The 46,527-nt window shown below is 71.7% G+C and carries 46 protein-coding genes and 1 riboswitch (1 of these 47 only partly in view); of the genes, 25 read left to right on the plus strand and 21 right to left on the minus strand.

The features are described from left to right. Positions 1-555, minus strand: partial view of a long-chain fatty acid--CoA ligase gene (locus KUF83_RS16150; RefSeq protein WP_217455384.1) — the start only. The gene continues 1,242 nt to the left of window position 1, outside the view; the window shows 555 of its 1,797 coding nt (coding positions 1-555); the start codon lies at positions 553-555; its stop codon lies off the left edge, out of view. 295 nt (positions 556-850) lie between these two features. Here KUF83_RS16150 and KUF83_RS16155 point away from each other — a divergent pair, with 295 nt between their 5' ends. From KUF83_RS16155 to KUF83_RS16180, 6 genes are all read left to right on the plus strand, one after another. Then, positions 851-1,663 carry a metallophosphoesterase gene (locus KUF83_RS16155; protein WP_217455385.1) on the plus strand — a complete coding sequence of 271 codons (813 nt, stop codon included), beginning with the start codon at positions 851-853 and terminating at the stop codon, positions 1,661-1,663. Positions 1,664-1,800: 137 nt separating this feature from the next. Beyond that, entirely contained in the window at positions 1,801-2,244 is a 444-nt protein-coding gene (locus KUF83_RS16160) for an SRPBCC family protein (RefSeq protein WP_217455386.1), read from the plus strand. A gap of 43 nt (positions 2,245-2,287) precedes the next feature. Next, positions 2,288-3,469, plus strand: coding sequence for an ArsA family ATPase (locus KUF83_RS16165; RefSeq protein WP_217455387.1), 1,182 nt, complete (start codon positions 2,288-2,290; stop codon positions 3,467-3,469). Positions 3,470-3,528: 59 nt separating this feature from the next. After that, positions 3,529-4,026: a DUF5304 domain-containing protein gene (locus KUF83_RS16170; protein ID WP_217455388.1), complete on the plus strand. Its 498-nt coding sequence runs from the start codon at positions 3,529-3,531 to the stop codon at positions 4,024-4,026. A gap of 53 nt (positions 4,027-4,079) precedes the next feature. Beyond that, positions 4,080-5,033 carry an ROK family glucokinase gene (locus KUF83_RS16175; RefSeq protein WP_217455389.1) on the plus strand — a complete coding sequence of 318 codons (954 nt, stop codon included), beginning with the start codon at positions 4,080-4,082 and terminating at the stop codon, positions 5,031-5,033. A gap of 255 nt (positions 5,034-5,288) precedes the next feature. Then, positions 5,289-6,122: an endonuclease/exonuclease/phosphatase family protein gene (locus KUF83_RS16180; protein ID WP_217455390.1), complete on the plus strand. Its 834-nt coding sequence runs from the start codon at positions 5,289-5,291 to the stop codon at positions 6,120-6,122. 60 nt (positions 6,123-6,182) lie between these two features. Here KUF83_RS16180 and KUF83_RS16185 read toward each other — a convergent pair whose 3' ends face one another. Together KUF83_RS16185 and KUF83_RS16190 are read right to left on the minus strand one after the other, a co-directional pair. Continuing rightward, a complete protein-coding gene (locus KUF83_RS16185) occupies positions 6,183-6,845 on the minus strand; it encodes a hypothetical protein (RefSeq protein ID WP_217455391.1) in 663 nt (220 codons plus the stop codon). Beyond that, on the minus strand, positions 6,838-7,647 hold the full coding sequence (locus KUF83_RS16190) for a carboxylesterase (RefSeq protein ID WP_217455392.1): 810 nt from the start codon (positions 7,645-7,647) through the stop codon (positions 6,838-6,840). The genes KUF83_RS16185 and KUF83_RS16190 overlap by 8 nt, the downstream gene beginning before the upstream one ends. A 173-nt stretch (positions 7,648-7,820) precedes the next feature. On the opposite strand from KUF83_RS16190, the gene KUF83_RS16195 reads away from it, so the two are divergent. From KUF83_RS16195 to KUF83_RS16215, 5 genes are all read left to right on the plus strand, one after another. Continuing rightward, positions 7,821-8,690: a 1-acyl-sn-glycerol-3-phosphate acyltransferase gene (locus KUF83_RS16195; protein ID WP_217455425.1), complete on the plus strand. Its 870-nt coding sequence runs from the start codon at positions 7,821-7,823 to the stop codon at positions 8,688-8,690. Between the two features lie 38 nt (positions 8,691-8,728). Continuing rightward, positions 8,729-9,988 (plus strand): MacS family sensor histidine kinase, encoded by a 1,260-nt coding sequence (gene macS / locus KUF83_RS16200; protein ID WP_217455393.1) that lies wholly within the window; start codon positions 8,729-8,731, stop codon positions 9,986-9,988. A gap of 32 nt (positions 9,989-10,020) precedes the next feature. Further along, the gene (locus KUF83_RS16205; RefSeq protein WP_374106076.1) at positions 10,021-10,668 is read left to right on the plus strand and encodes a response regulator; all 648 of its coding nucleotides are present in this window, start codon (positions 10,021-10,023) and stop codon (positions 10,666-10,668) included. 143 nt (positions 10,669-10,811) lie between these two features. After that, positions 10,812-11,840, plus strand: coding sequence for a 6-phosphofructokinase (locus KUF83_RS16210; protein WP_217455395.1), 1,029 nt, complete (start codon positions 10,812-10,814; stop codon positions 11,838-11,840). Positions 11,841-12,015: 175 nt separating this feature from the next. Beyond that, entirely contained in the window at positions 12,016-13,026 is a 1,011-nt protein-coding gene (locus KUF83_RS16215; protein WP_217455396.1) for a 2-hydroxyacid dehydrogenase, read from the plus strand. On the opposite strand, the gene KUF83_RS16220 is transcribed toward KUF83_RS16215, so the two are convergent. Both KUF83_RS16220 and KUF83_RS42980 read right to left on the minus strand, forming a co-directional pair. Next, positions 12,969-14,933, minus strand: coding sequence for an anthranilate synthase family protein (locus KUF83_RS16220; RefSeq protein WP_217455397.1), 1,965 nt, complete (start codon positions 14,931-14,933; stop codon positions 12,969-12,971). The two genes, KUF83_RS16215 and KUF83_RS16220, sit on opposite strands and share 58 nt — an antisense overlap. A 115-nt stretch (positions 14,934-15,048) precedes the next feature. Beyond that, complete coding sequence (locus tag KUF83_RS42980; RefSeq protein WP_076973970.1) at positions 15,049-15,105, minus strand: trp operon leader peptide; 57 nt, start codon at positions 15,103-15,105, stop codon at positions 15,049-15,051. 172 nt (positions 15,106-15,277) lie between these two features. Here KUF83_RS42980 and KUF83_RS16230 point away from each other — a divergent pair, with 172 nt between their 5' ends. Both KUF83_RS16230 and KUF83_RS16235 read left to right on the plus strand, forming a co-directional pair. Beyond that, a complete protein-coding gene (locus KUF83_RS16230; protein ID WP_217455399.1) occupies positions 15,278-16,630 on the plus strand; it encodes a class II 3-deoxy-7-phosphoheptulonate synthase in 1,353 nt (450 codons plus the stop codon). A 163-nt stretch (positions 16,631-16,793) separates the two neighbouring features. After that, positions 16,794-17,036 carry a bacterioferritin-associated ferredoxin gene (locus KUF83_RS16235; protein ID WP_217455400.1) on the plus strand — a complete coding sequence of 81 codons (243 nt, stop codon included), beginning with the start codon at positions 16,794-16,796 and terminating at the stop codon, positions 17,034-17,036. Between the two features lie 43 nt (positions 17,037-17,079). Here KUF83_RS16235 and bfr read toward each other — a convergent pair whose 3' ends face one another. Further along, positions 17,080-17,559 carry a bacterioferritin gene (gene bfr / locus KUF83_RS16240; RefSeq protein ID WP_217455401.1) on the minus strand — a complete coding sequence of 160 codons (480 nt, stop codon included), beginning with the start codon at positions 17,557-17,559 and terminating at the stop codon, positions 17,080-17,082. Between the two features lie 185 nt (positions 17,560-17,744). Between bfr and KUF83_RS16245 the strand changes: the two genes are divergently transcribed. Further along, positions 17,745-18,377 carry a sulfite oxidase-like oxidoreductase gene (locus KUF83_RS16245; protein ID WP_217455402.1) on the plus strand — a complete coding sequence of 211 codons (633 nt, stop codon included), beginning with the start codon at positions 17,745-17,747 and terminating at the stop codon, positions 18,375-18,377. A 15-nt stretch (positions 18,378-18,392) separates the two neighbouring features. On the opposite strand, the gene KUF83_RS16250 is transcribed toward KUF83_RS16245, so the two are convergent. The 6 genes from KUF83_RS16250 to thiO all read right to left on the minus strand — a co-directional run bounded on the left by KUF83_RS16250 (position 18,393) and on the right by thiO (position 24,276). Further along, a complete protein-coding gene (locus tag KUF83_RS16250) occupies positions 18,393-18,887 on the minus strand; it encodes a DUF4396 domain-containing protein (protein ID WP_217455403.1) in 495 nt (164 codons plus the stop codon). Between the two features lie 121 nt (positions 18,888-19,008). Further along, entirely contained in the window at positions 19,009-19,878 is an 870-nt protein-coding gene (locus tag KUF83_RS16255) for a deoxyribonuclease IV (protein ID WP_217455404.1), read from the minus strand. Positions 19,879-19,950: 72 nt separating this feature from the next. After that, positions 19,951-21,879: a Stk1 family PASTA domain-containing Ser/Thr kinase gene (pknB, locus tag KUF83_RS16260; RefSeq protein WP_308403021.1), complete on the minus strand. Its 1,929-nt coding sequence runs from the start codon at positions 21,877-21,879 to the stop codon at positions 19,951-19,953. Positions 21,880-22,021: 142 nt separating this feature from the next. Beyond that, positions 22,022-22,816 carry a thiazole synthase gene (locus tag KUF83_RS16265; RefSeq protein ID WP_217455406.1) on the minus strand — a complete coding sequence of 265 codons (795 nt, stop codon included), beginning with the start codon at positions 22,814-22,816 and terminating at the stop codon, positions 22,022-22,024. A 3-nt stretch (positions 22,817-22,819) separates the two neighbouring features. After that, complete coding sequence (thiS, locus tag KUF83_RS16270) at positions 22,820-23,020, minus strand: sulfur carrier protein ThiS (RefSeq protein WP_217455427.1); 201 nt, start codon at positions 23,018-23,020, stop codon at positions 22,820-22,822. A 2-nt stretch (positions 23,021-23,022) separates the two neighbouring features. Further along, positions 23,023-24,276 (minus strand): glycine oxidase ThiO, encoded by a 1,254-nt coding sequence (gene thiO, locus KUF83_RS16275; RefSeq protein ID WP_254643919.1) that lies wholly within the window; start codon positions 24,274-24,276, stop codon positions 23,023-23,025. Then, a riboswitch (TPP riboswitch) is annotated at positions 24,274-24,386 on the minus strand. It overlaps the preceding gene by 3 nt. Positions 24,387-24,438: 52 nt before the next feature. Here thiO and KUF83_RS16280 point away from each other — a divergent pair. The 6 genes from KUF83_RS16280 (at position 24,439) to KUF83_RS16305 (ending at position 29,519) form a co-directional block, all read left to right on the plus strand. Then, positions 24,439-24,816, plus strand: a complete 378-nt coding sequence (locus tag KUF83_RS16280) for a hypothetical protein (protein WP_217455407.1) — start codon at positions 24,439-24,441, stop codon at positions 24,814-24,816. Positions 24,817-24,914: 98 nt separating this feature from the next. Beyond that, entirely contained in the window at positions 24,915-26,078 is a 1,164-nt protein-coding gene (locus KUF83_RS16285; protein ID WP_254643939.1) for an NAD(P)/FAD-dependent oxidoreductase, read from the plus strand. Between the two features lie 204 nt (positions 26,079-26,282). Next, on the plus strand, positions 26,283-26,654 hold the full coding sequence (locus KUF83_RS16290; RefSeq protein WP_217455408.1) for an Rv2175c family DNA-binding protein: 372 nt from the start codon (positions 26,283-26,285) through the stop codon (positions 26,652-26,654). Positions 26,655-26,730: 76 nt separating this feature from the next. Beyond that, positions 26,731-27,381, plus strand: a complete 651-nt coding sequence (gene thiE / locus KUF83_RS16295) for a thiamine phosphate synthase (protein ID WP_217455409.1) — start codon at positions 26,731-26,733, stop codon at positions 27,379-27,381. A 158-nt stretch (positions 27,382-27,539) separates the two neighbouring features. Next, complete coding sequence (gene metF, locus KUF83_RS16300; RefSeq protein WP_217455410.1) at positions 27,540-28,463, plus strand: methylenetetrahydrofolate reductase [NAD(P)H]; 924 nt, start codon at positions 27,540-27,542, stop codon at positions 28,461-28,463. 57 nt (positions 28,464-28,520) lie between these two features. Continuing rightward, positions 28,521-29,519, plus strand: a complete 999-nt coding sequence (locus KUF83_RS16305) for a hypothetical protein (RefSeq protein ID WP_217455411.1) — start codon at positions 28,521-28,523, stop codon at positions 29,517-29,519. 66 nt (positions 29,520-29,585) lie between these two features. Here the strand turns inward: KUF83_RS16305 and KUF83_RS16310 are convergent, their stop codons facing one another. The 5 genes from KUF83_RS16310 to KUF83_RS16330 all read right to left on the minus strand — a co-directional run bounded on the left by KUF83_RS16310 (position 29,586) and on the right by KUF83_RS16330 (position 35,824). Beyond that, positions 29,586-31,100 (minus strand): NAD(P)/FAD-dependent oxidoreductase, encoded by a 1,515-nt coding sequence (locus KUF83_RS16310; RefSeq protein ID WP_217455412.1) that lies wholly within the window; start codon positions 31,098-31,100, stop codon positions 29,586-29,588. Positions 31,101-31,197: 97 nt separating this feature from the next. Next, positions 31,198-31,809, minus strand: coding sequence for a DUF4126 domain-containing protein (locus KUF83_RS16315; RefSeq protein ID WP_217455413.1), 612 nt, complete (start codon positions 31,807-31,809; stop codon positions 31,198-31,200). A gap of 370 nt (positions 31,810-32,179) precedes the next feature. Continuing rightward, a complete protein-coding gene (locus tag KUF83_RS16320) occupies positions 32,180-32,821 on the minus strand; it encodes a TetR/AcrR family transcriptional regulator (RefSeq protein WP_217455414.1) in 642 nt (213 codons plus the stop codon). Positions 32,822-32,832: 11 nt separating this feature from the next. Then, the gene (locus KUF83_RS16325) at positions 32,833-34,917 is read right to left on the minus strand and encodes a YhgE/Pip domain-containing protein (protein ID WP_217455415.1); all 2,085 of its coding nucleotides are present in this window, start codon (positions 34,915-34,917) and stop codon (positions 32,833-32,835) included. Beyond that, the gene (locus KUF83_RS16330) at positions 34,889-35,824 is read right to left on the minus strand and encodes an ATP-binding cassette domain-containing protein (RefSeq protein ID WP_308403022.1); all 936 of its coding nucleotides are present in this window, start codon (positions 35,822-35,824) and stop codon (positions 34,889-34,891) included. The genes KUF83_RS16325 and KUF83_RS16330 overlap by 29 nt, the downstream gene beginning before the upstream one ends. 178 nt (positions 35,825-36,002) lie before the next feature. On the opposite strand from KUF83_RS16330, the gene KUF83_RS16335 reads away from it, so the two are divergent. The 3 genes from KUF83_RS16335 to KUF83_RS16345 all read left to right on the plus strand — a co-directional run bounded on the left by KUF83_RS16335 (position 36,003) and on the right by KUF83_RS16345 (position 38,417). Next, complete coding sequence (locus KUF83_RS16335) at positions 36,003-36,578, plus strand: SAV_6107 family HEPN domain-containing protein (RefSeq protein WP_217455416.1); 576 nt, start codon at positions 36,003-36,005, stop codon at positions 36,576-36,578. A 390-nt stretch (positions 36,579-36,968) separates the two neighbouring features. Continuing rightward, a complete protein-coding gene (locus KUF83_RS16340) occupies positions 36,969-37,739 on the plus strand; it encodes a bifunctional 2-polyprenyl-6-hydroxyphenol methylase/3-demethylubiquinol 3-O-methyltransferase UbiG (protein WP_217455417.1) in 771 nt (256 codons plus the stop codon). A gap of 273 nt (positions 37,740-38,012) precedes the next feature. After that, positions 38,013-38,417 carry a DUF3040 domain-containing protein gene (locus KUF83_RS16345; protein WP_217455418.1) on the plus strand — a complete coding sequence of 135 codons (405 nt, stop codon included), beginning with the start codon at positions 38,013-38,015 and terminating at the stop codon, positions 38,415-38,417. A gap of 434 nt (positions 38,418-38,851) precedes the next feature. Here the strand turns inward: KUF83_RS16345 and KUF83_RS16350 are convergent, their stop codons facing one another. The 4 genes from KUF83_RS16350 to KUF83_RS16365 form a co-directional block, all read right to left on the minus strand. After that, positions 38,852-41,248, minus strand: coding sequence for a DUF3488 and transglutaminase-like domain-containing protein (locus KUF83_RS16350; protein ID WP_217455419.1), 2,397 nt, complete (start codon positions 41,246-41,248; stop codon positions 38,852-38,854). Further along, positions 41,245-42,597, minus strand: a complete 1,353-nt coding sequence (locus KUF83_RS16355; protein WP_217455420.1) for a DUF58 domain-containing protein — start codon at positions 42,595-42,597, stop codon at positions 41,245-41,247. The genes KUF83_RS16350 and KUF83_RS16355 overlap by 4 nt, the downstream gene beginning before the upstream one ends. Further along, the gene (locus KUF83_RS16360) at positions 42,597-43,634 is read right to left on the minus strand and encodes a MoxR family ATPase (RefSeq protein ID WP_217455421.1); all 1,038 of its coding nucleotides are present in this window, start codon (positions 43,632-43,634) and stop codon (positions 42,597-42,599) included. Before KUF83_RS16360 ends, KUF83_RS16355 begins: the two co-directional genes overlap by 1 nt. A 204-nt stretch (positions 43,635-43,838) precedes the next feature. After that, the gene (locus KUF83_RS16365) at positions 43,839-44,447 is read right to left on the minus strand and encodes a carbonic anhydrase (protein WP_217455422.1); all 609 of its coding nucleotides are present in this window, start codon (positions 44,445-44,447) and stop codon (positions 43,839-43,841) included. Positions 44,448-44,837: 390 nt separating this feature from the next. Between KUF83_RS16365 and rsmH the strand changes: the two genes are divergently transcribed. Together rsmH and KUF83_RS16375 are read left to right on the plus strand one after the other, a co-directional pair. Further along, on the plus strand, positions 44,838-45,794 hold the full coding sequence (rsmH, locus tag KUF83_RS16370) for a 16S rRNA (cytosine(1402)-N(4))-methyltransferase RsmH (protein WP_217455423.1): 957 nt from the start codon (positions 44,838-44,840) through the stop codon (positions 45,792-45,794). A 96-nt stretch (positions 45,795-45,890) separates the two neighbouring features. Beyond that, on the plus strand, positions 45,891-46,445 hold the full coding sequence (locus tag KUF83_RS16375; RefSeq protein WP_217455424.1) for a septum formation initiator family protein: 555 nt from the start codon (positions 45,891-45,893) through the stop codon (positions 46,443-46,445). Positions 46,446-46,527: the final 82 nt, after the last annotated feature.

Genomic DNA, 46,527 nt, shown 5'->3' on the forward strand with positions numbered 1-46,527 from the left:
GTAGACGATGGTCGCGGGGTCGTCGGCCTTGGCGAGCGAGCTGCGCTCCTCGACCGCGGCGTCCGTCACGTCCTTGCCGGCCCGGCCGAGTTCCTCGACACCGCCGCGGTCGATCTGCCACACGTGCTTCAGGTGCGGCAGCCGGTCACGCACCGACTCCACGGAGGCCGCGTGCGCGTCCAGCTCCACGACGATCCCGGTGGCTCCCGAGTCGCCGAGGATCCACTGCACCTGCTCCGGCGAGCTGGTCTCGTACACCGGCACGGTGACCGCGCCGGCGCTCCAGATCGCGAAGTCCAGCAGCGTCCACTCGTACCGCGTGCGGGACATCAGGCCGACCCGGTCGCCCGGCTCGATGCCCGAGGCGATCAGGCCCTTGGCGGCGGCCTGCACCTCCGCGAGGAAGACCGTGGCCGTGACATCCGTCCAGCTGCCACCCACCTTGCGGGCGATGACCGCGACATCAGGATGCTGCGCGGCGTTTCTGCGGACGATGTCGGTCAGATTGCCGTCCGCAGGGACCTCGTACAAAGCCGGAAGGCTGAACTCGCGCAAGACTGCTGCTCCTCATAGGGCGCCGACGCCACGACTTCGTGTGATGCGACGGAGTGGTCCAAGGCTCGGGCAGGTGCTCCGGGAGTCGGTTGTTGAAACCCTGAGCACGACTGGACTGCCCGGACGTTACCCGCCGGTACTGCCTCTAGGACAGGGGGGTCCATGAGATGTTCCCCGCGTCACACGTGTTGGCGTTCCTCCGCGCACAGTAGTCCAACGCGTTACTGACCGGGTAGTAACCGCAGGTCCGCCCGCATCTACACACGTTTGCTCCACAGGCTTACCCTTGATCGTCATGGCAGGCACACAACGCGGCGACGGCGGCGGCATCCGAGAGACCCCGAGGACACGGCTCCATGTCGTGAGCGACGTACACGGCAACGCCCGTGACCTGGCCAGGGCCGGTGACGGCGCGGACGCCCTGATCTGTCTGGGCGACCTCGTGCTCTTCATCGACTACGCCGACCACTCCCGCGGCATCTTCCCCGACCTGTTCGGCACCGAGAACACGGACCGCCTCGTCGAGCTCCGCACGGCCCGCCACTTCGAGGAGGCCCGGGCCCTGGGCGCGCGCCTGTGGGCGGGCGTCGACCGCGGCCCCGCCATCGAGAAGGCCGTACGGAAGCAGTACGCCGAACTGTTCGCGGCGTTCCCCACTCCGACGTACGCCACCTACGGCAACGTCGACATACCGTCCCTCTGGTCGGAGTACGCCGGACCCGGCACCACCGTGCTCGACGGCGAGCGGGTCGAGATCGGCGGCCGGGTCTTCGGCTTCGTCGGCGGCGGACTGCGTACGCCCATGCGGACGCCGTACGAGATCAGCGACGAGGAGTACGCGGCGAAGATCGAGGCCGTCGGAGAGGTCGACGTGCTGTGCACGCACATCCCGCCGGAAGTCCCCGAACTCGTCTACGACACCGTGGCCCGGCGGTTCGAGCGCGGCAGCCGCGCGCTGCTCGACGCGATCCGGCGCACCCGGCCGCGGTACGCGCTCTTCGGCCACGTCCACCAGCCGCTCGCCCGGCGGATGCGGGTCGGCGCCACCGAGTGCGTGAACGTGGGGCACTTCGCCGGATCCGGGAAGCCGTGGGTACTGCAGTGGTGAGGGCTCCCGGCGGCCGCGGGGCCGGGGGCGGGCGCCGGCCCGCCGCGCGGTAGCCTTCACGCTGCACACACAGGTAGAAAGCGTTCGTACCCCGTAGAACACCCCCTGTCCGGACCGCATCTGGAGGAGCCACAGCGATGGCCGAACACACCAGCTCGAGCATCACGATCGAGGCGGCACCGGCCGACGTCATGGCGGTCATCGCCGACTTCGCCCGCTACCCGGACTGGACGGGAGAGGTGAAGGAGGCGCAGGTGCTCGCGACGGACGAGAAGGGCCGCGCCGAGCAGGTGCGCCTCGTCATGGACGCCGGCGCCATCAAGGACGACCAGACCCTGGGCTACACCTGGACCGGCGACCACGAGGTCTCCTGGACCCTGGTCAAGTCCCAGATGCTCCGCTCCCTGGACGGCTCGTACATCCTCAAGCCCGCGGGCCTGAGCGCCACCCAGGTCACCTACCAGCTCACCGTCGACGTCAAGATCCCGATGCTCGGCATGATCAAGCGCAAGGCGGAGAAGGTCATCATCGACCGCGCCCTGGCGGGACTGAAGAAGCGCGTGGAGACGGGCGAGAAGTAGCGGCGCGCCGCTACCTCCGCCCCACCCCGTACCGTTCACCCGTATGCGCACCATCCTGATCACCGGCCCCGGCGGCTCCGGCCGTACCACCGTCGCCGCGGCCACCGCTCTGGAGGCCGCCCGCCGGGGCACCCGCACCCTGGTGCTCTCCGCGGACCGCACCGACACCCTCGGCGCCGTCCTCGGAACCCCCACCGGCGGCACACCGGCCGGGATCCTTCCCGGTCTCACGGCCTGGCGACCGGACGCCGGCGAGGGCTTCCGGGCGGATCTCCTCGCCTTCCAGGAGCGGGTCTCCACCGCCCTCGACCTGCTGGGCGCGGCCCGGCTGGACGCGGAGGAACTCACCCCCCTCCCCGGCGGCGAGGAACTCGCCCTGCTCCGCGCCCTGCGCGACGCCACCGCCTCCGACACCTTCGACCTGCTGGTCGTCGACCTGCCGCCCGTCCCGCAGGCCCTCGCCCTCCTGGCACTGCCCGAACAACTGCGCCGCTATCTGCGCCGCCTGCTCCCGGCCGAACGCCAGGCGGCCCGCGCCCTGCGCCCTGTCCTCGGCCGCCTGGCGGGCGTGCCGATGCCGTCGGAGCGGCTGTACGAGACGGCGGCCCGCTGGGACGTCGAACTGGCCGCGGTCCAGCTGGCCGTCGAGGACCCGGCCACGACCGTACGGCTGGTCGCCGAGCCGGGCCCGGCCGGAGCCGACGCCGTACGGTCGGCCGCCACCGGCCTCGCCCTGCGCGGCCTGCGCACCGACGCCCTGATCGCGAACCGCGTCCTGCCCGACGCGTCCCCCGACACCTGGCTGTCCTCCCTCGCCGCCCAGCAGCGCAAGGCCCTCGACGAGTGGCGCGACGCATGGGGACAGACGTACGACGTAACTGAAGTCCCGCACCTCGGCCGCGACCCGCGCGGCGCCGAGGACCTCGCCGCGCTCCCCGTGCCCGCGCCGGGCGACGTCCCGGGCCCCCTCGAGTGGCCCGTCGCCGACCGGCTCGCCGACGAGGGCGTGCTCGTCTGGCACATCCCGCTCCCCGGCGCGATACGGGAGGAGCTCGACCTCGTGCGGCGCGGGGACGAACTCGTCGTCACCGCCGGGCAGTTCCGCCGGATCGTCGCACTCCCGTCCGCCCTGCGCCGCTGCGCGGTGGACGGCGCGTCCCTGCGCGAGGGCGAACTGCGGGTCCGCTTCGCGCCCGACCCGGATCTGTGGCCGCGGACACGGTGAACGGCATACCCCCGTTCGGGTAACGTCGAGAGACACAGAGCCAATGCTTGGAGTCCGCCATGAGCGATGAGCACCCCACGTCCGACGCCGGGGAGGACGCGCTCGACGGCGTGCGTGACAAGGAGCGCGACGAGGTACGAGCGCCAGACGCCGACGCCTGGGCGAAGGCGTGCGCCGAGGACCTCGCCGCGGAGAAGGCCCGTCGCCGCGCCCAGAACGGCCAGCCGCCCGGCTCGGCCGCCGAGGAACTGCGCAAACTCGTCGACGCGGTCGCCGACAAGCTGTCCGGACTGCAGTCGCCGCTGTTCGGCGCGGTCGCCGGCGGCGCGGCCCAGCAGGTGGTGAACCAGGTCGTGCAGCAGGCCAAGGCCGCCGTCGAGCCCGTCATCGAGCGGAACCCCGACGTATTCGACCACCTGGCCACCGCCGGCACCGAACTGCTCGCCGCGTACCGCTCCGCCGTCGAGGCGCAGGAGCGGCGCTGGACCGCCCGTGACACCGCCTCGCGCCCCCGGGACGAGGGCACCGGCAGCGGTGAACACATCGACCTCGACTGAAGTCGCTCGGGTACGGTTGGCCGTAGCGGGGCTCGACCGAAACTGAGGGATTCATGGGACTCACCATCGGCGTCGACATCGGCGGCACGAAGATCGCGGCCGGGGTGGTCGACGAGGAAGGCAACATCCTCTCGACGTTCAAGGTGCCGACTCCGACCACGCCGCAGGCGATCGTCGACGCGATCGCCGCGGCCGTCGAGGGTGCCAGGGCCGGGCACGAGATCGTCGGCGTGGGCATCGGCGCCGCAGGATACGTCAACCGTCAGCGTTCGACGGTGTACTTCGCGCCGAACATCGACTGGCGGCAGGAGCCCCTCAAGGACGAGGTGGAGGCCCGTGTGGGCCTGCCGGTCGTGGTCGAGAACGACGCGAACGCGGCCGCCTGGGGCGAATACAAGTTCGGTGCGGGCAAGGGTCATCGCAACGTCATCTGCATCACGCTCGGCACGGGCCTGGGCGGCGGCATCATCATCGGCAACAAGCTGCGCCGCGGGCACTTCGGCGTCGCCGCCGAGTTCGGCCACATCCGGATGGTCCCGGACGGCCTGCTGTGCGGCTGCGGCTCCCAGGGCTGCTGGGAGCAGTACGCGTCCGGGCGCGCCCTCGTGCGCTACGCGAAGCAGCGCGCGAACGCCACCCCGGAGAACGCGGACATCCTGCTCTCGCTGGGCGACGGCTCTCCCGACGGCATCGAGGGCAAGCACATCTCGATGGCCGCGCGCCAGGGGGACCCGGTGGCCGTCGACTCCTACCGCGAGCTGGCCCGCTGGGCCGGAGCCGGTCTGGCCGACCTGGCCTCGCTCTTCGACCCGTCCGCCTTCATCGTCGGCGGCGGTCTCTCGGACGAGGGCGAGCTGGTCCTCGACCCGATCCGCAAGTCGTACAAGCGGTGGCTGGTCGGCGGGAACTGGCGTCCTGTCGCCGACGTGATCGCCGCGCGGCTGGGGAACGAGGCGGGGCTGGTGGGCGCGGCCGACCTGGCCCGGGAGCCCGACCCGATCATGTAGCTCATCCCCGACCGCCCGTCGCCCCCTCTTCCGGGGACGGCGGGCGGTCGTGTCTCCAGGTACCGACCGCCGTGCGGAATCCGCGGGTCTCGCGTGGTTGCCCGCGCAGTTCCCCGCGCGCCCAGGGGGCGCACCTGTCTGGGCGTGGCCCGGCGGACGCGCCCCTTTCAGGGGCGCGGGGAACTGCGCGACCAGCCCCCACCGGGCCGCGGCAAAACGACGACCCGGCACTCCCCGCCCGATATCTTGATCGTCATGCCGACCAGCCCTTCCGCCAGTCCGCTACCAGCACCCCGTACCGAAACCGACGGTTCGGCCGTCATCCGGGTGCTCAGCTACAACATCCGCTCCATGCGGGACGACACCGACGCACTCGCCCGGGTGATCACCGCCTGCGCACCGGACCTCGTCCTGATCCAGGAGGCCCCCCGCTTCTTCCGCTGGCGCAAGAAACTGGCCCGTCTGGCGGCGGCCTCGGGCCAGGTCGTCCTCTCGGGCGGCGCCACGGCCTCCGGCCCCGCCCTCCTCTGCTCCCTGCGAGCCACGGTCGAACGCACCGAGGACGTACTCCTGCCGCTCACCCCGGGCCTGCACCGACGCGGCTTCGCCACCGCGGTCGTACGGTTCGGCCGCGCCCGCGTCGGTGTACTGAGCTGCCATCTCTCCCTCCAGAAGGACGAGCGCCACGAGCAGGGCCGCCTGCTCCTCGACCACCTGTCGGCGCTGGACACCCCGTACGCCGTCGCGGGCGGCGACCTCAACGAACGCCCGGGCGGCCGCACGTTCAGGCGCCTCTCGACGGAGCTCCAGGACGGCTGGGCGGTGGCCCCCTGGGGCGGGGAGTACACCTCGACGCCCGGCGACCCCCACCAGCGCATCGACGCGCTCTTCGCCACGGAGGGCGTGCGGTTTTTGGGCTGCGGGGTGCCCCTGGACCACCCCGGAGTGACGGAGGCCGACCTGAGGGCGGCCACGGACCACCTTCCGGTACTGGCCGCCCTCAGGATTCCGGCCGCACCGGCGGCTCCGGGCGCACCGGCCGCACCGGGCGCCCAGGACGGTTCCGGGGAGGGCCCTTCGTCCGCCTGAACGCCTCGAAGGCCCGCCCGGAGCATCCGGGCGGGCCTTCGAGGCGTTCAGGCGGACGGGTCAGACCACCGCGCCGCGCCCCGGGTCATCCTCGTCCTCGTCGTCGCTGCGCATCCGCCCCACCAGCGTGGCGAAACCGCCGAGGAAGCCGCCGATACCGAGGGTGGCGAGCCACCACGTCATGTCCCAGCCGAGCAGGACCGCGAGGAGGAGCAGCACGGGGCCGCCGATGACGCCCAGCCACGCGAACTTGGACGTCGTGTCCGCGGCGGGCAGGTCGGGCGGCTCGGGCGGCACGAAGTGGCCCTCGTCGTCCTCGTCGAAGTCCTCCTCGGCCGGCTCCGGAGCCGCGTAGTCGCGCGGGCCGGCGACGCCGGGCGCGAACGCGACCGAACTGCCGAGCGGCTTCTCGGCGGCCGGTTCGTCCTCCGCCTCCGACTGCTCGGTGTCCGTACCGCCCTTCGAGCCCTTGGCGCCCTTCGGCGTCGCCGAGCTCTTCGTGTCGGAGTCGCCCTGATCACCGGAGTCGTTCGTCTCCGGCTCCAGGAGCGCCAGGTCCTCCACCGACTTGAAGGGCTTGGCGCCGGGCGGGTCCGGCGGTTCGTCGCCGTACCCCGCGACGATGGCGTCCCAGGCCGCGGCCTCGTCGAACGACGGGCCCTGCTCCTCGCCGGGCGGCGCGTCCTTCTCCTCGGGCTCGCGGTCCGCGTCGTGCTCAGCCACCAGTGGCCGTCCCTTCCTGCTGACCCGACTGACCCGCGCCGGCTTCCTTGCCGGCACCGGGTGCGAGCCGGGAGACGAAGGCGAAGCTCTCCTCGAAGATCCGGTCCGCGTCGTGGTCCAACGTCGCGACGTGGTAGCTCTGTTCCAGAAGTATCTCCGTGACATCCATGGACGACACCCGGCTGAGGATGCGGGCCGAGTCGGCGGGCGGCACGACGTGGTCCTGCGGGCTGTGCAGGAGCAGCATGGGCTGCGTCACCTGCGGGAGCTCGCCGTCGAGCAGTCGGTAGAAGACGCGCATCGAGTGCGCCGCGTGCAGGGGCACCTTGTCGTAGCCGATCTCGATGCCGCCGTCCTTGGCGATGTCGCTGGTGATGCCCTTCACGGTCCTGACGAAGTGGCGGACCACCGGCAGGGCGTACGCCGCGGCGCCGTGCACCTTGTTCGCCGGGTTGACGACCACGATGCCGCTGATCTCGTCCCCGTGCTTCGCGGCGAGCCGCAGGGTGAGCGCGCCGCCCATGGAGAGGCCGAAGACGAAGACCTGGGAGCAGCGCTCGCGCAGGGCGCGCAGCTCACGGTCCACCTCCGCGTACCAGTCCTGCCAGCCGGTGAGCTGCATGTCCTCCCAGCGCGTGCCGTGCCCGGGCAGCAGCGGAAGCGAGACGGTCAGACCGCGCTCGGCGAGATACTCGGCCCAGGGCCGCAGCGACTGCGGGGAACCGGTGAAGCCGTGGCAGAGGAGGACCCCGACCTCTCCGCCCTCGTGGTGGAACGGCTCAGCTCCGGGAAGGACCGGCACCTTCGGTCTCCTGTTCATTCAAGGGCGATGTGACGATCACCCCGAAGCTTCGAGGCGTACTTCACCGTACGCGACCGCACTGACACCGACCAGGGCCGTCGGGCCCATTGACGGTGCTCCGGGTTAAGGTCTGAGCGACGGACACAGGAGGCACGCGGGTGATCTACGGCGCAATGAAGTTTTCCATCGGAGGGCCCCTGAAGCTCGCCTTCAGGCCCTGGGTGGAAGGCCTCGAGAACATTCCCGCCGACGGCCCGGCCATCCTGGCGAGCAATCACCTGTCGTTCTCGGACTCGTTCTTCCTGCCCGCGGTCCTCGACCGCAAGGTCACCTTCATCGCGAAGGCCGAGTACTTCACGACGCCCGGTGTGAAGGGCCGGATGACGGCGGCCTTCTTCAAGGGCGTCGGCCAGCTGCCCGTGGACCGCTCCGGAGCGCGCGGAGCGGGCGAGGCGGCCGTCAGGAGCGGCATCGACGTCCTGGAGCGCGGCGAGCTCTTCGGCATCTACCCGGAGGGCACGCGGTCGCCCGACGGCCGGCTCTACCGCGGCAAGCCCGGCGGTCTCGCGCGCGTGGCGCTGGCCTCCGGAGCTCCCGTCGTCCCGGTCGCCATGATCGACACCGAGAAGATCCAGCCGCCCGGCAAGGTGATGCCCAAGCTGATGCGCCCGGGCATCCGCATCGGCAGGCCGCTGGACTTCAGCCGCTACCACGGCATGGAGCACGACCGCTTCGTCCTGCGCGCGGTGACCGACGAGGTCATGTACGAGATCATGAAGCTCTCCGGACAGGAGTACGTCGACATCTACGCGACGGCCGCCAAGCGGCAGATCGCGGACGCGGCGAAAGCGCAGAAGCAGGCGCTCAAGGAAGCACAGAAGGAAGCCCAGAAGGAAGCCGACCAGGCCCGCAAGGACGCCGAGCGGGCCCGGACGGACGCCCAGAAGGACACCGACCGGGCGCGGGAGCAGGCCGGGCAGGAGCAGGCCGGGCAGAAGCAGGCCGGGCAGGAGCGGGACGCGAAGGAAGAGTCCAGCTCCTAGACCTGGACGCGGTGCCGGGGGACGGAGTGGTGGGGGACATGGCCAAGCGCGAGAGAGTCATGAGGATGTCGGTCGAGCAGCCGCTGTGGCGTGCGCTGACCGGGTATCGCGTCCTGACGCTGTTCTACGCGATCGGCCTCTTCGTCTCGGAGTACGACGGGTTCGTCCGCCCCGAAGTGGCCATCGCCTATTTCGTGGTGCTCTTCGCGTGGACCTTCGCGACCCTGCCCAAGGTGGCGGGCGCGGCGAGCTGCACCAAGCGCTTCCTCGCGGCCGACCTGACCATCGCCCTCGCGGGCATCCTGCTCACACCGGTCGCGGACGCCCACGACCGGATCGTGGCGGGCGGCCCGACCCTCCCGTCGATATGGACCGCGGGTTCCGTGCTGGCGTTCGCGATCAAGGGCGGCTGGCGCTGGGCGGCCTTCGCCTCGGCGCTCGTCGGCGTCGCCAACGTCGTGCAGCGCGGGGCGCTCAGCCAGGACACCCTCCACAACGTCCTGCTCGTCTGGGTCGCCTCCATCGCCATCGGGTACGTCGTCGAGGTCGCCCGGGCCTCCGAGCGCACCCTGGCCCGCGCCCTGGAGATCGAGGCGGCGACGCGCGAGCGGGAGCGGCTCGCCCGCGACATCCACGACGGCGTCCTCCAGGTGCTCGCCATGGTGCAGCGGCGCGGGACCGCGATCGGTGGGGAGGCCGCGGACCTGGGCCGCCTCGCCGGCGAACAGGAGGTCGCGCTGCGCACCCTGGTCTCCGGCGGGCTCGTACCGGTCTCGCGGGTGTCGGAGGACGAGGCGGAGGGCGCCGTCGTGCGCGCGGTGGACGAGCCCGACGCCCAGGACGACTCGGCCCCCTGCGACCTGCGCTCGCTGCTCGCCCCGTACGCCACCGCGCGGGTGACGTTCTCCGAGCCGGGCACTCCGGTGCCGCTCGCGGCCCGGGCCGCGAAGGAGCTGGCCGCCGCCGTGGGCGCCGCTCTGGACAACGTCCACCGCCACGTCGGCGCCGACGCCCGGGCGTGGATCCTGGTGGAGGACGAGCCGGACGAGGTGATCGTGACCGTCCGCGACGACGGCCCGGGCATCCCCGAGGGACGGCTCGTCCAGGCCGAGGGGGAGGGGCGCCTCGGAGTGGCCCTGTCGATCCGTGGACGGCTGCGCGAGATCGGCGGCACGGCCGAGCTGATCTCGGTACCGGGACAGGGCACGGAAGTCGAACTGAAAGTACCGAAGGGCGCGTGCGCTCCGGAGGCCTCGAAGGGGCCGAAGGACAGGCGGGGGAAGGCGGAGAAGGCATGAGTGAGCGACAGGACCAGGATCCGGTCAGGGTCATGGTGGTCGACGACCATCCCATGTGGCGGGACGCGGTCGCGCGTGACCTGGACGAGGCCGGTTTCGACGTGGTCGCGACCGCCGGCGACGGCGAGCAGGCGGTGCGCCGCGCGCAGGCAGTGGGGCCGGACGTCCTCGTGCTGGACCTGAACCTGCCGGCGAAGCCCGGTGTGCAGGTCTGCAAGGAACTCGTCGGCGCCGATCCCGCCCTGCGGGTCCTGGTCCTCTCCGCGAGCGGGGAGCACGCCGACGTCCTGGAGGCGGTCAAGTCGGGCGCCACCGGCTACCTGCTCAAGTCGGCCTCCACGGAGGAGCTGATCGACGCGGTGCGCCGCACGGCCGTCGGCGACCCCGTCTTCACCCCGGGCCTCGCGGGCCTGGTCCTCGGCGAGTACCGCAGGCTCGCCTCCGACCCCGGGCCCGCCACGGGCGGCGACGAGCCCAGGGCCCCGCAGCTCACCGACCGCGAGACCGAGGTGCTCCGGCTGGTGGCCAAGGGTTTGAGCTACAAGCAGATCGCCGAGCGCCTCGTCATCTCCCACCGCACCGTGCAGAACCACGTCCAGAACACCCTGGGCAAGCTCCAGCTGCACAACCGCGTGGAGTTGGTCCGCTATGCCATAGAGCGGGGCCTCGACGACGCGTAAACCCGTCGATACCCACCATCGAGTGAAGCCGCGAGATCAACACCCGCACAATTCACCGGAATTGACCTTCCGCCCTCTGCTGAAGTGACCTGGATCACTATTAGCGTGAGTCCCGTCAGCCAACCGCGGCGAAAGGACTTTCCATGCGGGTCGGAGTACTGACCGGAGGCGGCGACTGCCCCGGGCTCAACGCCGTCATCCGGGGCATCGTCCGCAAGGGCGTGCAGGAGTACGGCTATGACTTCACCGGCTTCAGGGACGGCTGGCGGGGTCCGCTGGAAGGCGACATCGTCCGGCTCGACATCCCCGCCGTGCGCGGCATCCTGCCGCGCGGCGGCACCATCCTCGGCTCCTCGCGCACCAACCCCCTCAAGGCCGAGAACGGCATCCGCCGGATCAAGGAGAACCTCGCCAAGTACGAGGTGGACGCCCTGATCGCGATCGGCGGTGAGGACACCCTCGGGGTCGCGGCGCGGCTCACCGACGAGTACGGGGTGCCCGTCGTCGGCGTACCGAAGACCATCGACAACGACCTGTCCGCCACCGACTACACCTTCGGCTTCGACACCGCCGTCGGTATCGCGACCGAGGCGATCGACCGGCTGCACACCACCGCCGAGTCGCACATGCGGGTCCTGGTCTGCGAGGTGATGGGCCGGCACGCGGGCTGGATCGCGCTCCACTCGGGCCTCGCGGGCGGCGCGAACGTCATCCTCATCCCTGAGCAGCGCTTCGACGTCGACCAGGTCTGTGCCTGGGTGACCTCGCGCTTCAAGGCCTCGTACGCGCCGATCGTGGTCGTCGCCGAGGGTGCGATGCCCAAGGACGGCGACATGGTCCTCAAGGACGGTTCGCTGGACTCCTTCGGGCATGTGCGGCTCTCCGGCGTGGGGGAGTGGCTGGCCAAGGAGATCGAGCGCCGCACGGGCAAGGAGGCCCGCACGACGGTGCTCGGCCACGTCCAGCGCGGGGGCACTCCCAGTGCGTTCGACCGGTGGCTCGCCACGCGGTTCGGCCTGCACGCCATCGAGGCCGTCCGGGACGGCGACTTCGGCAAGATGGTGGCGCTCCAGGGCACCGACATCGTCCGCGTCCCGATCGCGGACGCCACGGCCCGCCTGAAGACGGTGGATCCCCGGCTGTACCAGGAGGTCGGCGTCTTCTTCGGCTGACCCTCCCTGTGTCGCCGGACGGGCTGAGCATTCAGCCCGTCCGGCGTTTGAGGACCGGGGGTTCGGGGGCGGAGCCCCCGAGGACGGGAAGGGAAGGGGCGGCGGGGGCGAAAACCTCCCGGGGTTCGTATATTCACCGGGTAACCGAGAACCCGCCAAACCCCCGGAGGGCCCCGTGGAGATCCTCGCCTTCGGCGTCCAGGCCGACGAGAAGCCCCTCATCGAGGACGCCTTCCGTACCGAGGGTCAGCACGAGGTCCGCTGCCTGGACGTCTTCCTCAGCGAGGACACGGCCCCCATCGCGGCCGGCTACGAGACCGTCTCCACCAGCGTCAACTGCGCGCTCGGGAACCGCGTCCTGCAGACCCTCGCGGCCGGCGGCACCCAGATGGTCGCCCAGCGTTCCACCGGTTTCAACAACATCGACCTCCAGGTCGCCGAGCGGCTCGGCATGACGGTCGCGCGGGTGTCGTACTACTCGCCCCACTCCGTCGCCGAGTTCGCCTGGACCCTCGCCATGGCCGTCAACCGCCGGATCGTCCGCGCCTCCAACCGCACACGCGACTTCGACTTCCGGCTCGACGGGCTGATGGGCCGCGACCTGCACGGCCGCACCGCGGGCATCCTCGGCACCGGCAAGATCGGCGAGGCGTTCACCCGGATCGCCCACGGCTTCGGGATGAACCTCCTCGGCTGGGACGCCGCCGAGAATCCCGCCTGCCTGGAACTCGGCATGAAATACGTGTCCAAGGAGCGCCTCCTCGCCGAGTCCGACCTGGTCAGCCTGCACGTACCGCTGCTCCCCGCGACCCGTCACCTCCTCGACGCCGCGGCCCTGCGCACGATGAAGGACGACGCGATCCTGGTGAACTCCAGCCGCGGCGGCCTCGTCGACAGCCGGGCCCTCGTCGCCGAACTGCGCGCGGGCCGCTTCACGGGCGTCGGCCTCGACGTCTACGAGGCCGAGGCCGGCCTCTTCTTCCTCGACAGGTCCCTGGAGGGCGTGGACGACGACACCCTGGCCCGCCTCGTCACGTTCCCGAACGTCGTCGTCACCTCCCACCAGGCGTACTACACCGCGGACGCGGTCGGCCAGATCATCGAGACCACGGTGGCCAACGTCCTCGACTACACGGCGGGCCGCCGCTCCGAGAACGTGCTGGTGCCCGCTCCTTCGCGCACCTGACACACCAGGTCCCGCACGACGTCCGCACCGCGCAGCGTGAGCACCGACTCGGGGTGGAACTGGACCCCGGCGAAGCCCGGCCCGCGCAGCGCGTGCACCTCTCCCGACGGGCTCCGGCCGACCTCGACCCCGTGGGCCGCCAGCTCGGCCGCGGCCTCGTCGTCGCACCGCGCCACGAAGCTGTTGTAGAAGCCGACGGTCTCCGTCCGCCCGAACAGGTCGATGTCCGCCTGGGCGCCCTGGTACGGAATCTCCTTGCGTACGATCTCCAGCCCCAGCTCCGCCGCGATCAGCTCATGGCCGAGGCAGACACCCAGGACGCCGTGCCGGTGCCCGCGGACCACCTCGGCGGTGAGGCCGCGCAGGAAGGCCATCTTCGGATCCGTCATGTCGGACGGGTCGCCCGGGCCGGGGCCCAGCACCAGCGGGCCCTCGTGGGCGAGGACCGCCTCCCGCAGCCCCGCCCCGTCGTACCGGCGTACGGTCACCTTCAGGCCGGACGAGCGCAGCAGATGCGCGAGCATCGCGGTGAAGGTGTCCTCCGCGTCCACGACCAGCGCATGGCCCACGAGCTCGGCCGACGGCTCCTGCATCCGCAGCCAGAACGGCGCCAGCGAGGCCCGCCGCCCGTCGAGGGCGGCCCGCACCCGCGGATCGTCCGCGAGACTCGCCCGCACCTCGCTCCCGCCCGGCCGCCCGGGGCGTACACCGAGGGCGGCCAGCACGCCCGCCGCCTTCGCGTGCGTCTCCGCGACCTCGCTCGCCGGATCCGACCCCCGGACGAGGGTCGCGCCCACCGGCACCCGCAGCCGTCCGCCCCCGTCGATGTCGGCGGTCCGGATGAGAATGGGGGAGTCGAGGGTCTGCGCGCCCCCCGAGTCACGCCCGATCAGTGCCAGCGCCCCCGCGTAGTACCCGCGCCCGACACCGTCCCGGCCGAGGGGCTCGTACCGTTCGATGACCCGGCACGCGTTCTGTACCGGCGACCCGGTGACGGTCGCGGCGAACATGGTCTCCTTCAGCACCTCACGCACGTCCAGCGACGACCTGCCCCGCAACTCGTACTCGGTGTGCGCGAGATGGGCCATCTCCTTCAGCCGCGGCCCGATCACGACCCCGCCCATGTCGCCGACCGTGCACATCATCTTGAGCTCCTCGTCGACGACCATCGACAGCTCCTCGATCTCCTTGCCGTCGGCCAGGAACCCCAGCAGGTCCTCGGGCGTCGGTCCCTCGGCGGGATAGCGGTACGTCCCGCTGATCGGGTTCATCACGACCGTCCCGCCCGACATCCGCACATGCACCTCGGGACTCGCCCCGACGAGGGTCCGCCCACGCGTCTTGAGCCCCCGCCCTTCCGAGGAAGGCCCTCCGGGCTTCTTCTCATCTCCCGTGTGCACGACGAACGTCCAGTACGCGCCCCGCTCGCCGACCAGCAGCCGCCGGAAGAGAGCCAGCGCGTCGGCCCGCCCGAACCCCGGGATCTCCCCCTCGTACGTCCGCCGGATGACGAAGTTCGCGCCCTCGCCCCGCCCGATCTCCTCGTCCAGCACGCGCCCGACGATCCGCGCGTACTCCTCGTCCGGCACGTCGAAGCCCTCGCCCTCGACGCGCACCTCGTGCGAGGACAGCTCGGACAGGGCCTGCTCAAGGGGGATCTCGTACGACTCCTGCGGGGTGAGCACCAGCAGAGGGGTGCCGTCGTCGCGGACGTCGAAGCCGCGCTCACGGATCTGGCGGTACGGGATGAGAGCGAGGCCCTCGGGGATGTCGGCCAGCCGCTCGTACTCGGTGACCGGGCCGAGCAGCAGCTCGACGGTGTCGCCCTTCTCGACGGCGTGGCCCGGCGTGCGGCGGCGCAGCAGGGCGAACGGTCGGGGATCGTCCAGCAGGTCGAGCAGGTTCATGTCCGTGTTCCTTCTCGGCGTCTCGGTGAGGAGAGAGGGAGAGGAACGGTCCCGGTGGCGAAAACACCGAAGGCCGCCCCTCGGGCGGCCTTCGCGAAGTGTTGCGTACGCGCAGTCAGTGGGCCGCCGGATGAGCGGTCCACCACCAGTTCTGGATCGAGTGCGCGAACATGCGCCGCACCCTACCCCAGATGGTGTGCGTCACGGGCCCGGGACACAGCACTCCGGGCCCTGCCCTTCACCGGGCCCACCGGCCCGTCTCCCACCGCTTCGATCGAGCGCGACCCGTCTCACTTGATGAGCATGTGGATGGACGCCCGACACGACCCCGTAATGTTGATGTCGTGACCGTGAACGCTAAGTCCAGCGCGAGCGCTGGCAACACCTGGCGAGACCTGCCCGCGGCGCAGCAGCCCGAGTACCCCGATGCCGAGGCTCTGCGCGAAGTGATCGCGGACCTCGAGTCGTATCCGCCGCTCGTCTTCGCCGGCGAGTGCGACCAGCTGCGCGCCCGGTTGGGAGCCGTCGCCAAGGGCGAGGCGTTCCTTCTTCAGGGCGGCGACTGCGCCGAGGCCTTCGACGCCGTGTCGGCCGACCACATCCGCAACAAGCTCAAGACCCTGCTCCAGATGGGCGCGGTCCTCACGTACGCGGCGTCCGTGCCGGTCGTGAAGGTCGGCCGCATCGCCGGCCAGTACTCGAAGCCCCGCTCCAAGGGCACCGAGACCCGTGACGGCGTGACCCTGCCGACCTACCGCGGCGACTCGGTCAACGGCTTCGACTTCAATGAGAAGGCCCGCATCCCGGACCCCGAGCGCCTGAAGCGGATGTACAACGCCTCCGCCTCCACGCTCAACCTCGTGCGTGCCTTCACCACCGGCGGTTACGCCGACCTGCGCCAGGTGCACGCCTGGAACCAGGACTTCGTGAGGACCTCGCCGTCCGGGCAGCGCTACGAGCAGCTGGCGCGCGAGATCGACCAGGCGCTGAACTTCATGCACGCCTGCGGGACCGACCCGGAGGAGTTCAAGACCGTCGAGTTCTACGCCTCCCACGAGGCGCTGCTCCTCGACTACGAGTCGGCGCTGACCAGGGTCGACTCCCGCACCGGGCACCTGTACGACGTCTCGGGCCACATGGTGTGGATCGGTGAGCGCACTCGCCAGCTGGACGGCGCGCACATCGAGTTCGCCTCGAAGATCCGCAACCCGATCGGGATCAAGCTCGGTCCGACGACGACGGCCGAGGAGGCGCTGCAGTACATCGAGCGGCTCGACCCGGACCGCGAGCCGGGCCGGCTGACCTTCATCGTCCGCATGGGCGCCGACAAGGTCCGCGACAAGCTGCCCGAGCTGGTCGAGAAGGTCACCGCCTCGGGCGCGACCGTCGCCTGGATCTCCGACCCGATGCACGGCAACACCTACGAGGCGGCCTCCGGTCACAAGACCCGGCGCTTCGACGACGTGCTCGACGAGGTCAAGGGCTTCTTCGAGGTCCACAAGGGCCTCGGCACCCACCCGGGCGGTATCCATGTCGAGCTCACCGGTGACGACGTCACCGAGTGCGTGGGCGGCGGCGACGAGATCTTCGTCGACGATCTGCACCAGCGCTACGAGACGGCCTGCGACCCCCGCCTGAACCGCAGCCAGTCCCTTGACCTGGCATTCCTGGTGGCGGAGATGTACCGCGACCAGTAGGAGATCAACAGCCGTTTCGGCTGTTACAGACAGCTGGGCTGGGGCGCGGATCACATACGATCCGGGCCCCAGCCCACTTTTATGCCTCAGACTCGACGGGTAAGGTTAGGTTAGCCTCACCGATCTTCGGGGACGGCGTGACCCAGCGAATCCCCGTCGGGAGGTGAACCGCGTGTTCGTCTGCAACTGCTTCGGAGTGACCGAGGCACAGGTGAGGAAGCACGCGCAGGACGGCGCCTGCACCCCCCGGCAGATAGCGTCCGCCTGCAAGGCGGGCACCGACTGCGGATCCTGCGTACGGCGCATTCAGGCGCTGCTCGGCCGCGGCGCCTTCCCGGGCCGCGAGCAGGCGGACCAGGGCGTCCCCGCCCTCGCCGAAGTGGAAGAGCTGGGAGAGGCCGCCTAGCTTCCGAGGCCCCGGTTCTCCGCCCGACTGGCTCTCCGGCCGCCTAGCTCTCGGGCTGCTCGATGAGCTGCGCGATGTAGAGCGCCTCGCCGAGCTTCTCCACCAGCTCCAGCTGGGTGTCCAGGTAGTCGATGTGGTGCTCCTCGTCCTCGAGGATCGACTCGAAGATGTTCGCGGACGTGATGTCGCCCTTCGCCCGCATCACCTCGATACCGCGCTTGAGGCGGTCGATCGCCTCGACCTCGACCTGCCGGTCCGCCTGGAACATCTCGGTGACCGTCTGCCCGACCCGGACGTGGAACAGCCGCTGGTAGTTCGGCAGGCCGTCGAGGAAGAGAATGCGGTCGGTGAGCACCTCCGCGTGCTTCATCTCGTCGATGGACTCGTGCCGCGTGTATTTCGCGAGCTTCGTCCAGCCGAAGTTCTCCTGCATCTTCGCGTGCAGGAAGTACTGGTTGATCGCGGTGAGCTCGGCGGTCAACTGCTCGTTGAGGAATTCGATGACCTCGGGGTCGCCCTGCATCGCAGAGGCTCCTTCCAACCGGGGGGAACTGGCAGGTTGTGCCGCATGATTGCACCGGCGGTCGAAGATCGTCCAGTAAGTGCATGCTTAGTTAGTAAGTACAGGCTTAGTCCAACTTGTCGGAGTTGCCCGAAGGGGTGCGGACCTGGTCATGTCCACCGTCCCTGGTCTGTCAGGATGGAGTCATGGGTCAGCCGGTGGATCGTGAATCTGGAGAAGCAGCGCAGTCGGAGCTTCCGCCGGGGCAGCGACTGCAGCGGGGCTGGCCGGTCACGCACTACGGACCCGTCCCCAAGTTCCGCCCGGAGCGCTGGGAGTTCAGGGTCTTCGGCGCCACCGCCGACAGCGAGAAGCACTGCTGGAACCACGAGGAGTTCACGGCCCTGCCGTACGCGACGGTCGTGGCCGATCTGCACTGCGTCACGAAGTTCAGCATGGTCGGGGCCGAGTGGGGCGGCATCCCGGCCCGGACGATCCTGGGCATCGCCCCGCCCGCCCCGGCCGTCACCCACGTCATGGTCTGGGCGGAGTACGGCTTCAGCTCGAATCTGCGCCTCGACGACTTCGCGTCCGAGCGCGCGATCTTCGCCACCCACAAGGACGGCGAGCTGCTCACCGCGGAGCACGGCTTTCCGCTGCGCCTGGTCGTGCCGCAGCTGTACGCCTGGAAGGGCCCCAAGTGGGTCCGCGGCGTGGAGTACATGACGGCCGACCGCCGCGGCTTCTGGGAGGAGCGCGGCTACCACAACGTCGGCGACCCCTGGCGCGAGCAGCGCTACTCGTACCAGGAGGAGCCCGGGGACGGCCCCGAGCTCTGACGCCTCCCGGGGTCGTCAGTGGTGGTACCGGTGCACCACCGCGTGGCCCTTGCCGCGGCCGATCATCCACTTGTTGACCGGCGTCGTGACCACGAACGCGGCGGCGAGGGCGATGGCCAGCACCCACCAGAACAGCGCGTCGCCGAGCCCCGCGTCCATCGCGCCCGGCCAGAACGCGATCACGCCGTTGTCGATCAGCTCCATCACGGCGATCGAGAGGGTGTCCGCGGCGAGCGCGACCCGGATCGCGGCCCTCAGTCCGACGCCCGCCTTCAGTACGCCGCGGAGCGTGAGCGCGTATCCGAAGAAGAAGGCCAGCGTGATCGCCAGTACCAGCGTCGGCACGTCGCCCCAGCCCAGCGCGGTGCCGATCACCATGCCGAGCACCTCGCCGATGGCGCACCCGGTGAGGCAGTGCAGGGTGGCCCGGACGGCCATGGACCAGCTCGCGCGAGCCGGTGCCTCATGCGGGGGACGGCCTTCGTGGTGCGTGTGTCCGTCGTGCTGCATCAGAGCCCCCAACGGTGGATGACGGTTCCTGTCCCAGCGGAACCATATACCCCCCAGGGGTATTCCGTCGGGAGCCTCGCGCGCTGTGGGTGCCGCGTGGTCCCCGGCCCTCCTGGGTCTGTCAGCCGTCCCGGAGCTTCTTCAGCCGCTCCACGTCCGCCGCGTGCCCCTCCTTGCCGCCGGGCGTCTCGATGATCAGCGGTACGCCCTCGGTGGCGGGATGGGTCATCAGCGCGCGGAACGGGTCCTCGCCGATGTGACCGGCGCCGATGTTCTCGTGGCGGTCTTTGTGGGCGCCGGCCACGTCCTTGGAGTCGTTGGCGTGGATCAGCTTCAGACGGCCCTCGCCGACCGTGTCCACCAGCAGGTCGAGGGTCTGGTGCATGCCCGCGGGCCCGGTGAGGTCGTGGCCCGCGGCGAAGATGTGGCACGTGTCCAGGCAGACGCCCAGCTTCGGATGGGCGTCGAGCGCCTCGAAATACGGCCCGAAGTCCCAGGTCCGGGAGCACAGCGAGGCACCCTGGCCGGCCGTCGACTCCAGCAGGAGGTACGGGTCGTCGTCATGGGTCAGCTCGTCGAGCAGCGGGAGCAGACGGTCGCGCACCTGCCTGAGCGCGACCGGACGCTCCCGGCCTCCCGTCGCCGAGCCCGTGTGCACGACGACGCCCAGCGCTCCGATCTCGCGGCCCCGGCGCAGCGAGTGCCGCAGCGACTCCACCGACTTCTCCACGGTCGCCTCGGTGTGCGAGCCGAAGTTGATCAGGTAGGGCGCGTGGACGTACGCGGGAACGGACCCGGCGGCACAGGCCGCGCGGAACTCCTCGTCCTGCAGCGGGTTTCCGGGCGGGGTCGCCCAGCCGCGCGGGTTGGCGACAAAGACCTGGACCGTCTCGGCGGCCAGGTCACGCGCGTACGAGAGGCCTACGGAGGCGAGGCCTCCGGCGACCGGGACATGGCTGCCGACGGGGTTGCGGGACTGCTGGATGCTCACCCCACAAGGGTGTCACGCGGTCCCCGGTGCCTCGTCGGCGGAGGCCCTCGGGAGGCCCCCGCCGGGCCTCGCTCAGCGGATCTCGATGGTGATCCTCGAGCCCTTCGGTGCCGTGTCGCCGCCGTCCGTCGACTGGCTCTTGACCGTGTCGCCGAAGAGGCCGAGCAGGCCGCGGTCCTCCTCGACCTCGAAGCCGGCCGCCTCCAGCTTCTGCTTCGCGTCGTCCACGCTGTCGCCCACGACGTCCGGGACCTCGATCATCGGCGGACCCTTGGACACCGTCAGGGTGACCGTGTCGCCCTGTGTCACCTGGCGGTCGGGTCCCGGGGACTGCTCGGCCACCTGACCGGCCTCGTGGTCGGAGGTGATGCGCCCGGAGGCGACCTCGACGGTCAGGCCCGCGTCCTCCAGCTCCTGCCTGGCGTCGTCCAGTTCGTCGCCGACCACGTCGGGCACGACCACCGGGCTGCCCTTGCTGACGACGATCGCGATCGCCGAACCGCCGCGGCGCTCGGTGCCCGCCCCCGGCTTCGTGCTGATCACGAAGCCCACGGGGACGTCGTCGTGGAAGGCCTTGGTGACCATGCCCGCCGCGAGCCCTTCCTTCTTCAGGCGCTCCTTGGCCTTGTCGAGCGCGTAGCCCTCCAGGTCCGGCACGCGCACCGTCTTCGGGCCCTTGGAGACCGTCAGCGTCACGGAGTCGTTGTCGCGGATGCGTTCGCCCGTCGCGGGATCGCTGCTGATGACCCTGCCGAGCTGGACCGTGTCGCTGTACGCGCCCTTGACGTCCTTCACATCGAGGCCCGCGTCCTGGATCTGCCGTGTGGCCTGTGCCTCGGTCTTGTCGAGCACCGCCGGGACCTCGGTGAACTGGCCGGAGTTGATGTACCAGACCCCCGCGCCGACCGCGAGGGTCAGCAGCACCGCGGCGATGATCGCGAGCATGCCCCGCCGGGGTACCGGGCCACGGCCGCGGCGCGGGGGCGCGGGGGCCGGGGACGGCAGGAAGCTGGTGCGGTTGAGCTCCGCGTCGTCGTCGTTCACCGGCAGGGGCCGCGGCACCGACAGCGAGCGCGGGATCACGCTCGTACGGTCCTCGGCGTCGGGGCGGTCCGTGCCCGCGACGGCCCCCGGCGGCACGGCGTCCAGCTGGTCGGCGCTCAGCGCGTTCCGTGCGTCCAGGGTCTGCGCGAGCAGCGCCACCGCGTCGTACGGGCGCACCTCGGGGTTGCGGGCGGTGGCCGACGTGACCAGCTCGTCGAGCTCGTAGGCCAGGCCGGGCACGGTCGCCGACGGCGGGGGCACGTCCTCGTGGAGGTGCTTGTAGAGCACCGTGGCGGGTGAGTCGCCGAGGTGGGGACGGTCGCCGGTCAGCATCTCGAAGAGGAGGATGCCGCACGCGTACACGTCGACCCGGGGATCGGCCGTGCCGTGTTCTATCTGCTCCGGTGCGAGATACGACACAGTGCCCATCACGGCGCCCGTGGTCTGGGTGACGGTGTTCACGGCCCGTACGAGACCGAAGTCCGCGACCTTCACCCGGCCGTCGTCCCCTATCAGGACGTTCTCCGGCTTCATGTCGCGGTGCACGAACCCGGCGCGGTGCGCGGCGCCGAGCGCGGCCAGCACCGGCTCCAGGATGTCCAGCGCGGCCCGCGGCTGGAGCGCCCCGCGCTCGCGCAGTACGTCGCGCAGGGTGCATCCGGCCACGTACTCCATCGCCAGATAGACGTACGCGCCGTCGGTCCCCTGGTCGAAGACCTGGACCACGTTCGGATGGGCGAGCCTCGCCACCGACTTGGCCTCGCGGATGAAGCGGTCGACGAACGTGACGTCGGCCGCCAGGTTCGGGTGCATCACCTTGAGCGCGAGCACCCGGTCCAGACGGGTGTCCACGGCCCGGTAGACCGTGGCCATCCCGCCGACCGCGATGCGTGCGTCGACGCGGTAGCGGCCGTCGAGCACATGCCCGAGGAGCGGGTCCTGAAGGGTCGTATCCACGCAGGTGAGTGTACGAGCCGCCACTGACGGCACCTCCCGCCCGGGCGAATCCGGGGCGGTACTGCAGCCGAGCTGTGACGGACGTCGCACGCCGAGCACGGCGGCACGGCGCACGGATTCGGACGGGTGTTCAGGCCAAAGGTCAGAAAGCGGGGCGTTCCGGATCCAGTCGCGCGATTCCGTCCACCGGCGACGAGGCATGCGCGAAGTGGCGGCGCGGAATGCGTCCCGCCCGGTACGCGAGCCGTCCGGCCTCCACCCCGTGCCGCATGGCCTCGGCCATGAGGACCGGCTCCTGGGCCCGCGTCACGGCCGAGGCGAGCATCACACCGGCGCAGCCCAGCTCCATCGCGAGAGCGGCGTCCGACGCCGTGCCCGCCCCCGCGTCCAGGATGACCGGCACGCGCGCGTGCTCCACGATCAGCTGGAAGTTGTGCGGGTTGCGGATCCCGAGCCCCGACCCGATGGGCGACCCCAGCGGCATGACCGCGGCGCAGCCCACGTCCTCCAGCTTCCGCGCGAGCACCGGGTCGTCGTTCGTGTACGGCAGGACCGTGAAGCCGTCGTCGACGAGGGTCTCGGCCGCGTCGAGCAGCTCGATCGGATCGGGCAGCAGCGTGCGCTCGTCCGCGATGACCTCCAGCTTGACCAGGTCCGTGCCGAGCGCCTCGCGCGCCAGACGGGCCGTGAGGACCGCCTCCCCGGCGGTGAAACAGCCCGCGGTGTTGGGCAGCACACGGATCCCGAGCCGGTCGAGCACGGACAGGACCGAGCCGTGCGCCCCGGGACTCACACGTCGCATCGCGACCGTCGTCAGTTCCGTGCCGGACGCGACGAGCGAACGCTCCAGGACGTCGAGGCTGGGGGCGCCTCCGGTGCCCATGATCAGACGGGACGTGAAGCGCGTACCGCCGAGGTCGAAGGGGTCGTCGGCCACAGGTCAGCCTCCTTGGACGGCGGTGAGTACTTCGACGCGGTCTCCCTCGCGCAGGAGGGTCCCCGACCACTGAGTGCGCGGTACGACGGTCTCGTTGAGCGCGGCGGCGATGCCGGAGGGGGCCGCGCAGAGAGCGGCGACGAGGGCGTCGAGGGCGGTGTCCGCGGCGAGCTGCCGCCGCTCCCCGTTGACGAAGACGGTCATGCTCATACGGGTTGCTCCGTGAGTGCGGCGGTGTCGAACCGCCTGGGCGTGAACGGGCGGGCCTCGTCCGGCAGTTCACCCGTGGTCAGGGCGTGCGCCATGACGTCCCCGGTGACGGGCGTGAGCAGCACGCCGTTGCGGTGGTGCCCGGTCGCCAGGAGCAGCCCGGGCAGCTCGGTCGGGCCGAGCAGGGGCGCGTTGTCGGGCGAGCCAGGGCGCAGTCCGGCCCGTGTCTCGGTGAGCGGCAGCTCGGTGATGCCGGGCACCAGTTCGTGGGCGTCCCGCAGCAGCTCGTACACGCCGCCCGCGGTCACCGTGGTGTCCCAGCCCAGCTCCTCGCTGGTCGCGCCGACGACCAGTTCGCCGCTCTCGCGCGGCACCAGATAGACGTGGCTGCCGCGGACCACGGCGCGCACGGTCCGGCTCAGGAAGGGCGCGGACCGCTTCGGCACGGTCAGCCGCAGCACCTGCCCCTTCACCGGACGCACCGGCGGCAGCACGTCCTCGGGCACGCCCGCCAGGCGTCCGCTGAGGCTGCCCGCGGCGAGGACGACCTGCCCCGCCCTCAGCTCGGTGCCGTCCGTCGTGACGACCCCGGCCGCCCGGTCCCGTACGACGACCAGCCGCTCGGCCCACGTCCGGTGGAAGGTCACCCGGGCCCTCTCGCAGGCCGTGACCAGGGCCCCCGCGAGCCGCCGCGGGTCGATCTGGTGGTCGCCGTCCACCCGCAGTCCGCCACGCACACCCGGCGCGAGCATCGGCTCCAGGCGCCGGCACTCGCGGCCGCTCAGCCACTCCGACTCCAGGCCCGACCGCTGCTGCAGGGCGTGCAGTTCCCGCAGGTGGGCGCGGTCGTCGGCGTCGAGCGCGACGGCCAGCGTGCCGCACCGCCGGTAGCCGAGGTCCTCGCCGGTCGCCCCGGTCGCCCCGGTCGCCCCGGTCGCCCCGGTCAGCTCGGCCACGAAGTCCGGATAGCGCCGTGCGGAGGCCAGGTTGAGGCCGAGCAGGGTCTGCTCGCCGTAGTGCAGCTCGGTGACGGCGGCCAGCATCCCGGCCGCGACCTGCGCGGCGCCGCCACCCGGTTCGGGATCCACGAGGGCGGTGGTCAGCCCGCGCTGCGCGGCCCGCCAGGCCGTGACCAGTCCGATGATCCCGCCCCCGACGACCAGGACGTCGGGCGTGCCCGACGACGCCCCCGGCGGGCGGGCTCCTTGCGGTGGTGACTTCGGTGAAGGTGCTTGCGGTGTACGCGACATGGGCGTCCAGCCCCTCCCTTCGCCGGCATGACCCGGATCAGGTTCGTACGGTCGGAGGCCGCCCAGCCTCCCTCTCAGCCCGGTGCGTCCGGGCTCCCGCGAGTGCTTTACGTTGGCCACCCTAGCCCTTCGTCCCGCACCTCAGTAAGGGAGCCTCACGGCATGGCCCGCTCGCTCGACGGACTCGTTCTCGCCCCGGTGGCCGACCAGGCGCCGGGCCAGGTGGGGACCCGCACACGGTTCGTGTACCACGAGGAGGACGGCGTGATCCGGGCCGATTACGCGGGCGGCGACGTCGTGCGCGGCCACCTCGTGGGCACGCGCGAGGGCGACCGACTCGACTTCAGGTACGTGCAGTTGAAGGCGGACGGGACCACCTCCTCGGGGCACTGCGTGTCCCGGGTCACCGAGACCCCCGACGGGCGGGTGCGGCTGGAGGAGACCTGGGAGTGGGAGTCCCAGGAGGGCAGCGGGACAAGTGTGGTCGAAGAGGTCACCGACAGCCGGCCCTGTGCAACAGCTCACGGATCACGCCCCTGACCGACGATTTCACCAGTGTCTATGGTGATCGTGTGACTGAGCTGACGCAGGGACGGAGCCCGGCGGCGCGACGGAGCGTCGTGATCGTCGGTGCGGGCATGGCCGGGGTGCAGACGGCGGTGGCCCTGCGGGAACAGGGCTTCACCGGCAGCGTGGTTCTGATCGGCGCGGAACCCCACCAGCCGTACGACCGCCCGCCGCTGTCCAAGGCCGTTCTGCTCGGCAAGGCCGAGGGTTCCGCCTTCGACGTCGACTTCGAGGCCCTCGACGTGGAACTGCGCCTGGGACTCGAAGTGACCGGCGTGAGCCCGGACCGGCGCGAACTCCACACGGCGAACGGACCCGTCCCCTACGACGTGCTGGTCGCCGCCACGGGCGCGGAACCCATCCGGCTGCCGGGCGCCGAGGGCGTACCCGGAGTCCATCTGCTGCGCACGCTGGACGACGCCGAGCGGCTGCGCCCCGTCCTCGCCCGTCAGCACGACATCGTGGTGGTGGGCGCCGGGTGGATCGGCGCGGAGTTCGCCACGGCGGCGCGTGAGGCGGGGTGTTCGGTGACCGTCGTCGAGGCCGCCGACCGGCCCCTCGTCGGCGCGCTGCCGGCCGAGGTGGCCGCCCCCATGGCCACCTGGTACGCGGACAGCGGGGCGTCGCTGCGCACCCACGCGCGCGTGGAGCGCGTCGAGCCCGGCGCGGTGGTGCTGGACGACGGCTCGCGGCTGCCCGCGGGGGCCGTCGTCGTCGGTATCGGGGCGCGGCCCGCGACGGCCTGGCTGGCCGGCTCGGGGATCGAGCTCGGCGCCCACCGGGAGATCGTCGCGGACGACCACCTGCGCACCTCCGTTCCGGACGTGTACGCGGTCGGCGACTGCGCCTCGTTCCCGTCGGGCCGCTACGGCGAGCGCCTGCTGGTCCACCACTGGGACAACGCGCTCCAGGGCCCGCGCACGGTCGCGGCGAACATCGTCGGTGAGACGCCCGTCGTGTACGACCCCGTGCCGTACTTCTGGTCCGAGCAGTTCGGCCGCTTCGTCCAGTACGCGGGGCACCACGGGTCCGCGGACACCCTGGTCCGGCGGGGCGACCCGGCGGGACCGTCCTGGTCGGTGTGCTGGCTCCGGGAGAACCGCCTGGTCGCGGTCCTGGCGGTGGGCAGGCCACGGGACCTGGCGCAGGGGCGGCGGCTGATCGAGTCGGGCACCCGAATGGACCCGGCCCTGCTGTCGGACCCGTCGCGCCCCCTGAAGACGGCGACGGTCTGACACGACGGCGGTCCGACGCGACGAGGGAGCACGTCGACGACGGCGTGCCGCCCGCCGGCCCGGGCCGCGGTCCTCGCCCGCCGGAGCGGCCGTCGCCGTGTCCGGCCCGGCGGCGCCGGACGGCCGCGGGGGAGCGCACGGACGACGGCCGGGGGAGGGACTCGGCAGTGCACCCCCGGCCGGGGTCGTGGCAGGCTTGTCCTCGTGACCGAGATTGACGCAAAGATCGATGCTCTCGTCCCCGCCTGGCTCACTCTCCCCGACATCGCCGAACAGCTCGGCGTCGAGGTGACGCGCGTCCGGCAGCTGGTCAAGGACGGCCAGCTCATCGCCGTACGCCGTGGTGAGAACCGCGCGCTGCACGTCCCCGCCGCCTTCATCGACGGGAACGAGCAGAAGGTCGTCAAGGGCCTGTCGGGCACCCTGACGCTCCTGAGGGACGACGGCTTCTCCGACGAAGAGATGCTCGAGTGGCTCTTCACGCCCGACGAGAGCCTGCCCGGCACCCCCGCGCAGGCTCTGAGCGAGAATCGCGGCACGGAGGTGAAGCGTCGCGCCCAGGCGCTCGCCGTCTGACCGCATCACGCCGTTCGGCGTACGGGCCGCGATCCCGCGGCCCGTACGCCACCGACTCGACCCGGGGGACCCTGGCATGCCCGAATCCACCGCACGCGCACAGCTCGCCGACGCCCGGGTCTACCTCTGCACGGACGCCCGCAGGCGCCAGGGCGACCTCGCCGGTTTCCTGGACGCGGTCCTCGCGAACGGCGTGGACATCGTGCAGCTGCGCGACAAGGGCATGGAGGCGGCCGAGGAGCTCGAACACCTGGCCGTCCTCGCGGACGCCTGCCGCAGGCACGGCACGCTGCTCGCGGTCAACGACCGGGCCGACGTCGCCCACGCCATCGGGGCCGACGTCCTGCACCTCGGCCAGGGAGACCTCCCCGTGCCCGCGGCCCGGGCGATCCTCGGCGACGACGTCCTGATCGGCCGGTCCACGCACTCCGGGCCGGAGGCCGCGGCAGCCGCCGTCCAAGACGGCGTGGACTACTTCTGCACGGGGCCCTGCTGGCCGACCCCCACCAAGCCGGGGCGCCACGCACCGGGCCTCGACCTGGTCCGGGCCACGGCCGCGCTCGCCACGGACCGCCCCTGGTTCGCCATCGGCGGCATCGACCTCGGCAACCTCGACGAGGTGCTCGAAGCGGGCGCCCGCCGTGTCGTCGTCGTACGGGCGATCACCGACGCGGACGATCCCGGCGCCGCGGCGGCCGAGTTCGCGAAGCGGCTGCGGGCGGGGTGAGCCGGAGTCCTGAGGCTGCCGGAGGCCGGTGGGTGAGAGGGGCCGGGCTGGAGGTTCGCTCGACTCCTGGTGTCCGAGGGGTGGACAACAAGTCGACAAACCGGGCAAATTCTCCACATCCGGTTGGGGGACCGCCTCCCCCTGACTAACCTGCCGGTATGGCCCTCGGATCTGCTTCCACCAGGACTGACCGCGCACGCACCGTGCGCGACATGCTCGCGACCGGCAAGACGACGTATTCGTTCGAGTTCTGGGCACCGAAGACCGAAAAGGGCGAGCGGAACCTGTGGAACGCGCTGCGCAGGGTCGAGGCGGTCGCTCCCAGCTTCGTCTCCGTGACGTACGGCGCGGGCGGCACGACGCGCGCCGGCACGGTCAAGGCGACGGAGCAGATCGTCGCCGACACGACGCTCACTCCGGTCGCCCACCTCACGGCCGTCAACCACTCCATCGCGGAACTGCGCAACATCATCGGCCAGTACGCGGACGCCGGGATCCGGAACATGCTCGCCGTACGGGGCGACCCGCCCGGCGACCCCATGGCCGACTGGGTGGCGCACCCCCGGGGCCTCACCTACGCGGCCGAGCTCGTCCGGCTCATCAAGGAGGCCGGCGACTTCTGTGTGGGCGTCGCGGCCTTCCCGGAGATGCATCCGCGGTCCGGGGACTGGGACACGGACGTCGCGCACTTCGTCGACAAGTGCAGGGCCGGCGCCGACTACGCGATCACACAGATGTTCTTCCAGCCGGAGGCGTACCTGCGCCTGCGTGACCGGGTCGACGCGGCGGGCTGTGTGACGCCGGTCATCCCCGAGGTCATGCCGGTGACCAGCGTGAAGATGCTGGAACGGCTGCCGCAGCTCAGCAACGCCTCCTTCCCGGACGCCCTGAAGGAGCGGATCCTCACAGCCAAGGACGATCCGGCGGCTGTACGCTCCATTGGCATCGAGTTCGCCACGGAGTTCTGCGCGAGGCTGCTGGCCGAGGGAGTCCCCGGACTGCATTTCATTACGCTGAACAACTCCACCGCGACGCTGGAAATCTACGAGAACCTGGGCCTGCATCACCCGCAGCAGGCCTAGACCGGTCGCATCGTCGTACGACACACTGCGTAGCGGCCACCTGGGAGAGGGGCGTACATGGGCTGGACGGTCCTCTATATCGCGTTCGGCATCGTCGCACTGTGGCTGCTCGGCGAGGTGCTGCTGCAGTACAAGGCGCGGTTGCGCTGGCGGCTGCTGGCCTTCGCCGGCTTCCTCGGCGTGGTCATCGGTGTCCTGATCCCGTCCGTGGTGGTCATCGGCCTGGGCGCGGCAGCCTTCGCCGTCGGGCAGACGTACGTCACGTTGTCGTTCCGCAGCGGATTCGCCTCCGGCTGGGCCGTCGCCGGACGCCCGGGTGTCAACAAGCGCCGCCGCGGCGAACCCGACCGCAAGGACCCGTCACTGGAAGTCACCGACCTCCAGGCCACGGACAGCGGAACGTATCCTCAGCGGGACTTCGGCCAGGACCAGAGCTTCGGCCGGGACGACGCCTTCGGGCACGAGGACTCGGTCTTCGGCCGGCGCCCCGAGCCCGCCGCCGACGCCACCGCCGTCTACGAACCGCAGCCGCTGCCCGACGACACCGGCCAGTACGGCGTGTACAGCGACGCCGCCTACGCCGCCGCCACCGACGCGGCGTACGCCGCCTCCGCCCAGGCGCAGGCCCAAGGTCAGGGTCAGGAGCAGGGGCAGGCCCAGGACCAGTTCGCGCAGAACTACGGGTACGACGGTTACTCCGGCTACGACCAGCAGCAGCAGTACGGCTACGACACCTCGCAGCAGCAGTACGCCGCCTACTCCGACCCGTACGTCGGCACACAGTCCTACGACGCCGGCTCGTACGGCCAGTCCTACGACACCTCGCAGCAGCAGTACGGGCAGCAGCAGGAGCAGTACGCCGCGGGCGCCTACGGCGGCGAGACCCCGCCCGGCGGCCTCTGGATGCCGCAGCAGCGCAGCACCGAGGACCCGTACGGGGGCGAGCTCCCGCCGGAGCAGTCCTATCCCTACGAGGGCAACGGACAGCAGGGCGGCAACGGCAACGGCAACGGGCAGCAGAGCGGCGGGTACGACGAGCAGCAGTACCGGTTCTGAACCCGGGTCCGGGCTCCCGTACCGACCGCCCGGGTCCCTCTCACCGCGGCGCCCGCCCCTCGCGTGTCACTGCGAACCCCTGAAGTCCGGCCCCTCCACGATCAGCCCGGCGACCAGCGCCCCCGACATGCCGGCGTGCGGAAGTCCGCCGCCCGGGTGAGCCCAGCCACCGACCGCGAACAGCCCGGGTACACGGGTGCTGTTCGGGGGCCGCAACAGGGCGCCGCCCTCGCCGGCGAGCGCGGGAGCGGGCACGCCGCCGCCCTCGGCTCCGGTCTCCCGCTCCGTGTCCAGCGGCGTCCGCACCTCGCGCCACAGCATGCGCTCGCGCAGGTCCGGCACCGCCCGCTCCGCGGCGGCGACCATCCGGTCGGCGAAGGCGTCGGCGGCACCGGCCGCAGCCCAGTCGTAGCGCGCGAGGGACGGCACGGTGGCCGTGAGGACCACGGACTCGTGGGCGTCGTCGGGGCGCAGCAGCGGGTCGTCAGGACGGTCCACCCACACGGTGGGCCGCGGCGGCACCACGCCCGTCCCGAAGGTGTGGCCCAGCTCCCCGGCCCGGTCCGTGGTGTGCACGACCGTGCGGTGCACCGCGCCCGCCTCGCGCGGACCGCGCAACGCGAGGCAGACCACGGCCCTGCCGCAGGACAGCGCCCCGGGACGCCGCTCGGGCGCCTCGCCCGCGTACAGATCGCCGCGACCCGTCAGGCGCTCCAGCAGCTCCGGCGGCCCGCCCACCACGAAGTCCGCCTCGGCGACGGTCCCGTCACGCAGCTCCACACCGGTCGCCCGGCCGTCCTTCTCCGTGACGGAGACGACCTCGGACCCGAAGGCGAACTCCACCCTGCGGGCCACACACCGCTCGTACACGGCCCGTGCCAACTCCCGCATGCCGCCCCGGACATACCAGGCACCGAAGGCGTGCTCCATGTACGGCAGGACGGCCGCGCTCGCCGGGGCCGTGCCCGGGTCGAGGCCGTACGCCAGGGCGTGGCTCTCCAGAAGAGCGGTGAGGCGCGCATCGCCCAGCTCCCAGGCGCCGACCTCCGACAGCCGGCGGGCCGTACGCGTGCGCAGGAGCCGGCGCCGACGCAGCGCCGGGTAGGGCTCGCGCTCGCCCAGCACCTGCCAGTCGGGCCACAGCGGCTCCTCCAGGAGAGGCCGCCGCGTCCGGTCCCAGGCCTCGCGCGCCCGGACCAGGAAGTCGCTCCAGCGCTCGCCCGCTCCCGCTCCCAGGGCCTCGTCCAGGGCCGAGACGACCCCCGCGCGCGAGGCGTTGGGCAGGGTGACCGCCGTGCCGTCGGCGAAGACGTGCCGTGCCGCCGGGTCGACCTGGACGAGGTCGACGCAGGCCTCCAGGGGCTCCTTGCCCGTCTTGACGAACAGGTCGCGGTAGACCGCTGGGACCGGGAGCAGCCCGGGGCCTGTGTCGAAGGCGAAGCCGTCGCGCTCGAAGCGGCCCACCGCGCCGCCGTACGTATCCGTCCGCTCGTACACCGCCACCCGGTGGCCCGCGACGGCCAGCCGGGCAGCGGCCGCCATCGCGCCCATCCCGGCGCCGATCACCGCAATCCGTGCCATGCCAGGGACTTTATCGGCCGCCACCGACAACCGGCCCGCAGCCCCGGACGGCCGAAGGACCACCCGTGGAAGGCGCCGGGGCGGCCCGTCCGCGGGGTCAGCCGGGCGGGACCGTCCGCCGCGCGAGCTGTCTCTCCTCGCGGCGCCGGGCCCTGCGGCGCAGGAACCGTCTGATCCGCGAGAGCAGGAAGAAGAGCACCAGCAGACCGGACAGCAGCAGGACACCCGCGATGATCGCCGCGGCCTCCGGATGGAACATCGCGAAGGTGATGATCCCGGCGACCCCGAGATCCTCGGCGGTGCTCAGCACGACATTGCTGAACGGCTCGGGCGAGGTGTTGACCGCCATCCGCGTCCCGGCCTTGACGACGTGGCTGGCCAGGGCCGACGAGCCGCCGATCGCCCCCGCCGCCAGCTCGGACAGCGAGCCGCTCTGGCCGGCGAGCAGCGCCGCCACGACGGCCCCCGACACCGGCCGGATCACCGTGTGCACGGAGTCCCACACCGAGTCCACGTACGGGACCTTGTCGGCGACGGCCTCGCAGACGAACAGGAGGCCCGCCACGACGAGGACCTCGGGGCGCTGCAGCGATTCGGGCACCTCGTCACTCAGCCCGGTCGCGCCGAAGAGGCCGAGGAGCAGCACCACCGCGTACGCGTTGACACCGCTGGCCCAGCCGCTGGTGAAGACCAGAGGGAGTACGGACACGGGGGCGATCGTAACCAGTCGGCAACGACCTGTCCTGGGCCTGAGTGCGCAGGGCTGAGTATCCGTACCTAGAGGGTGAGTTGAGTACGCGCGCGGATGGGTGCCGACCTGCGCGAACGGGAGAGTGGAGGCACGGAAAGGGGCGCGGCTCCGGTACCGCCGACACGGGGCGGCGGAACGGCGCAGCGCCCTCGACCGCTCCTTCCGCCGAGAACTCGGCGGGAGCGAGGCACGGGGGGACCCGGGGGAGCTCGAACGGGGGACCGACGGGGGAAGCACGGGGGAGCAAGGAAGGGGCGCCGGTCCGGCGTGGCCCGCGGGGGACGCGGCCACGCCGGACCGGCGCCTCGTTCGTGTGCGCCCGCCCGTGTCACTTGGGCGCGAGCCCGCTGCCGCCGACCCTTCCCTGGAGCAGCAGGGACAGCGCCGCGTGGACGTCGTCCAGGGAACGCTCCGGCTGGAAGGCCTGCCAGTCCAGGGCCGCCACCAGCACCATCCCGACCAGTGCCGACGCCGTCAGCGGGGTGTCGATCTCGTCGCTCAGCTCACCGCCGGCGATCCCGTCGCGCAGGACGTCCTCGACGACGGCGACGGCCTGCTGACGAACCACCATCAGCGTGGACTGCCATGCCCTGTTGGTGCGCCACAGCTCCGCCACGTACAGCTGGGTGAAGGCCGGATAGCGGCCGATGAAGACGAGGCCCGCCCGGATCATCGCGTCCAGCGCGTCGACCCTGCTGCCACCGTCCTGGTCGGTCTTCTCCACCGCCTCCTTCAGGGACGCGGTGAGGAGTCCCACCCCGTGCCGGAGCAGCTCTTCGAAGAGGACGGACTTGCTCGCGAAGTTGTAGTAGACCGTGCCCTTCGCCACTCCGGCACGCTCGGCGATCTCGTCCACGGTGGTGGCCGAGAAGCCCTGCTCGGCGATGAGGGTCACCGCCGCCTCGTAGAGCTTCTGCCGGGTCGCCTGTCTCCGGCCGCCGCCGCTGTCCACCGTCCTGCTGCTTTCCATGGCCCTGATTGTCACAGGCTCAGCTCCGGGTGCAGTCGGTCGAGGGTCCACACCTGCCGCCGGCGCGCGGACACCGCGGTGAGCGCGAGGGCGCCCAGCGTGAAGGCGGCGAGCACGGCGCACGCCTGCCAGACGGGCCCCAGTCCGCCGCCCGTGATGAGCCTGCGCAGGGCGTCGACGACGTAACTCATCGGCATGAAGGGGTGGATCGCGTTGAAGAAGCCCGGACTGGTCTGCACGGGATACGTGCCCCCGGCCGACGTCAGCTGCAGCATCAGGAACGCCAGGACGAGGATCCGGCCGGCCGCTCCGAAGCGTGCGTTGAGCCACTGCACGATCGCCGCGAAGCAGGCCGTCACCAGGAACAGGAAGCCCACCGTCCCGGCCGCCCGCACCGGTTCCAGGCCGACGGCCCAGTGCAGTACGGACATCAGCGCGACCGTCTGGAGCACTCCCAGGGCGGCCACCGGCAGCCAGCCCGCCAGCGCGATGCGCCAGGCCGAGGCGCCCGCGGCGAGCGCGCGCCGGTTGAGCGGCGGGATCAGCATGTACGCCACCATCGCCCCCACCCACAGGGACAGCGGAATGAAGTACGGGGCGAAACCGGTGCCGTAGTTGGGCGCCTTGTGCAGGTCCTTCGAAGCGAGCCGCACGGGGTCGGCCATGACCTCGGTGCGCTGTTCGCGGTCCTTCTTGTCGTAGTCCGGGATCTGGCCGGCGCCGTCGTGCAGTCCGCCGGCGAGCTTCCCCGAACCGTCCACGAGCTTGTACATGCCCCCTTCGAGGTCGTCCGCGCCCGTCCCGAGCCTGCCGACCCCGCTGTCGAGGTCGTCCGCGCCCTTCTTGGCCGTGCCGAGCCCCGTGTGCAGCGTCTTCGCCCCCTTGGCGACCTTCCCGGCCCCCTTGTCGAGCGCGTTGATCTTGGAGACGGCCGTGGCGAGGTCCTCGGACAGGTGCGGCGAGCGGTCGGCCAGCGCCCGGGCCTGCTTCTCCAGGGTGGCCAGATGCTTGTCGAGCGACTCCAGGTCGGCGTCCTGGCCGGTCACCAGCGTGTTGACGTCGTCGGCCACCTTCGCCACGTCCGCGGCCGCGTCCTTGGCCTTCTTCAGGTCGGGGCAGGCGGCGTCGGGCAGGGGCAGGTCCTCGCAGCGCGCCTTGTAGACGCCGTTCAGGGTGTCGGACGCGGTGTGGGCGCTCTTGGCGGCGGTCGGGGCCGTCTTGACCAGCGTGTCGAGGTTGCGGCGGATCGCGGAGGCGGAGTCCGCGACGAGCAGAGCGGTGTCGCCGATCTCCTTCTCGTTGCCCTTCAGGAAGGGCCCCACCTTGTCCGCGACGCCGTTGACCTTGTCCGCGAGGGCCCGCGTCCCCTCGGAGACCTGCCGCGAGCCGTCCTCGAGGTCACCCGCGCCCGTGTTGAGCTTCTTCAGCCCGGCGGAGAGCTTGCCGCTGCCCTCCTCGGCGTCCTTGAGCCCGTCAGCGAGGTCCTTGGAGCCCTTCTTGGCCTTGCCGATACCGCCCTTGAGGCTGTCGGCCCCCTTGGCGGCCTTCTCGGTCTTCCCGTGGATGTCGGAGAACGAGACGAAGATCCGGTCGAGGAACGACCGGGACGCCTTGGTCGAGGCGGCCGTGCGCACCTCGGCGAACACCGTCCGCGAGATCTGCCCGACGATGTAGTTGTTCGCGTCGTTCGTACGCACCTGGAGGGCGCCCGTCTCCGGCGAGTCGCCGGAGCTGGAAGCGATCCGCCCGCTGAAGTCGGACGGCATGGTCAGCGACAGGTAGTACCTGCCGTCCTCCACGCCCGAGCGGGCCTCGGCGGCGCTCACCTCGTGCCACTCGAACGTCTCGCTCTTCCGCAGCCCCTTGGTGATCTCGTCACCCATCACGATCTTCTTGTGACCGGCGGTGGCTCCCTTGTCGTCGTTCACCAGCGCCACGGGGATGCGGTCGAGACGGCCGTACGGATCCCAGAACGACCACAGGTAGAGCGCGCCGTACAGCAGAGGCAGCAGCAGGAGAGCGACCAGCGCCGCGCGCGGCAGCCTGCCCCTGCCGAATCGCCTGAGCTCAAGCGCGGCCAGCTTCGGCGAGCGCATCCACCGTCTCCTTGTCCTGGTCGGCCTGGTCGGCCTGGTCGGCCTGGGTGTCCTGATGGTCCTGCGCGTGGGGCTCGGTCGGCTCGTCCGGTGTGGGCGGCTCGGCCCGTCCGGCCGGTTCGTCCTGCGTGTGCGGCTCGTCCTGTCCGGGCTCCTGCTGCGTCCGGCCCGGCTGTCGCTCCGGGCGGGCGGGCCTGTCGGCGGGTCCGGTGGGCACCACGAGCGCGTCCTCGGGTGCCTCGCTGCACACGACCACGACCGTCGTCCCGGCCTCGGTCAGTGAGCGCAACAGGGCCCAGACCTCGGCCCGTTCGGCCCCCGAGAGCTTCAGGTCGGTGTCGTCGACCCCGAGCAGCCGGGGCCGGCCGATCAGGGCCAGGGCCACGGAGAGGCGCAGCGCCTCCAGGCGTTCCAGGTCCCGTACGGCGGTCCTGGATCCCTTGGGCAGCGCCTCCCGGTCGAGCCCGGCGGCGGCCAGAGCGCTGTCGATCCGCAGCCGCGCCTGCGTCAACCGCTCCTGGCGGGGCAGCAGCAGTCCACGCACGGAGCCGCCGAACCGCCGCTCGAGCAGTGCCCGTTCCCGAAGGTGCTCGGCGACGGACAGGGCGGGCTCCAGGTCGGTGACGCCGGGCACATGGGCCAGCGCGCTGAACCGGCGGACCGCCGCCATCTGCTTCGGCAACTCGCACTGCCCCACCCTCGCGAGGCCCTCGGTGGGCTTCATCCGCCCGGTGAGGGCGAGCAGCAGGCACGTGCGGCCCGAGCCGGACGGCCCCTCGATCGCGATCAGCGAGCCGGGCTCCGCGTCGATACCGATACCGCGGAACGCCCAGCCGCGGGGCCCCTTGAGCCCGAAGTCCTCGGCCGTGACGCCGAGTCCGTGCGGACCGTCCACAACTTCCCCCACCCTCCGGGTTCTTGAGCCGAACCGTTTTTGAACTGACTGGTCAGTGCAAAAACTATACCGAACCTGTGATCGAGGCAAAGGTGCAGGTCAGAACGGATTGTCAGTGGCATACCGCACGATGGGCACATACGGCATCCCGTATCGGGCGTGCCGTCACACTGACGACAGGAGGTTCGTCATGGCCAGCTACCACGCAGCCGCCGCCCGTCGGCGCCGCGCCACCGGCCCTGCCCCCTCACTGACCGGACCGGCGAGCGACGTGCACCCCGTGCTCCGCCGGGCCACGGCCCCGCCCGCCGCCCTCGACCTGCTCGCCCAGGCCCGCGCCGGACTCGACGAGGCGGCCCTGCTGGAAACGCCGAACGAGCGGTATGCGACGGCACACCTGGCCGCCCTGCGCACCGCCGCGGCCGTCCTCGCCGCCCGGGGCCGGCCCGAGACCACCGAAAGGCGCCGGGCCAAGATCCGGAGCGCCTGGGAAGTGCTCCCCGAGATAGCACCCGAACTCGACGAGTGGAGCGTGCTGTTCGCCTCCGGAGCGCGCCGCCGCGCCCGCGCGGAGGCCGGCATCCAGGGCGCGGCCAGCATCCGGGACGCCGACGACCTGCTGCGTGACGTGGCGATGTTTCTCCGTCTCGTCGAGCGGATGCTGGTGCTCCAGCCGGTCCTGCCCCAGCCGCGGCAGGAGGGCGACCAGGAGACGCGGACCATGCCGGGCGTACCGGAGGTGTCGGACGTGCCGGACGCGGGGTGACGGCGGCCGGGCTCCGGCTCGGACCGGCGGCCGGATCCGGTCCGAGCCGGTGGCCGGGATCCGGTCCGAGCCGGTGGCCGCCGAGGTGCCCAGGCCGAAGCCGAAGACGAATGCCGGATGCCGGATGCCGAAGGGGAGGGTGCGGGAGAGCGAGGGCCGGTGCGGGCCCGCGGACCGGGCAGGGCGGCGAGCCGCGCGACCTCACCTTCCGCCGGGCTGTTCGGGCCGGTGAGGGGGCGATCGTCCGGCGCGCGAGACGGGGGGCCGGGACCGCGGCGCGAGGCAATAGGGTTGGGGGCGCCTGCATCTCCCCGGCGCCGAACAGGGCGGGGGGATATCCCCATCGCTCCGCCGTGCATGAGGCGGTGCCGCGCCGAGGAGTCAACTGCCGTGTCGGACCCGATGCGCCCCCGCGCTTCTCTCCGTACCGCCGTGGTCTGGGACGTTCTGAAGGACGCCCTCGACCGCCGGGTCAAGGCCACGGGCCGGGAGTCGCTCGACGTGCTCGACACAGGAGGCGGCAGCGGCAACTTCGCGGTGCCCGTGGCCCGCCTCGGCCACCGCGTCACCGTGGTGGATCCCAGTCCGAACGCGCTGTTCGCGCTGGAGCGGCGGGCCGCGGAGGCCGACGTCGCCGACCGTGTCCAGGGTGTCCAGGGCGACGCCCACGGCCTCTTCGACGTCGTCGAGCGCGGCGGCTACGACGCGGTGCTCTGCCACGGCGTGCTGGAGTACGTGGACGACCCCGCCGAGGGCATCCGCAACGTGGTGGGCGCACTGCGCCCCGAGGGCGTGCTCAGCCTGCTCGCCGCCGGCCTGGGCGGCGCGGTGCTCGCGCGAGCCCTCGCCGGACACTTCACGGAGGCCCGCCAGGCGCTGAGTGACCCGGACGGCCGCTGGGGCGAGGGTGATCCTGTTCCCCGGCGCTTCACGGCCGGTCAGCTCACCACTCTGGTGGAGAACGCGGGCCTGGGCGTCAGCGCCGTGCACGGCGTACGGGTCTTCGCGGACCTGGTCCCCGGGGTCCTCGTGGACACCGAGCCGGGGGCTCTGGACGCCCTGCTGAAGCTGGAGGCCGCGGCCGCCGAACTCGCGGCTTTCCACTCCGTCGCGACGCAGCTCCATGTGCTCGGTGAGACGCGTGAGTCCTCCGAGGGGTGAGCTGCCGCCCGCCCGCACCGCTGATCAGGGGCGCGACAGCAGATGGAGTACGCCACAGGCCCCCCGATCGGGCGCGCGGAGCCGTATGATCGAGGGAGACCGTCCGGCATGACGGGCCGGTCGCTGGGGAATCTACGCCTCAGTGGATCGGAAAGCCATGGCGGGTTCCGGTTGGCGAATTGGCGCAGAGGGGCGGGTTTCACGGGGACGATTCCCTGCCTATCCTGAAGGGACCCCCGGTCGCCCCGGCGACTGCACGATGAGGAGGACGCCGTGCCGCTCTCGGAGCACGAGCAGCGAATGCTCGAGCAGATGGAGCGAGCGCTGTACGCCGAAGATCCCAAGTTCGCGACAGCGCTTGAGGGAAGCGGGCTGCGCACGTACACCCGGCGACGGGTCTACCAGGCGGTCGCCGGCTTCCTCGTAGGTATCGCGCTCCTCATGGCCGGAATGGTCGCACAGCAGATCTGGGTCAGCGTGGTGGGTTTTCTCGTCATGCTGGGCTGCGCGGTGCTCGCCGTCACCGGTTGGCGCAAGGCTCCCAAGCCGGGTGAACAGCCCGCCGCGGGTGCGCCGGGCGCTCCGCAGGCCCGTCGTCAGGGCCAGCAGAAGCGCTCCATGATGGACCGCATCGAACAGCGCTGGCAGCGGCGCCGTGACGAGCAGGGCGGCCAGTAGCCCACCGGTCTCGGCCGACAGACAGACGCACGCAGGTAGGGGTGACCACCACGAGGTGGCCGCCCCTTCGGCGTGCCCGCCCGCACCGCGGCAGAGCCTGCTTCGGGACCCGTCCGGCCGGCCGGATCCCTCCGCGCGACGCAGGCCCGGAGCCCTCCTGCAGACGGCGCAAAACTGCCTCGACGACCGGGGAATCCGTACAGCGATTCAGCGATTCAGCGATACAGCGAGGAGAAGGCTGAGCCCCCGCGCTCTGCGAAGAGCCGGCCGGGCGGTCGCGCTCAGCGGAGTGGGCCGAGGAGTCACACAGCGAAGAGCCGGCCGGGCAGCCGTGCTCAGCGGAGAGACCGTCGAAGGGCGGCCGGGCGAGGAAAAGGGGGTGTCCGCCCGACCTGGGCGGACACCCCCTCCCGGCTGTGGAAGCCGTACCGTCCTCAGCCGCTGCCCTGCCCGGAGGGCCGACGCACGGCCGCCGTCCAGCGGGCCGCAACCCGGGATTTCAGCGCGATCCAGCCCTCGGAGAGGGCCCACGCCACCCGTACGGCCGAGCGGGGTGCGAGCAGTGCGCGCAGACGCGTACCGCGGCCGGCCGTGGCGCTGAGGCCCGCGGTCATCCGGCGTACGTCGTCGGCCAGACCCGGGGTGGGCCGGGGGCGTGGCGCGTACAGGACCTGCTCGACCGCGTCGGCGACCCGGTGGACGGAGGCCGCGGCCTCCGGCTCGAGGTGCCCGACACGGACGATCCGCGCCGCCGCCTTGCGCGGTGTCTGCGACTCGTCGGGCGCGATGCCGTAGTCCCACGCCGTGTCGCTGACCTCCTGCCAGGCGGCCAGGGTGGCCGCCGCGGCATCCGCCTCGGTCCGGCCGTGCGCGCCGAGCCGCACGGAGCGGGCCCGCATCCGCCACAGCATCGGCAGCAGCGGCACCGCCAGCACTCCCAGCCCGGCCAGCGTGAGCCCCATGGCCATGAGCCACGGTGAGCCGTCGTTCGTCGTCCCGAAGGCCGCCTGCGGAGACTCGCTGGCGCAGGACTGGTCCAGCTTCTTCTCCGCCGCCGTGCAGCTCTCACTGCTCGACGGTTCCGCGGAGGGCGCCGTGGACGAGGACCGCGACGGCACGTCCGGGTTCGGGAGGGTCGTGCCGGGCGTGTCCGTGCGGGTGTACTCCGGAACCGTGCCCCGGTTCGGCGTCGGCTCGAAGCGGGTCCAGCCCACGCCCTCGAAGTACAGCTCGGGCCAGGCGTGCGCGTCCCGCAGTCCCACCGACGTCGTGCCGTCCGACTTGGGCGAACCAGGAGTGAAGCCCACCGCGACGCGGGCCGGTATGCCCAGCGTCCGCGCCATGGAAGCCATCGCGAAGGAGAAGTGGACGCAGAAGCCCTCCTTCTCCCTCAGGAAGCGCGCTATGGCCTGGGACCCACTGCCGACCTGCACCTCGGTGTCGTACGTGAAGCCGCCCTCCAGGGCGAACCAGTCCTGCAGCTTCACCGCGCGCTCGTAGTCGTTGGCCGAGCCCTCCGTGATCTGCTGCGCGGTCTGCCCCACTATCGGCGGCAGGGACTCGGGCACCTTGGTGAACTCACGCTTCAGCACCGCCGGCGCCTCGGGCGCGTTGGCGAGCTGCTCCGCGGTCGGCTGCACGATCAGGCTCTTGACCGTGTACTCCAGGCCGCGCGTGGTCTGGCCGTGGTCGCCGACGAGGGTGCGGCCCACGGGCTCGTACCGCCACTTGCCGCCGATCCCCACCTGGCTGGCCGGGTAGGGCATCGGCAGCCAGTCCTGCGCGTACCAGTCCGCCGCCGAGATCCTCGTCTGGATCTCGGTGCGCTCGACGTCGTCACCGAGGCCGGGCGGCGTCGGGAACGAATCCGGCACGTCGTCGACATGACGCTTGGCCGGCTTCCACGCCGTGCCGTCGAACTCGTCGAGCGAGACGATCCGCAGATACAGGTCCTGCGTCTCCTCGGAGTCGGTGCGGTAGGACATGACCTCGCGGTCCTCGTCCACGTTGAGGCTGTCGCGGAGCGAGACCAGCGGGTTCACCGCGGAGATCGTGCCGCCGCCTCCGGTCCCCGTGCCGACGCCGGTCCCCGCGGCGTCCAGCAGCCCGCCGTCGAGCGCGGGCAGGGCGAGCGGTACGACCAGGGCGATGCCGAGCGCGACGGCGCCGATGCGCCGGCCCGTACGGATCGGCGCGACCGCGCCTTCCGAGGGATCCGTGCCCGGCGTACGGGGCCCGCCGCCGAAGACCCTGCCCCACTGCGAGAGCCGGTCACGCCCCTCGGCCAGCAGCAGCACCAGATAGCCGGCGGCCGCCAGCAGGAACCAGACCCATCCGGCGGCGCCGTCCGCGAGGCCCGCGGCGACGGAGTACAGCGCGAGCAGCGGCAGTCCGGCGGGAGCCGCACTGCGGAACGTCACCGCGAGCGCGTCCACCGCGAGTCCGATCACCACGACCCCGCCGACCAGCATCAGCCGGATGCCGTCGGAGAGCGGCGCGGGAATCGAGTACCGGCCCACGTCGTCGGCGCCGGCCTGCAGCAGCTCACCGAAGTACCGGAACACGTCGGGGCCGGGGAGCAGCCCGGCGATGGCCTGCTCCCTGGCGAACGAGAGCGTCAGCAGCATCAGGGTCACCAGCGCCTGCACCGCGATCGTCAGCGGCCGCGCGAGCGGTACCCGCCGGGCCGCCGCACCCACCCCGGTCTGCACCGCGAGCAGGAACGCCGCCTGAAGGAACCAGGTCGCCGGATCGACCAGCGGCAGCAGCGCGCAGGCCGCCATCAGCGTCGCCGCCGCGGCGCACAGCGCGAGTCGCGCGCGTCCGCTCATGAGCCACCGCCTCCTGCCGTACTGCCCGTCGACGCGACACCGTTGCGCTGTCGGTCCGCCTCCCGCCACAGATCGCCCAGGCCGACGCCTGGCGGGACGGCCAGAGCGGTCCAGCCCGCCTCGCGCAGCATCCGAAGCCGCTCCTCGCTCTGTTCGTCGGCGGCGCCCCGCACCCATGACTCGCTGTCCAGCAGGAAGGCCACGGCCCCGCCGCTGCGCTGGCGCATCTTGGCGAGCACCGTCGCCTGCTCCTCGTCCAGGTCGCCGAGGAAGGCCACCAGCAGCCCTTCGTTGCCACCCCGCAGTACGTCGTACGCCCGGGAGAGGCCCGTACCGTCGGAGTGGTCGATCACCGCGAGGGTGTCCATCATCAGTCCCGCCGCGTCCGCCGACTCCTGGCTCGCCCCGGCGAACCCGTCGGCGCCCTCGCCCGGTACCGAGGTGCCGGTGTCGGTCAACAGCCGTACCGAGAAGCCGCGTTCGAGCATGTGCACCAGCGTCGACGCCGTGCCCGACACGGCCCACTCGAAGGCCGAGTCCGGTCCCGCACCGGCGAAGGCGATGCCGCGGGTGTCGAGGAGCACCGTGCAGCGGGACCGCTGCGGCTGCTCCTCGCGGCGCACCATCAACTCGCCGTAGCGGGCCGTCAGCCGCCAGTGGACCCGGCGCAGGTCGTCGCCGTAGCGGTACCCGCGCGGGATCACGTCGTCCTCGCCGGCCAGGGCCAGCGAGCGCTGCCGCCCGTCGCCGTACCCCTTCGCCTCACCGGTCAGCCGCACCGGCGGCAGCGGCTCCACGCGCGGGACGACCGTCAGGGTGTCGTACGTCGAGAAGGAACGGGTCAGCTCGCACATCCCGAAGGGGTCGCTGAGCCGCAGCTGCAGCGGGCCCAGCGGATAGCGGCCGCGCAGATCCGACCGCACGCGGTACGACACCTCGCGCCGCCCGCCCGCCTCGACCCGGTCCAGTACGAACCGGGGCCGCGGCCCGAGCACGTACGGCACCCGGTCCTGGAGCATCAGCAGACCCGTGGGCAGCCGCGAGACGTTGTCCATCCGCAGGTGGACGCGTGCCTCGGAACCCGACGGCACGCGCCCGGGGGAGAGGCGGCGACTGCCGGCGACCCGGTAGCGCGTGCGGTAGAGCACGGCCGCGCAGACCAGTGGCAGGACCGCGAGCAGCAGCCCGACCCGGAGCAGATCGCTCTGCCCCAGGACGTACGCGCAGATGGCGGCCGCGATGCCGGCGGCCAGGAACGACCGCCCACGCGTGGTGAGGCCGGCGAGTGCCGTGCGCAGCCCGCCCTTGTCCTCCTCGGCCGTCGCTGCGGGCATCCCCCCGGTGGTCATCACAGCCTCCGGGGCGGCTGTGAGCCGAACGCGGAGGTGCCGCGGCCCATCGCCAGGCCACCCGGCGACTGGGGCGCCGCGGGCACCGGCGTGCGCTGGATGATCTCCAGGACGACCTGCTCGGCCGTACGACGGTTCAACTGTGCCTGCGCGGTGGGCAGCAGCCGGTGGGCCAGGACCGCGACGGCGAGGGCCTGGACGTCGTCCGGCAGCGCGTAGTCCCGGCCGCTGAGAGCGGCGGACGCCTTCGCAGCGCGCAGCAGGTGCAGCGTCGCGCGCGGCGAGGCGCCGAGTCTCAGGTCCGGGTGGCTGCGCGTGGCGCCGACCAGATCGACCGCGTACCGGCGGACCGGGTCGGCGACGTGGACCGTGCGGACCGCGTCGATGAGCTTCAGGATCTCGTGCGCGTGCGCCACCGGCTGAAGGTCGTCCAGGGGGGAGGCGCCACCGTGGATGTCGAGCATCTGCAGCTCGGCCTCCGCGCTGGGGTAGCCGATGGAGACCCGGGCCATGAAACGGTCGCGCTGCGCCTCCGGCAGAGGGTAGGTGCCCTCCATCTCGACCGGGTTCTGCGTGGCCACGACCATGAAGGGACTGGGCAGCTCGTAGGTCTGCCCGTCGATGGTGACCTGGCGCTCCTCCATGGACTCCAGGAGCGCCGACTGTGTCTTGGGCGACGCGCGGTTGATCTCGTCGCCGATCACGATCTGCGCGAAGATCGCTCCCGGTTTGAACTCGAAGTCCCTGCTCTGCTGGTCCCAGATGGACACGCCTGTGATGTCCGAGGGCAGCAGGTCGGGCGTGAACTGAATACGTCGCACTGAGCAGTCGATGGACCGCGCCAGTGCCTTGGCCAGCATGGTCTTGCCGACGCCGGGGACATCCTCGATCAGAAGATGCCCCTCGGCGAGCAGTACGGTCAGCGAAAGCCGTACGACCTCAGGCTTGCCCTCGATCACTTCCTCCACCGAACTGCGGACTCTCTCCACAGTGGCGGTCAGATCTGTAAGGCTCGCTCGATCGTCATAGGTCGTCACCCGGCCCTCCTCGGCCCGTTCTTTCTCCGGGCCGACGCTCTGCGATGCGGACCGGCCCACCCCGAACACGGACACCACGCGTGAAAAGTTCCGCGTGACGCCACACACGCATTCTTGTTGCCGTTACCGGTTCGTGTCACTCGCCTGTGGATAACTGGCCGCGATATGTAAGGTCTTGCGGTGTTTGACCGGGTCGAACTGGCGTCAGGTGGGGTCTATCTCACGCAGCAGGCCGGTCTTCACGTTGAATACGAAACCACGTACGTCGTCCGTGTGCAGAAGGAACGGGGAGGTACGCACGCGCTGCATGGACTGCCGTACGTCCTGTTCGACGTCCGGGAAGGCCTCCACGGCCCAGGCGGGGCGCTGGCCGACCTCCATCTCCAGCTCGCGGCGGAAGTCCTCGGTGAGGGACTCCAGGCCGCAGCCGGTGTGGTGGATGAGGACGACGCTGCGGGTGCCGAGCGCGCGCTGGCTGATGGTGAGGGAGCGGATCACGTCGTCGGTGACGACGCCGCCGGCGTTGCGGATCGTGTGGCAGTCGCCGAGCTCCAGACCCAGGGCGTCGTGCAGGTCGAGCCGGGCGTCCATGCAGGCCACGACCGCGACACCCAGCACGGGACGGGCGTCCATGCCGGGATCGGTGAAGGCGGCGGCGTACCGCTCGTTGGCCTCGACGAGGCGGTCGGTCACCGTGCCGCCGGTGGATATGGCGTCTTCGGGTTCTGTGGGAACGGATGCGGAAGTCGTCATGGCTACGACGGTAATGGTCACGTGCCGTTCGGGCCTGCTGTGAGAGGGGACAAAGAACATCAATGAGCGTTGTTGTGAGGTAACCCACAAGGGTGGATCGAGTGCGCCCGTACGAGTGGAATTTCCCGGTTTGCCGCTTGATCGCGGGAGAGAGCCGCGACGCGCAGGCCGGTTCGTTGACCGTGTGACACCGTCGACTAAAGTGACGCGAAGCGGGAGGCGAGACGGCCTCCCCGCTGGACAGCTTTCCCCAGGAGGCCCGGCGACGTGCCGGGACCTCCCCGCGTGCGCGGCGCGTACGTACGGCTCGGCCTCCTCCCGCTCCCGGTCGGCTGACGCTTCCGGCGCCGGCAGGCGCTCCCCCCTCACCCGGGGACACTCCCCGCGTCGGCCGCGGGGGCGCGGGGACCCGGCGGTGCGTACCGGACGCGCCGGACCTGAGAGGGCCCCTTGAGCCAGAGTCGACACGTCCCGGTCATGCTCCAGCGTTGTCTGGACATGCTGGCCCCCGCGCTGGAGCGGCCGGAAGCCGTGGTCGTCGACTGCACGCTCGGTCTCGGCGGTCACAGCGAGGCCCTGCTCAGCCGGTTCCCCGAGGCCCGGCTGGTCGCCCTGGACCGCGACAAGGAGGCGCTGCGCCTCTCCGGGGAGCGGCTCGCACCCTTCGGCGACCGGGCCGCACTGGTGCACGCGGTCTACGACGAACTGCCCGACGTGCTCGACCGCCTGGGCCTGGCGAGCGTCCAGGGCATCCTCTTCGACCTGGGCGTCTCCTCGATGCAGCTCGACGAGGCGGACCGCGGCTTCGCCTACGCCCAGGACGCCCCGCTCGACATGCGCATGGACCAGACGACCGGCATCAGCGCGGCCGAGGTCCTCAACACCTACCCGCCGGGGGAGCTCGTACGGATCCTGCGCGCCTACGGCGAGGAGAAGCAGGCCAAGCGGATCGTGTCCGCGGTCGTGCGCGAGCGGGACAAGGAGCCCTTCACCAACAGCGCGCGGCTCGTCGAGCTGATCCGCGACTCCCTGCCGCAGGCGGCCAAGCGCACCGGCGGCAACCCCGCCAAGCGGACCTTCCAGGCGCTGCGCATCGAGGTCAACGGCGAACTCACCGTCCTGGAGAGGGCGATCCCCGCCGCCGTGAAGGCACTCGCCGTCGGCGGCAGGATCGCAGTGCTGTCGTACCACTCCCTCGAGGACCGGTTGGTCAAGCAGGTGTTCGCGGCGGGCGCCGCCACCACCGCGCCGCCCGGGCTGCCGGTCGTCCCCGAGCGCTACCAGCCCCGGCTCAAGCTCCTCACGCGCGGTGCCGAACTCCCCACCGAGGAAGAGGTCGCGGAGAACCGGCGGGCGGCCCCGGCGCGGCTGCGCGGGGCGCAGCGCATCCGGGAGGACGCCGAGTGACGGAAGGGTGCGTGAGGTGGACAACCGAACTCGCTGGGCGCATGGGCCGGAAACCCGGACCCATCGGTCGCGGACCCGAGCTCACCTGGAGGGTGAGTGAATAGGAAACCCGAACTGAGGGGGCGGGCGGCCCGGCTGGCACGGTTGTTCCCGACGGGCTCCGGACAGGCGGCCCGTACCCCCTTCGTCCTCCTGGTCGTGCTGCTGCTCGGGGGCGGTCTCATCGGGCTCCTGGTGCTGAACTCCGCCCTCAGTGAAGGCTCGTTCCAGCTCGACGACCTCCAGAAGGACACCAAGAGCCTCACCGACGAGGAGCAGGCGCTCCAGCGGGACGTGGACGCCTACTCCGCCCCCGAGGCCCTCCAGCGCCGCGCCCGCGAGCTGGGCATGGTGCCCGGCGGCGACCCGGCCTTCCTCAACCCCGACGGCACGGTCCGCGGTGTCCCCAGCGCGGCCGCCGAGCAGTCGTCGGTGTCCGTGATCCGTCCGCCCGAGGTGCTCGCCCCCGCACCGGCCCCGACGCCCACCGCACCGCAGACACCCACCGAGCCGCAGACGCTCACCGGGGCCCCGACGCCCACCGGGGCGCCGGATCCGGCCACGGAGCCCGCCCCGCAGCCCACGCCGACCTCCACGACTCCCGGCAGGTGACGGAAGTGTCCGACAGGGAACCCCCGCGCCGCAGGGTGCCCGCGCCCGCCCGGTCCGCCAGGCCGGGCGGCCAGCGCCGCCC

This window comes from Streptomyces sp. BV286, assembly GCF_019090165.1.
Lineage (GTDB): Bacteria > Actinomycetota > Actinomycetes > Streptomycetales > Streptomycetaceae > Streptomyces.

Coding starts and splice junctions, on each gene's coding strand:
- KUF83_RS16155 (WP_217455385.1), top strand. CDS start 851: ATGGCAGGCACACAACGCGGCGACGGCGGCGGCATCCGAGAGACCCCG.
- KUF83_RS16160 (WP_217455386.1), top strand. CDS start 1,801: ATGGCCGAACACACCAGCTCGAGCATCACGATCGAGGCGGCACCGGCC.
- KUF83_RS16165 (WP_217455387.1), top strand. CDS start 2,288: ATGCGCACCATCCTGATCACCGGCCCCGGCGGCTCCGGCCGTACCACC.
- KUF83_RS16170 (WP_217455388.1), top strand. CDS start 3,529: ATGAGCGATGAGCACCCCACGTCCGACGCCGGGGAGGACGCGCTCGAC.
- KUF83_RS16175 (WP_217455389.1), top strand. CDS start 4,080: ATGGGACTCACCATCGGCGTCGACATCGGCGGCACGAAGATCGCGGCC.
- KUF83_RS16180 (WP_217455390.1), top strand. CDS start 5,289: ATGCCGACCAGCCCTTCCGCCAGTCCGCTACCAGCACCCCGTACCGAA.
- KUF83_RS16195 (WP_217455425.1), top strand. CDS start 7,821: ATGAAGTTTTCCATCGGAGGGCCCCTGAAGCTCGCCTTCAGGCCCTGG.
- macS (WP_217455393.1), top strand. CDS start 8,729: ATGGCCAAGCGCGAGAGAGTCATGAGGATGTCGGTCGAGCAGCCGCTG.
- KUF83_RS16205 (WP_374106076.1), top strand. CDS start 10,021: ATGGTGGTCGACGACCATCCCATGTGGCGGGACGCGGTCGCGCGTGAC.
- KUF83_RS16210 (WP_217455395.1), top strand. CDS start 10,812: ATGCGGGTCGGAGTACTGACCGGAGGCGGCGACTGCCCCGGGCTCAAC.
- KUF83_RS16220 (WP_217455397.1), bottom strand. CDS start 14,933: ATGAACCTGCTCGACCTGCTGGACGATCCCCGACCGTTCGCCCTGCTG.
- bfr (WP_217455401.1), bottom strand. CDS start 17,559: ATGCAGGGCGACCCCGAGGTCATCGAATTCCTCAACGAGCAGTTGACC.
- KUF83_RS16245 (WP_217455402.1), top strand. CDS start 17,745: ATGGGTCAGCCGGTGGATCGTGAATCTGGAGAAGCAGCGCAGTCGGAG.
- KUF83_RS16250 (WP_217455403.1), bottom strand. CDS start 18,887: ATGCAGCACGACGGACACACGCACCACGAAGGCCGTCCCCCGCATGAG.
- thiS (WP_217455427.1), bottom strand. CDS start 23,020: ATGACCGTCTTCGTCAACGGGGAGCGGCGGCAGCTCGCCGCGGACACC.
- thiO (WP_254643919.1), bottom strand. CDS start 24,276: ATGTCGCGTACACCGCAAGCACCTTCACCGAAGTCACCACCGCAAGGA.
- KUF83_RS16280 (WP_217455407.1), top strand. CDS start 24,439: ATGGCCCGCTCGCTCGACGGACTCGTTCTCGCCCCGGTGGCCGACCAG.
- KUF83_RS16285 (WP_254643939.1), top strand. CDS start 24,915: ATGGCCGGGGTGCAGACGGCGGTGGCCCTGCGGGAACAGGGCTTCACC.
- thiE (WP_217455409.1), top strand. CDS start 26,731: ATGCCCGAATCCACCGCACGCGCACAGCTCGCCGACGCCCGGGTCTAC.
- metF (WP_217455410.1), top strand. CDS start 27,540: ATGGCCCTCGGATCTGCTTCCACCAGGACTGACCGCGCACGCACCGTG.
- KUF83_RS16305 (WP_217455411.1), top strand. CDS start 28,521: ATGGGCTGGACGGTCCTCTATATCGCGTTCGGCATCGTCGCACTGTGG.
- KUF83_RS16310 (WP_217455412.1), bottom strand. CDS start 31,100: ATGGCACGGATTGCGGTGATCGGCGCCGGGATGGGCGCGATGGCGGCC.
- KUF83_RS16320 (WP_217455414.1), bottom strand. CDS start 32,821: ATGGAAAGCAGCAGGACGGTGGACAGCGGCGGCGGCCGGAGACAGGCG.
- KUF83_RS16325 (WP_217455415.1), bottom strand. CDS start 34,917: ATGCGCTCGCCGAAGCTGGCCGCGCTTGAGCTCAGGCGATTCGGCAGG.
- KUF83_RS16335 (WP_217455416.1), top strand. CDS start 36,003: ATGGCCAGCTACCACGCAGCCGCCGCCCGTCGGCGCCGCGCCACCGGC.
- KUF83_RS16350 (WP_217455419.1), bottom strand. CDS start 41,248: ATGAGCGGACGCGCGCGACTCGCGCTGTGCGCCGCGGCGGCGACGCTG.
- KUF83_RS16355 (WP_217455420.1), bottom strand. CDS start 42,597: ATGACCACCGGGGGGATGCCCGCAGCGACGGCCGAGGAGGACAAGGGC.
- KUF83_RS16365 (WP_217455422.1), bottom strand. CDS start 44,447: ATGTTCTTTGTCCCCTCTCACAGCAGGCCCGAACGGCACGTGACCATT.